The sequence below is a fragment of the Novosphingobium resinovorum genome, from assembly GCF_036352595.1.
Classification (GTDB): domain Bacteria; phylum Pseudomonadota; class Alphaproteobacteria; order Sphingomonadales; family Sphingomonadaceae; genus Novosphingobium; species Novosphingobium resinovorum_B.
This window is the reverse complement of record NZ_JAZFAX010000005.1, coordinates 1-55050: the sequence shown is the minus strand read 5'-3', so window position 1 is coordinate 55050 and position 55050 is coordinate 1. Positions and strand designations below refer to the sequence as shown.

At 66.9% G+C, this 55050-nt stretch carries 55 protein-coding genes, 1 tRNA gene and 1 riboswitch (1 of these 57 only partly in view); of the genes, 25 read left to right on the top strand and 31 right to left on the bottom strand.

Going from position 1 to position 55050, the window contains the following annotated elements:
• Window positions 1-631 carry the 5' portion of a glycosyltransferase family 1 protein gene (locus tag V2S85_RS06830; RefSeq protein WP_330702110.1) on the bottom strand. Its footprint begins 578 nt before the window's first position, so the window shows 631 of its 1209 coding nt (coding positions 1-631); its start codon is at window positions 629-631; the stop codon falls past the left edge of the window.
• A 62-nt stretch (window positions 632-693) separates the two neighbouring features.
• Between V2S85_RS06830 and V2S85_RS06825 the strand changes: the two genes are divergently transcribed.
• Both V2S85_RS06825 and V2S85_RS06820 read left to right on the top strand, forming a co-directional pair.
• Window positions 694-1785 carry a glycosyltransferase family 1 protein gene (locus V2S85_RS06825; RefSeq protein ID WP_330702109.1) on the top strand — a complete coding sequence of 364 codons (1092 nt, stop codon included), beginning with the start codon at window positions 694-696 and terminating at the stop codon, window positions 1783-1785.
• 36 nt (window positions 1786-1821) lie between these two features.
• Window positions 1822-2961 carry an acyltransferase gene (locus tag V2S85_RS06820; RefSeq protein ID WP_330702108.1) on the top strand — a complete coding sequence of 380 codons (1140 nt, stop codon included), beginning with the start codon at window positions 1822-1824 and terminating at the stop codon, window positions 2959-2961.
• Here V2S85_RS06820 and V2S85_RS06815 read toward each other — a convergent pair.
• Entirely contained in the window at window positions 2958-3959 is a 1002-nt protein-coding gene (locus tag V2S85_RS06815; RefSeq protein WP_330702107.1) for a polysaccharide pyruvyl transferase family protein, read from the bottom strand. The two genes, V2S85_RS06820 and V2S85_RS06815, sit on opposite strands and share 4 nt — an antisense overlap.
• Before the next feature lie 144 nt (window positions 3960-4103).
• Here V2S85_RS06815 and V2S85_RS06810 point away from each other — a divergent pair, with 144 nt between their 5' ends.
• The gene (locus tag V2S85_RS06810; RefSeq protein WP_330702106.1) at window positions 4104-5537 is read left to right on the top strand and encodes a lipopolysaccharide biosynthesis protein; all 1434 of its coding nucleotides are present in this window, start codon (window positions 4104-4106) and stop codon (window positions 5535-5537) included.
• Between the two features lie 7 nt (window positions 5538-5544).
• Here the strand turns inward: V2S85_RS06810 and V2S85_RS06805 are convergent, their stop codons facing one another.
• Genes V2S85_RS06805 through V2S85_RS06795 form a run of 3 tightly spaced genes read right to left on the bottom strand, consistent with a single transcriptional unit; the run spans window position 5545 to window position 10310 of the window.
• Window positions 5545-6993: a hypothetical protein gene (locus tag V2S85_RS06805; RefSeq protein ID WP_330702105.1), complete on the bottom strand. Its 1449-nt coding sequence runs from the start codon at window positions 6991-6993 to the stop codon at window positions 5545-5547.
• Window positions 6994-7012: 19 nt separating this feature from the next.
• Window positions 7013-8155 carry a glycosyltransferase gene (locus V2S85_RS06800; protein WP_330702104.1) on the bottom strand — a complete coding sequence of 381 codons (1143 nt, stop codon included), beginning with the start codon at window positions 8153-8155 and terminating at the stop codon, window positions 7013-7015.
• Window positions 8148-10310, bottom strand: a complete 2163-nt coding sequence (locus V2S85_RS06795; RefSeq protein ID WP_330702103.1) for a GumC family protein — start codon at window positions 10308-10310, stop codon at window positions 8148-8150. The genes V2S85_RS06800 and V2S85_RS06795 overlap by 8 nt, the downstream gene beginning before the upstream one ends.
• A gap of 266 nt (window positions 10311-10576) precedes the next feature.
• On the opposite strand from V2S85_RS06795, the gene V2S85_RS06790 reads away from it, so the two are divergent.
• Window positions 10577-11173, top strand: coding sequence for a polysaccharide biosynthesis/export family protein (locus V2S85_RS06790; protein WP_330702102.1), 597 nt, complete (start codon window positions 10577-10579; stop codon window positions 11171-11173).
• A gap of 8 nt (window positions 11174-11181) precedes the next feature.
• On the opposite strand, the gene V2S85_RS06785 is transcribed toward V2S85_RS06790, so the two are convergent.
• The 4 genes from V2S85_RS06785 to V2S85_RS06770 form a co-directional block, all read right to left on the bottom strand.
• A complete protein-coding gene (locus tag V2S85_RS06785; RefSeq protein ID WP_330702101.1) occupies window positions 11182-12807 on the bottom strand; it encodes an ABC transporter ATP-binding protein in 1626 nt (541 codons plus the stop codon).
• A gap of 81 nt (window positions 12808-12888) precedes the next feature.
• Entirely contained in the window at window positions 12889-13974 is a 1086-nt protein-coding gene (locus V2S85_RS06780; protein ID WP_330702100.1) for a cell wall hydrolase, read from the bottom strand.
• Window positions 13971-15263, bottom strand: coding sequence for an outer membrane beta-barrel protein (locus tag V2S85_RS06775; RefSeq protein WP_330702099.1), 1293 nt, complete (start codon window positions 15261-15263; stop codon window positions 13971-13973). Before V2S85_RS06775 ends, V2S85_RS06780 begins: the two co-directional genes overlap by 4 nt.
• A gap of 155 nt (window positions 15264-15418) precedes the next feature.
• A complete protein-coding gene (locus V2S85_RS06770; protein ID WP_330702270.1) occupies window positions 15419-16258 on the bottom strand; it encodes a zinc-ribbon domain-containing protein in 840 nt (279 codons plus the stop codon).
• A gap of 164 nt (window positions 16259-16422) precedes the next feature.
• On the opposite strand from V2S85_RS06770, the gene ftsE reads away from it, so the two are divergent.
• Genes ftsE through V2S85_RS06750 form a run of 4 tightly spaced genes read left to right on the top strand, consistent with a single transcriptional unit; the run spans window position 16423 to window position 19325 of the window.
• On the top strand, window positions 16423-17136 hold the full coding sequence (gene ftsE, locus V2S85_RS06765) for a cell division ATP-binding protein FtsE (protein ID WP_330702269.1): 714 nt from the start codon (window positions 16423-16425) through the stop codon (window positions 17134-17136).
• Window positions 17133-18053 (top strand): cell division protein, encoded by a 921-nt coding sequence (locus tag V2S85_RS06760; RefSeq protein ID WP_330702098.1) that lies wholly within the window; start codon window positions 17133-17135, stop codon window positions 18051-18053. Before ftsE ends, V2S85_RS06760 begins: the two co-directional genes overlap by 4 nt.
• A gap of 31 nt (window positions 18054-18084) precedes the next feature.
• Window positions 18085-18624 carry a YdcF family protein gene (locus tag V2S85_RS06755; protein WP_330702097.1) on the top strand — a complete coding sequence of 180 codons (540 nt, stop codon included), beginning with the start codon at window positions 18085-18087 and terminating at the stop codon, window positions 18622-18624.
• A complete protein-coding gene (locus tag V2S85_RS06750; protein WP_330702096.1) occupies window positions 18621-19325 on the top strand; it encodes a lysophospholipid acyltransferase family protein in 705 nt (234 codons plus the stop codon). Before V2S85_RS06755 ends, V2S85_RS06750 begins: the two co-directional genes overlap by 4 nt.
• On the opposite strand, the gene V2S85_RS06745 is transcribed toward V2S85_RS06750, so the two are convergent.
• The 3 genes from V2S85_RS06745 to V2S85_RS06735 all read right to left on the bottom strand — a co-directional run bounded on the left by V2S85_RS06745 (window position 19306) and on the right by V2S85_RS06735 (window position 22273).
• Entirely contained in the window at window positions 19306-20115 is an 810-nt protein-coding gene (locus V2S85_RS06745) for a transglutaminase family protein (protein WP_330702095.1), read from the bottom strand. The two genes, V2S85_RS06750 and V2S85_RS06745, sit on opposite strands and share 20 nt — an antisense overlap.
• A 95-nt stretch (window positions 20116-20210) precedes the next feature.
• Entirely contained in the window at window positions 20211-21149 is a 939-nt protein-coding gene (locus V2S85_RS06740) for a prephenate/arogenate dehydrogenase family protein (protein ID WP_330702094.1), read from the bottom strand.
• A complete protein-coding gene (locus tag V2S85_RS06735) occupies window positions 21146-22273 on the bottom strand; it encodes a pyridoxal phosphate-dependent aminotransferase (protein WP_419198167.1) in 1128 nt (375 codons plus the stop codon). The genes V2S85_RS06740 and V2S85_RS06735 overlap by 4 nt, the downstream gene beginning before the upstream one ends.
• Before the next feature lie 57 nt (window positions 22274-22330).
• Here V2S85_RS06735 and metX point away from each other — a divergent pair, with 57 nt between their 5' ends.
• From metX to metW, 3 genes are read left to right on the top strand one after another with little or no spacing between them, the layout of a single operon-like run.
• On the top strand, window positions 22331-23452 hold the full coding sequence (metX, locus tag V2S85_RS06730) for a homoserine O-acetyltransferase MetX (RefSeq protein ID WP_330702092.1): 1122 nt from the start codon (window positions 22331-22333) through the stop codon (window positions 23450-23452).
• Window positions 23449-23883, top strand: coding sequence for a GNAT family N-acetyltransferase (locus V2S85_RS06725; RefSeq protein ID WP_330702091.1), 435 nt, complete (start codon window positions 23449-23451; stop codon window positions 23881-23883). Before metX ends, V2S85_RS06725 begins: the two co-directional genes overlap by 4 nt.
• Entirely contained in the window at window positions 23880-24491 is a 612-nt protein-coding gene (metW, locus tag V2S85_RS06720) for a methionine biosynthesis protein MetW (protein WP_330702090.1), read from the top strand. The genes V2S85_RS06725 and metW overlap by 4 nt, the downstream gene beginning before the upstream one ends.
• A 36-nt stretch (window positions 24492-24527) precedes the next feature.
• Here the strand turns inward: metW and V2S85_RS06715 are convergent, their stop codons facing one another.
• On the bottom strand, window positions 24528-25157 hold the full coding sequence (locus V2S85_RS06715; protein ID WP_330702089.1) for a LysE family translocator: 630 nt from the start codon (window positions 25155-25157) through the stop codon (window positions 24528-24530).
• A 310-nt stretch (window positions 25158-25467) separates the two neighbouring features.
• Between V2S85_RS06715 and V2S85_RS06710 the strand changes: the two genes are divergently transcribed.
• The gene (locus tag V2S85_RS06710) at window positions 25468-26217 is read left to right on the top strand and encodes an acyl-CoA thioesterase (protein WP_330702088.1); all 750 of its coding nucleotides are present in this window, start codon (window positions 25468-25470) and stop codon (window positions 26215-26217) included.
• Between the two features lie 165 nt (window positions 26218-26382).
• Here V2S85_RS06710 and V2S85_RS06705 read toward each other — a convergent pair whose 3' ends face one another.
• A complete protein-coding gene (locus tag V2S85_RS06705; RefSeq protein ID WP_330702087.1) occupies window positions 26383-26784 on the bottom strand; it encodes a pyridoxamine 5'-phosphate oxidase family protein in 402 nt (133 codons plus the stop codon).
• 160 nt (window positions 26785-26944) lie between these two features.
• Window positions 26945-27054: riboswitch (TPP riboswitch) on the top strand.
• Window positions 27055-27086: 32 nt separating this feature from the next.
• On the opposite strand from V2S85_RS06705, the gene V2S85_RS06700 reads away from it, so the two are divergent.
• Genes V2S85_RS06700 through pnuC form a run of 3 tightly spaced genes read left to right on the top strand, consistent with a single transcriptional unit; the run spans window position 27087 to window position 31107 of the window.
• Window positions 27087-29411 carry a TonB-dependent receptor gene (locus V2S85_RS06700; protein ID WP_330702086.1) on the top strand — a complete coding sequence of 775 codons (2325 nt, stop codon included), beginning with the start codon at window positions 27087-27089 and terminating at the stop codon, window positions 29409-29411.
• On the top strand, window positions 29408-30550 hold the full coding sequence (locus V2S85_RS06695; RefSeq protein ID WP_330702268.1) for a phosphotransferase enzyme family protein: 1143 nt from the start codon (window positions 29408-29410) through the stop codon (window positions 30548-30550). The genes V2S85_RS06700 and V2S85_RS06695 overlap by 4 nt, the downstream gene beginning before the upstream one ends.
• Window positions 30550-31107 carry a nicotinamide riboside transporter PnuC gene (gene pnuC / locus V2S85_RS06690; protein WP_330702085.1) on the top strand — a complete coding sequence of 186 codons (558 nt, stop codon included), beginning with the start codon at window positions 30550-30552 and terminating at the stop codon, window positions 31105-31107. Before V2S85_RS06695 ends, pnuC begins: the two co-directional genes overlap by 1 nt.
• 123 nt (window positions 31108-31230) lie before the next feature.
• Here pnuC and V2S85_RS06685 read toward each other — a convergent pair whose 3' ends face one another.
• The 3 genes from V2S85_RS06685 to alr are packed head-to-tail and all read right to left on the bottom strand — an operon-like array spanning window position 31231 to window position 34021.
• Window positions 31231-31581, bottom strand: a complete 351-nt coding sequence (locus V2S85_RS06685; protein ID WP_330702084.1) for a RidA family protein — start codon at window positions 31579-31581, stop codon at window positions 31231-31233.
• Window positions 31582-31613: 32 nt separating this feature from the next.
• On the bottom strand, window positions 31614-32876 hold the full coding sequence (locus tag V2S85_RS06680; RefSeq protein ID WP_330702083.1) for a D-amino acid dehydrogenase: 1263 nt from the start codon (window positions 32874-32876) through the stop codon (window positions 31614-31616).
• Window positions 32873-34021, bottom strand: coding sequence for an alanine racemase (gene alr / locus V2S85_RS06675; protein WP_330702082.1), 1149 nt, complete (start codon window positions 34019-34021; stop codon window positions 32873-32875). The genes V2S85_RS06680 and alr overlap by 4 nt, the downstream gene beginning before the upstream one ends.
• 128 nt (window positions 34022-34149) lie before the next feature.
• Between alr and V2S85_RS06670 the strand changes: the two genes are divergently transcribed.
• The gene (locus V2S85_RS06670) at window positions 34150-34620 is read left to right on the top strand and encodes an Lrp/AsnC family transcriptional regulator (protein WP_330702081.1); all 471 of its coding nucleotides are present in this window, start codon (window positions 34150-34152) and stop codon (window positions 34618-34620) included.
• A gap of 58 nt (window positions 34621-34678) precedes the next feature.
• Here the strand turns inward: V2S85_RS06670 and V2S85_RS06665 are convergent, their stop codons facing one another.
• The 4 genes from V2S85_RS06665 to V2S85_RS06650 form a co-directional block, all read right to left on the bottom strand.
• Window positions 34679-35086 (bottom strand): hypothetical protein, encoded by a 408-nt coding sequence (locus V2S85_RS06665; protein ID WP_330702080.1) that lies wholly within the window; start codon window positions 35084-35086, stop codon window positions 34679-34681.
• 151 nt (window positions 35087-35237) lie between these two features.
• On the bottom strand, window positions 35238-36656 hold the full coding sequence (gene tldD / locus V2S85_RS06660; protein WP_330702079.1) for a metalloprotease TldD: 1419 nt from the start codon (window positions 36654-36656) through the stop codon (window positions 35238-35240).
• Between the two features lie 54 nt (window positions 36657-36710).
• Complete coding sequence (locus V2S85_RS06655) at window positions 36711-36920, bottom strand: zinc-finger domain-containing protein (protein ID WP_008827765.1); 210 nt, start codon at window positions 36918-36920, stop codon at window positions 36711-36713.
• A 197-nt stretch (window positions 36921-37117) separates the two neighbouring features.
• A complete protein-coding gene (locus V2S85_RS06650) occupies window positions 37118-37687 on the bottom strand; it encodes an FMN-dependent NADH-azoreductase (RefSeq protein ID WP_330702078.1) in 570 nt (189 codons plus the stop codon).
• A gap of 91 nt (window positions 37688-37778) precedes the next feature.
• Here V2S85_RS06650 and V2S85_RS06645 point away from each other — a divergent pair, with 91 nt between their 5' ends.
• On the top strand, window positions 37779-38204 hold the full coding sequence (locus tag V2S85_RS06645; protein ID WP_330702077.1) for a helix-turn-helix domain-containing protein: 426 nt from the start codon (window positions 37779-37781) through the stop codon (window positions 38202-38204).
• Here the strand turns inward: V2S85_RS06645 and V2S85_RS06640 are convergent.
• Window positions 38201-39478, bottom strand: coding sequence for a cytochrome P450 (locus V2S85_RS06640; protein ID WP_330702076.1), 1278 nt, complete (start codon window positions 39476-39478; stop codon window positions 38201-38203). The genes V2S85_RS06645 and V2S85_RS06640 overlap by 4 nt on opposite strands.
• Before the next feature lie 134 nt (window positions 39479-39612).
• Between V2S85_RS06640 and V2S85_RS06635 the strand changes: the two genes are divergently transcribed.
• Window positions 39613-40563, top strand: a complete 951-nt coding sequence (locus V2S85_RS06635; protein ID WP_330702075.1) for an ABC transporter ATP-binding protein — start codon at window positions 39613-39615, stop codon at window positions 40561-40563.
• 591 nt (window positions 40564-41154) lie between these two features.
• Window positions 41155-42756 carry an L-aspartate oxidase gene (gene nadB, locus V2S85_RS06630; protein ID WP_330702074.1) on the top strand — a complete coding sequence of 534 codons (1602 nt, stop codon included), beginning with the start codon at window positions 41155-41157 and terminating at the stop codon, window positions 42754-42756.
• Window positions 42757-42898: 142 nt separating this feature from the next.
• Here the strand turns inward: nadB and V2S85_RS06625 are convergent, their stop codons facing one another.
• The gene (locus tag V2S85_RS06625; protein ID WP_330702073.1) at window positions 42899-43141 is read right to left on the bottom strand and encodes a GlsB/YeaQ/YmgE family stress response membrane protein; all 243 of its coding nucleotides are present in this window, start codon (window positions 43139-43141) and stop codon (window positions 42899-42901) included.
• Between the two features lie 728 nt (window positions 43142-43869).
• Here V2S85_RS06625 and V2S85_RS06620 point away from each other — a divergent pair.
• On the top strand, window positions 43870-45831 hold the full coding sequence (locus tag V2S85_RS06620; protein WP_330702267.1) for a ribonucleoside-diphosphate reductase subunit alpha: 1962 nt from the start codon (window positions 43870-43872) through the stop codon (window positions 45829-45831).
• A 338-nt stretch (window positions 45832-46169) separates the two neighbouring features.
• Here the strand turns inward: V2S85_RS06620 and V2S85_RS06615 are convergent, their stop codons facing one another.
• From V2S85_RS06615 to V2S85_RS06595, 5 genes are all read right to left on the bottom strand, one after another.
• The gene (locus V2S85_RS06615; RefSeq protein ID WP_330702072.1) at window positions 46170-46889 is read right to left on the bottom strand and encodes a hypothetical protein; all 720 of its coding nucleotides are present in this window, start codon (window positions 46887-46889) and stop codon (window positions 46170-46172) included.
• An 83-nt stretch (window positions 46890-46972) separates the two neighbouring features.
• Entirely contained in the window at window positions 46973-47275 is a 303-nt protein-coding gene (locus V2S85_RS06610) for a hypothetical protein (RefSeq protein WP_330702071.1), read from the bottom strand.
• A gap of 329 nt (window positions 47276-47604) precedes the next feature.
• On the bottom strand, window positions 47605-47832 hold the full coding sequence (locus V2S85_RS06605) for a DUF2171 domain-containing protein (RefSeq protein WP_330702070.1): 228 nt from the start codon (window positions 47830-47832) through the stop codon (window positions 47605-47607).
• A gap of 93 nt (window positions 47833-47925) precedes the next feature.
• Entirely contained in the window at window positions 47926-48192 is a 267-nt protein-coding gene (locus V2S85_RS06600; protein WP_330702069.1) for a DUF2171 domain-containing protein, read from the bottom strand.
• Window positions 48193-48360: 168 nt separating this feature from the next.
• Window positions 48361-49332, bottom strand: coding sequence for a complex I NDUFA9 subunit family protein (locus tag V2S85_RS06595; protein WP_330702068.1), 972 nt, complete (start codon window positions 49330-49332; stop codon window positions 48361-48363).
• 247 nt (window positions 49333-49579) lie between these two features.
• On the opposite strand from V2S85_RS06595, the gene V2S85_RS06590 reads away from it, so the two are divergent.
• Window positions 49580-49666, top strand: a tRNA-Leu gene (locus V2S85_RS06590).
• Between the two features lie 177 nt (window positions 49667-49843).
• The gene (locus V2S85_RS06585; protein ID WP_330702067.1) at window positions 49844-51073 is read left to right on the top strand and encodes a tyrosine-type recombinase/integrase; all 1230 of its coding nucleotides are present in this window, start codon (window positions 49844-49846) and stop codon (window positions 51071-51073) included.
• 493 nt (window positions 51074-51566) lie between these two features.
• On the opposite strand, the gene V2S85_RS06580 is transcribed toward V2S85_RS06585, so the two are convergent.
• The 3 genes from V2S85_RS06580 to V2S85_RS06570 are packed head-to-tail and all read right to left on the bottom strand — an operon-like array spanning window position 51567 to window position 53315.
• Window positions 51567-52340, bottom strand: coding sequence for an ImmA/IrrE family metallo-endopeptidase (locus V2S85_RS06580; protein ID WP_330702066.1), 774 nt, complete (start codon window positions 52338-52340; stop codon window positions 51567-51569).
• Window positions 52330-52764, bottom strand: coding sequence for a hypothetical protein (locus V2S85_RS06575; protein ID WP_330702065.1), 435 nt, complete (start codon window positions 52762-52764; stop codon window positions 52330-52332). The genes V2S85_RS06580 and V2S85_RS06575 overlap by 11 nt, the downstream gene beginning before the upstream one ends.
• Window positions 52761-53315, bottom strand: a complete 555-nt coding sequence (locus tag V2S85_RS06570; protein ID WP_330702064.1) for a hypothetical protein — start codon at window positions 53313-53315, stop codon at window positions 52761-52763. The genes V2S85_RS06575 and V2S85_RS06570 overlap by 4 nt, the downstream gene beginning before the upstream one ends.
• 203 nt (window positions 53316-53518) lie before the next feature.
• Between V2S85_RS06570 and V2S85_RS06565 the strand changes: the two genes are divergently transcribed.
• From V2S85_RS06565 to V2S85_RS06555, 3 genes are all read left to right on the top strand, one after another.
• Entirely contained in the window at window positions 53519-53740 is a 222-nt protein-coding gene (locus tag V2S85_RS06565; RefSeq protein WP_330702063.1) for a DUF2188 domain-containing protein, read from the top strand.
• A 52-nt stretch (window positions 53741-53792) separates the two neighbouring features.
• Window positions 53793-54011: a hypothetical protein gene (locus V2S85_RS06560; RefSeq protein WP_330702062.1), complete on the top strand. Its 219-nt coding sequence runs from the start codon at window positions 53793-53795 to the stop codon at window positions 54009-54011.
• Between the two features lie 398 nt (window positions 54012-54409).
• The gene (locus V2S85_RS06555; RefSeq protein WP_330702061.1) at window positions 54410-54949 is read left to right on the top strand and encodes a hypothetical protein; all 540 of its coding nucleotides are present in this window, start codon (window positions 54410-54412) and stop codon (window positions 54947-54949) included.
• The last annotated feature ends 101 nt before the right edge of the window (window positions 54950-55050 follow it).

Sequence of the window (55050 nt, the reverse complement as noted above, 5' to 3'; positions counted from 1 at the left end):
CCACCTCCAGCACATGATTGGCGCCGTTGTAGAGCACTGCGGTGCGGCCGGCCGGTGATACGCAGGTCACGTCCAGCGTGCGCCGGGAATATTCGGAGACGGTGAGCACTATCGCACTCGATCGCGCCATGCGCGGCACCAGAAGCCGATAGCCGAGCCGCTGGCGCAGCGGATAGGAATTGTCCGGAAACAGGAACTGGGCATCGTGGATGAGCGTGATCTTGCGCCGATGCTGCAGCGGCGCAAGGTTGGCCAGGTTGACCAGCACGCCATCGGCGGAAAGTCCGGGCAAACGCGTTTGCTCCCACGCCTGCGACGGCGCCGTATCGATCTCTTGCAGTCGGATGTTGCGCAGCGCGGGAAGTTGCATGCCTTCCGTCGATCCGACGCGTCTCGGCAGGAGCAGGGTCACCGGCGGTGTGCCGGGCTTGCCGAGCCGCGCGTCGATCTCACGTATCAGGCGGTCGGCAACGCGATGTACGCCATTGAGGCCGCCTGAGTAGAACTTGCCGTTGATATAGACAGGTAGCATCGCAAATCCCGTTGAACGGGGCGCAGCATAATATTGCGGCGCAGCAATCTCGAAGCCGGATTCGCGGCCTTGCCAAGTTTTAACGGCGTGACGCGCCACCGCGAGCTTCCCTGCGCGGTCCGACCGGGCCATGCAGGATCGCGGTATATGGGGGGCGTGGCATGGTGCAGGGGCGCGACGCGATACTGATAAATGGCCGCTTCCTGATGCAACCGGTGACTGGCGTGCAGCGGGTCGCGCGCGAACTCGTGGTGCAGATGGACCGGCTGGCCGCCGTGAATGAAACCCCGTTGCCTCTGGCTCTGGCCTGCGAGCCGGATGCGGATGTTTCGGGCCTCGACCTCAGACACGTCGTGGTGGAGCGACGCGGCGGTGCCACGGGGCATGCCTGGGAGCAGTTCGTGCTGCCGCGCATGGTTGGTGGGCGCCGCCTGCTGTGTCTTGGCAACACCGCCCCGCTTGCGTCCGCGTTGGCGGGGCAGCGCCTGTCGGTGATGATTCACGACGTGTCCTATCTCTCGCTGCCCAAGGCCTACGCGCTGCGGTATCGGCTGGCGCACCGGGCATTGCTGCCGGTCCTGCTGCGCCGGGCGGCGCCGGTCTTTACCGTCTGCCACGCAGAGGCGGCACGCCTGCGCCGCCTGCACCCCCGCGCGCCGATCGTGGTCGCGCAGAACGGTGCCTGGAGCTTCGACCGGATCGAGCAAGCGGGTGGCCATGAACGTGAGCGGATGGTGCTCTATGTCGGCTCCCTGTCGCGCCGCAAGAACGTGGAGCGGGTGATCGAGGTTGCCCAGCGTCTTGCCCGAGAGGACGGCGTGCGGACCGTGCTTGTCGGCGCGAGCAACGAGATTCTCGCGCCGATTCGCATGCATATTGCGCCGGATGTCCGGCACATGCTTGAATTCGTCGGCCAGGTGCCCGGCCCCGAAGTTCTGGCCGACTATTATCGCCGCGCGTCCTGCCTGCTGTTTCCCTCGCTTTACGAGGCATCGCCGCTGCCGCCGGTGGAGGCGATGAGCTTCGGCTGTCCGGTGGTGGCTTCGGCGATCCCCTCGATCACCGAGCGTTGCGGCCCGGCGGCGCTTTATTGCGATCCGCTTGATGTCACCGATATCCTGGGCGCAGTGCGCCGCGTGCTGCACCGGCCGGAGGTGGCCTCGGCCTTGCGCGAAGCGGGCTTCGCTCGCGCCCGGGCCTGTTCGTGGCGCACACAGGCGCATCGTGTTCTGCAAGCCATGGCCGCAAGTTAATTTGTGCGCGGGCAGGTTTGGGCAAATGCTGCGGCGATGAGCACTGCGTCTGCATCCCGTGGCCTTCGTAACCGTCCTGTCTACGGGCTGGACCTCGTGCGGTTCATCGCCGCGGGGCTCGTGGTATTCTATCATCTCGGCTTCAAGGCCTGGGCCCTGGAAGGGAGCAGTCTCTATCGCGTGCTCGCCGCGCCTGACGCATTTCCACCAGGCTACCGGTTCACCTGGTGCGGCTGGGTCGGCGTACAAGTGTTCTTCGTGGTGTCCGGCGCAGTGATCGCCTATTCTGCGCAGGGCGTACGGGCGCGCCGTTTCGCACGGCGCCGGGTCGCCAGGCTTTTGCCGGCCTTGCTGATCGCAATCGCGCTGGTGTGGCCGGTCACGATCGCCTTGTTTGCAGTGGCCCCGGCAAAAGCCACCGTCCTCGCGCTCAAGACCATGGCGTTCGTGCCTTGGGGCCCCTGGATCATCGGTCAGTTCTGGACGATCCCGATCGAACTGGCGTTCTATGCGGTGATTTGCGCGATCCTTGCCTCACGAGCGCCGCCTGCGGTGATGCGCGGGCTTGCCTGGGGGCTGGGTATCGCCGCGACGGCTTACTGGTGTGCGGTCGCTGGGGGATGGATAGCCGCGGGAGGGAGGCTGAGCGAACTGCTGCTGCTTCAGCACGGCGGCTACTTCGCGCTGGGCATGTTGTGCGCGCGGCTCGGCGAGGGCGACCTTGCGTGGCGGCATCTCCTGTTGGCGGCTGCCTGCGCGGGCGCGGCGATGATACAGGTACGCACGGCCGCAGGGTGGGAAATGGCTGGGCGGCCGGATCTCGCAGGGGAATGGCTGCAGGCCTACGCGCTCTGGCTTGTACTTACGGCGTCCGTCGCGGCGTCTTTCGCCTGGCGAGGCCCGATTGCGGACCAGGTCGGCCGGCTGGCCGGGGCGCTGAGGCTCCTGGGTCTCTCCACTTACCCGCTCTACCTGATCCATATCCATCTGGGCGGGGCGATCCTGATGGCGATGCGCGCCTGGGGGCTGGTGTGGTCCGTCCCTTGTGCGATCGCGGGCTCGATCCTTGGTGCGCTGGTTGTTGCGGCGTGGCTGGAGCCACCGGTCCATGCGGTAGTAGACGCGGCGCTGCGGCGACTTGGCCACCGCAGCATAAACGCCTTGCGAACCTCCTAGGCAGCGTCGCTGGCCTGTTCTGCCGAACGGGCCCAGGCCAGCGCCGATGGCAGGTCTGCCGACCGATGGACCAGTGGCGAGACTCCGGTGAAGGCTTCCATGAAACGCGCGATCTTGCCGTAATGGTTGTCGAGCACCGCATGAGGGCGGCCGAGCAGCAAGGACAGGATGTGGACGTGCAGCCGGTCGGTGACGATCGCCCGTGCTCTTGCGAGTTGGCGAAAGCCGCGCTCCACTCGGTACCGTGCCGCCGCCTCGTAGGCGCGCGCGCGCGCTGTCGTTGGCGAAAAGGCGCTCCAGGCGCGGATTGCGCCGCCCGCCTTGGCCCGTCGCACGGATGCAGCATCGTCGATCAGCCAGTCTTCCACGACGACATCCCCCGGCAGATCAGAAAACTCCCCGGCAGCCTTTTCCTTGTCGGTGCGCAGCATGGCCAGCACGTCGATCGTGGCGGGGCCGGCATGGCGAGGGCCAAGGGCGAAGGCGCTGTCGGGGCACAAGTGCACGGCGCAGTCGAAATGACGCCGGGCGAGTTGCAGTGACGCTTCATCGCGCACCAGCAGCGTGAAATCGGGATGCGCGGCGATGACCCGTGCGGTTCGTGCGATCCTTTCGGGATCGGCGTAGTGGATCGACTGCGGCAGTTGCACGATTCTGCGATCGGGCAGGCGTGCGATCACCTCTTCGCGAAAGCTCTGGTGATGGTTCCAGATGTCTCCGAAATTGCCCCCCCCGTGCAGGAAGACGGTACCGTCCGGAATTGCCGCGCGCATGGCCTGCTCGTCGAAATTGCGGAAATCGCAGACATAGCCGGGGGCACTGCCGCCAAGGTCTTGCAGCAACTTGAGTTCACCCATCCAGATTGCGGAATCGCCCACATTGGCGTGGTTCGGGAAATCGAGTAACGCAAATTGATTCGTCGCATAAGGAAGTACAGAGCGTTCCAGCGTTTTTATGAGATCGGGAATAACGGAATTAAATTTATTTAATTTCGTCATGTCGCTATTTTTACCTCAATAAATTTCAACAATAGTATCTCTCATTTGTATTGTTTTCATGCAAGTGGGTGTGCGGCACGGATGCGGGAAATTTCCGGACAGGATAGGTTGAGCCGGCGTGCGGCCGGGGCCGTGGGCTGGAGCATGGCCCGGTTCGGGGGAGACCAATTCTTCGGGTTCGTGGTCTTCGCCGCGCTTGCACATCGTCTGGATCCGCCGGCATTCGGTGTTTTCATCGTTGGCCTGGCAGTGGCGGAGATCGGGAAGATCGTTGCCCAGGGGGGGCTGGTCAGCAGCTTGTACCGGGCCCCGGAGATCACCCCGCGGCTCGCCGACACGGTGTTCTGGGGCAATCTCGGCATGGCGGTGCTGGTCACCGCCGTTTGTTTCGCGGTGCGCCACCCACTCGCCGCGCTGATGGGAAGTCCGCAGGCGGCACCGGTGATCGCGGCGCTTGGCCTGGTGGTGCCCGTTTCCGCCGCCGGGGCGACGCACATGAGCAGGACGCTGCGGGCGTTCGGACATCGCGCCCTCGCCGTGCGCTCGCTCGGTGCGGGGCTCGTCGGCGGGGCGGTCGCGCTGGCCGCCGCGCAGGCCGGTTGGGGCGTATGGGCGCTCGTCGCGCAGCGCCTGACCAGCGAGGCGATCGGCACTGTGGTCGCCTGGCATGCCTGTCGCTGGCGGCCGGGGCTGGCGTTCTCGTGGTCCACGCTGCGCGGGCAGTGGCGGCTGGGAATGGGCGTTGCGGGATCGCAGCTGCTGCTCGTGGCGCTGAACCGCGTCCAGGACGTGATCCTGGGAAGGATGGTCGGCCTCGGTGCGATCGGTGTCTACCGCACGGCATGGAAGTCGATCGAGGTGGTCGCCCAAGGGGTGGTCGGTCCTTTCGCTACCGTCGCGGTTCCCACGCTCACCAAGCTTCAGCACGACATGCCGGCCTTCCGGCGCGGTTACGTGCGCATCGTCTCGGTCAGTGCGACGATCGCGTTTCCGGCAATCGCCGGAATCGGTGTGCTTGCGGATGCCCTGATACCGCTCCTGTTCGGGCCGCAATGGGGCCAGAGCATTCCGGTGGCCCGCATTCTTTGCCTGCTGGCGCCGCCTTTCGCGCTCAACTTCTTCGCCGATCCGGCGCTGACGGTGCTGGGACGGGCGGGCGTGATGGCGCGTCTGGCGGCGATCCAACTGTTGCTGACGCTTGCGTTCTGCCTTGCTGCGGCACCGCACGGACTGGCGTGGTTCGCGGCCGCGTACGTCGTAAGGGCCTATGTGACGCTGGTACTGCAGATGGCCATGCTGCAGCGCGCGACGGGCATACGGGCGGTCGAGGTGCTGTCGGGCATCGCGCCCGCGTTCGGGGCTTCGCTGGTCATGGCGATCGTCGTCTGGGGGACCGGCGACACGATGCCCATCGAAGGCCCGGCGCACGGCGCGGCCGCACTGGCGCGGCTCCTCTTTCTCGTGACGGAAGGGATGCTTGCGTATGCCGCCGTCCTCCTGGCGCTGCTGGGGCGCAAGCGGCGGGAGGAATTCGAGGAGTTGCTGCGAGGCCTCGGGCGTCGCGACCGTCAGGCCTGACGATCCTTCATGCCGTCTGGAGCAGTCCGGTCGGCATGGCCGGGACGGCATGCTTCGCCGCGCGCGGCGATCCTGTACGCAAGGCGATGGCGGCCCCCGACAGGATCGCGAAGGTCAGGCCGGGATCGCAACTCGGGGCCGATACCGAGGCGACACCGACGCCGACGAGCATGGCCCAGGCTGCCGCTGCGGCGGTATCCCTGCCGGTATCGCCGCTGCGCCGGAAGGTAGAGGCGGCAAGCGGTGCATAGGCGCGGCCAAGATGGAGCAGGAACGCGCCGACACCGATCACTCCGGTCGAGCCCAGGATCGCTGACGCCAGGCTCGACGAGCGGAACGAGCCCGGCCCGATCCCCAGCCCGTACGAGACGAGAAACGCGTCCGGCCCCTGGCTCGCCCAGAACAGGCGCTGGCGGCCGGAGAAGGAGCCTGCCTTGTCGAGTGTCATGTGCTCCAGCAGGCCGCGCATCGCTGCCGCCAGCGCGGGGTTCAGCACCATCATGGTGGTAGCGGCGATGATCGCTGAGAGGGTGGCGATGGCGATCCAGGCCACCCGGTCGGTCGGCAGCAGGCGCGGCGTGGTCGCGGTGCGCAGGACCATGATGACAGCAAATAGCGCCAGGCCGATATAAGCGGTGGACGATGTGCTGGCGACGAGCGCCAGGCCCAGCAACAGCGCCGCCATTCCCGTCCGCCGCGCTTCGATACGGCGTAGCCAGCATTCGAAGTTGAACACGAACCACACCACCGCGAAGGCCGCGAACGAGGATGCCTCCGGCCACAGTCCGTTCATGCGTACGAAGCCGCCCCATTCGTGGTCCATCTGCGCGTAGCTGCCATTGCGCAGGAAGAGGAAGACCGCTTCCAGAGGGCTTCCGCGCAGCGCCACCCCGGCAAAGCCGGTCAGGGCATGTAGCGTGCCGATCGCCGCCGCGCAGCGGGCCAGCATCCTTGCCCCGCCGGGCCCGCGCAGCACTGCATGAGTGGTCAGCGCCATTGCCAGCGTGCCGATCATGTAGACGGCCGTGGTCAGGTTCTGGGCAGTGAAGTGCAAGGGTTCCACCGCGAGGATGCGGGCCACTTCGGTACCGTAACGGGGCCGGATCTGGCCACGCAGCGGGGTCACGTCAATCTCTCCGGCGAAGATGCGCGGCAGAACCAGCGCCGCCACCACGCCATAGGCGACGAAGACGACCAGCCAGCCATTCGCGCGGAGCGCCGCCACCATGCCCTCTACGCCGATCCCGCCGGGGATCAGGCAGCGCAGCATCAGCAGGCCCAGCGCGAAGTGGGCGGGGGAGATCGAGGAACCTCCCAGCGCGCCGAGGTAGACTGCCGCGGATCCGCCGAGCAGAGTCGAGCCGATGACCAGCGCGAACAGGGCCCGCATCGATCCGAAGGCGAACAGCGCCAGTGCCAGCGTGAGTTCCGCCGCGCCGATAAGGGTCAATTCCATGGAACGCTCCGGGACGGCTTCACATCAGTGACCGCAGGATGCCGGTATCGAAGGCAGCCGGCGAAAAACGGCGGGCCTGCAGCATCGCCACGTCCGGTTCGAACGCGGGAAGCCAGTCCTCGAAGCGCGAGACTGCGTCGACCAGCGAATCCACGTCCTGCCGATCGAAGAGCAGCCCGGTCTGGCGATCGACCACGGTATCGAGCGCGCCGCCCTTGCCATAGGCGATCACCGGGCGGCCCGAAGCCATGACCTCGACCGGGACGATGCCGAAATCCTCCTCTGCGGTGAACACGAAGGCGCGGCAGCGCGCGTAATGTTCGCGCAGGCTGGCGAAATCGAGACGTGGCACGATGGTGACGGTGGGCCCCGCCATGCGCCGCAGTCCTGCCGCCATCGGCCCGTCACCCACAACGGTCAGTGGCAGGCCGAGCCGGTTGAACGCCGCCACGGCAAGGTCCGGGCGCTTGTAGGAAACCAGTTGGCCCACCCACAGGTAGCTTTGCCCGACCTCCTGCGAGGGCGCGAACAGGTTCACGTCGACCGGGGGATGCACCACGGTCGATGGCATCCGCCATGCGCGCTCGATCCGGCGCTGGATGAAGTGCGAGTTGGCGAGGTAGCGGTCCACGCGCGCTGCGCTGGCGACGTCCCAGGTGCGCAGGCGATGGAACAGGAACGGCATGACTGCGCGGTTCAACGCGCCGGCGCCCTCGCGGTACTGGTGGTAATGGTCCCACAAGTACCGCATCGGCGAATGGACGTAGCACAAGTGCATCGCGTCGGGATCGGTGATGACCCCTTTCGCCGGACCGCTCTCGCTGCTGATGACGAGGTCGTAGCCGCGCAGGTCCATCTCCTCCAGCGCCATCGGCATCAGCGGGAGGTACTTCTGGTAGTGCCTGCGCGCGCCGGGCAGCTTCTGGATGAAGCTGGTGGTCACCTTGCGTCCGGCGATGATGCGCGAGACACGCGCCGGATCGTAGACGTGCGTGAAGATGTCCGCCTGCGGGAACAGGCGCAGCAGGCGCTCGAGAACCCGCTCCCCGCCGCGCATGGTGACGAGCCAGTAATGCACGATCGCGACCTTGCGGTACCGCTGCCGCACCTGGCCGAGCAGCGCGGTATCCTCCTCCTCGGGGATCGGCCGCAGGTTAAGCATAGTAGTCCTTGTAGGCCTTGTAGAACGCATTCTCGTCGAGCCCGAAGGCGGCCTGCCGCCGCACATCGACGCGGGTCAGGATCATCCCGGCAAGGCCGACGGCGCCGTCGGGCAGCAGTCGCAGCAGCGAGCGGACGGCGGCTTCGGGCGTGCGGCGCCAGCGCGCCGCGATCACGGCGGCATCGGCCTTGCCCAGCAGCAATCGGGCGTCGGCCATCGGCAGCACCGGCGCGGTATCGATGATGACGGCATCGAAACCCTGCGCGGTGGCGACCAGCAGTGCATCCATCGCGGGGCCCGTGAGGAGCGCGTGATCCTCTTCGCGCGCGGTGCTGAGCGGCAGGATCGAGAGGCCGGTGCGCGGGTCGGTGACGATCGCATCTTCCAGCCTGGCATCACCGCGCAGCACTTCGAGCAGGCCGATCTCGCGTGCGGTGCCGATCCAGCGGCTGACCCCGCGCCGGCGCACGTCGCAGTCGATCAGCAGGATGGCGTCGGAAGCGCCGGCCATCGATCGTGCAAGGCACAGCGCCACGGTGGTCTTGCCTTCCGAGGGCAAGGCGGAAGTGACGGCGATGATCCGGGGGTTCTCGACAGCGAAGGCGATCGACGCACGCAAGTTGCGAAACGCCTCGGCAAAGGCGGAGCGCGGCTGGTCGATCACCGCATCGACGGGATCGGTGCGATCCTTGCGCGCGGTCACCGAAGCAAGCTCGGGGATCGCGCATAGGTAGCGCAGGCCCAGCCGCTGCTCGATTTCCTCGCCAGTCGTGAACCCGCTGAACAGGGCTTCGACGGCGATGGCGCCCAGCAGCCCGAGGCCCAGCCCGATCGCGCCGGACAGCAGCATGTTGAGCGCGACGTCGGGGCGGGCAGGCCGGTCACTCGGCACTGCGGGGTGCAGCACGCGGGCTTCGGGCTGGCGGATGCCGATCCGCGCGGCGAGTTCCTTGTAACGGCCGAGGTAGCTTTCGTAGAGCTGGCGCGAAGCCTGTGCCCGCTGGTCGAGCGCCTGCAGGTCCACCATCGCGACGTTATCGCGGCGCAGCGCGCCTTCGGATGTGCGCAGAGAGCCAGAGAGCGAATCGACACGCCGCTGCGAGACCGCCGCCTTGGCCGAAAGGTTGGAGACGACGCGGCCGATTTCCTCGGCGATCTGCGCGTTCATCGCCTCCAATTGGCTGCGCGCGCGCAGCAGGTCGGGGTGGCGCGGACCATACTTGCTGGAGAGCGAGGCGATCTCGGCGGCGTAGGCGGCCTGCTGCTGGCGCAGCGAGACGATCACCGAAGAGCCCAGCGATTCGCCGACGTCCTCGCCGCTCGACCCAGAACCGAGTTGCTGGCGCGCGGTGGCCAGGCGCGCGGCGTCTTCTGCCGCCTGGGCGCGGGCGCCGGTGACTTCCTGGTTATAGGCCGAGATTTCCTGCTCGTTCAGGGAACGGTCGCTGGTGCTGGGCAGATCGTGCGCCAGGCGGTAGCGGGCCAGTGCCTGGGCATCGGCATTGGCCTGCCTGCCCGCCTTGTCCATCCGCGCGCCGATTTCCTGGAGGGCCCGCAAGTCGGCTGCTTCCTTGTCGGTCACCGCGCCTTGCGTGTACTGCTCGGCGAAGGCGTTGGCGATGCGCGCGGCTTCCCGTGCGTCCTCGCTCTCGAAGCCGACCGACAGCGTATACGTCGCGCCCGATCGGAAGGCCGAGACGCCGTCCTGCACGTAGGCGATCGCGGCCTCGCGGGCTTCGGCGGCGTTCTGTGCGCCCGTGGTGAAGCGCGGGTCGCGGGCGAGGCCGAGGCGATCGACGACGGCGGCGACGTTGCGGCTCGAGGTCATGACCTCGACCTGGGTGTCGATCCAGGTTTCGCCCATCGCTCCTTGCGCGGCGATACGATCTTCTTCGGTCAGCGGCGCGATCGGCGCGACCTTGGGATCGAGCGTCACTTCGGCGGTGGAGAGGAAGGACGGGGTCTGGCGTGCGGTTACGACGAAGCCGGAGGCGAGGCAGGCCAGCATCACGCCGAGCATCAGCGTCCAGCGGCGGCGCACGAAGGCGAGCAGTGCGCCGGGATCGACCCGGTCCACCGGTTCGGGAGGAACGAGCGATCGTGCCGAGGGCACGAAAGGCCCCGGCTGCGGGGCAAGGACGATGGACTGGTTCACGCTGACACCACCTTTTTTCCCAGCGGCCCCGTGTGAGCGGCTGGAATCGCCAAGAATGTCGGCTGTTTGGGGTGTGAGGTGCAAGTATAAGTGAGATAATTTCAAAAATGTAACGATTTCAATTTTGAAATATTTTTAGATTATATTCCGATGCAGTAGTTAGTCTGTATTTGTAATTTTCAGTTTTGTAATTGGCTATGGGATTTCAATTGCGGTTCTGATCTCTCCGGTAGCGTGCCATGCACGGCATTAGGAGAATCGGGCCAGTGACGGTGATCTTCAGTCCTCGCGGGCGCATGTTGGCGGCCCTTGGCATCGCGGCCATGGCGCTCACGATCCAGGGTTGCGCGACGTCGGGGGCGCCGCCGCTCGGCGCGGCGGAAGCAGGCATGGGACTTGGCGCCTATCGTCTCGGTCCGGGAGACAGGTTGCGGGTGACGGTCTACAACGAGCCCAGTCTTTCGGGCGAGTATGCGGTGTCGAGCGCGGGTGCCATCGCCTTTCCGCTGGTCGGCAACATCGATGCGCAGGCGCGCACGGTGGAGGACGTGGCCCAGGCGCTGACGACGCGCATCGCCGACGGCTACATGACCGATCCGCGCGTCAGCGTGGAAGTGCTGAATTATCGGCCGTACTACATCCTCGGCGAAGTCCAGAGACCAGGCCAGTACCCCTATGTTGCGGGCATGACGATCGAGCAGGCGGTGGCTGCGGCCGGCGGGTTCAGCTATCGCGCCAACGCCCGGCGCGTGAATCTGCGCCGCACGCCGGATCCGGCCGAGAAGTCGGTCGAGATCGCCGGCCGGCAGGTCGTGGTGGTGATGCCCGGCGATACGATCCGGGTGCTCGAAAGGTATTTCTGAACCGGCGATCAAAGGCGGATCACCCGGTCCGCCAGTGCGACGCTGGCCGGGCGATGGGTGATGATGAGCACCGTCCGGCCTTCCAGGATGCGCGTGCAGGTCTCGATGAAGCGTTCCTCGCCTTGCGGATCGTACATCGAGGTCGCCTCGTCGAGCACGACGATCGGCGCATCCTTGAGCAGCGCGCGGGCGAGGGCGATACGCTGGCCCTGGCCGCCTGAAAGGCGCACCCCGCGGTCGCCGATCTCGGTGTCGAAGCCTTGTGGAAGCGCGGTGATGAAGTCGATGGCGTCGGCGCGGCGGGCAGCTTCCTCGATTTCGGCGCGGCTGGCGCCAGGGCGACCGAAGGCGATGTTGCGGAGCACCGTCGCGCTCAGCAGTTCAGGCCGCTGCGGCACCAGTGCGATCTGTCGGCGCAGGCTTGCCACATCGACGCCGGCGACGTCGTGCCCGTCGATGGTGATGCGGCCGGACCGGCAGTCGTAGAAACGCAGCAGCAGTGCGACGAGTGTGGTCTTGCCGGCCCCGTTTTCGCCCAGGATCGCCACTTTCTCGCCGGGGCGCACCGTCAGGTCGAAGCCTTGCAGCACCGGGGCGCGGCCGGGATAGGCGAAGTCGACTTGTTCGAAGCGGATGGCGCCTTGCACCGGCGGCAGCGCCCGGTCCGCATTCTCTTCGCGTGCATGGCCGGGTTCGGGTTGCTCGGCCAGTACCCGCGCCATGCGGGCGAGCGTGCCGCGCGTGACCTGAATTTGCCCCCAGGTTTCCGTAAGCGCGCCGACGGGACGGGTCAGCAGCACGGCGTAGAAGAGAAACGAGAACAATTCCCGAGTGGACATCAGGCCGCGATGGAGATGGTCGCCCATCAGCAGCAGGAGCGCCAGCGCGGCAAACGCGGCGATCAGCGCGCCTGCGGGCTCCACCAGTGCCTCGAGCCGGTTCAGCCTTGTCGAGATGCGCCGGGCGGCTTCCACGCGGCGACGGTAGCGGATGTCCTCGACATCCTCGCGCGCGAAGCTCTTGATCGCGGCGATGGCGCCCAGGTTGTCCTCGGCCAGCGCGAGCACATGGGCTTCGGCATCCTGCTCCCGGCGGCCGAATTCGCGTAGCCGACGGCCGACGAGCTTCAGCAGCACGAAGTAGAGCGGCACCAGCGCAGGCACCACCAGGGCCAGCGCGGGATCGATCCGCAGCATCAGCAGCGCGGCCCCGCCTGCCGTCAGTAGCAGCGGCGGCACACCGACCAGCGTGCCGGTGAGGAAGTTCCCGAGATGGGCGACTTCGCTGGTCATCAGTGCCAGCACGTCCCCTTGCCGGTGCGCGACGTGCCAGGCGATCGGCAGCCGCTGGAGGTGGGCATAGAGCCGCGTGCGCAAGTCCGCGAGGATGCGCGCGGCGGTGTCGCCCGAGACGATCCGGATTGCCGCACTCAATGCCGTCGAGGCCAGTATCGCCAGCACCAGCACGGCCACCATCGGGGCGGTTCCGGCCGAGCCGACTTCGACCAGCCGGCCGGCAAGACCGCCGGCGAGGGCGGGGATCGCCAGCGTCGCCGCCGAACCGGCGAGGGTCAGGGCGGAAACGGCGATGAGCGCACGCGTGTGCGGCCGGGCGAGAGCGAGGATCGTACGCATGTGCCCGGTTCCGGTGGCGAGGCGGTCCCGGGCGATGGCGGTCCGCTCCCGCGAGAAGGAATGTCGCAGGTCCATCGGGGGTCAGGCGGCTGCGAGCAGGCGTTCGAGGGCCGCGCCGCGGGGCAGGCACTGGTTGCGATCGGGGCGCTGGAAAAGGGTGCAGTCCCAGAAGACGCCTTCGCTGTCGCCTCGACGGACGTAGAGGAACGCGAGGTTGCCGGCGATGCGGCCGGTGACGCGGCAGTCCTGCGCCCGGGCGCCGCAGATGGCGAGCGCCTTGAGCGCGAAGCTGCCGGGATTTGCCGCGGGATCGAGACCGATTTCGAGGCCTGAAGCGGCGGCGCTGGTCGCCATGGCCGCTGGCGGCGGCGCGGCAGCGGGCGGTGCGATCGGCGGCATGGAAGGCGCGTGCGCGGCGGAAATCGCGGCGAGCGCCGGGACTGTGACTTCCGGCGCAGCGACGGGGCCCTGCCGGAACGCGGCGGCGGAGCCCCAGTAGCCCGGCCACCGGTAGAACAGGTGGAGGCCTTGCCGGGCGATCTTTTCCAGACCGCTGCGCCAGGCAGGCGCGACGTAGTCGGCGTGGTAATGCGTGGCGAGCCCGACCTGCGGATCGACGGCCCCGGACAATGCGGCCTGCGCCATGGCGCGCGCGCGGGCGAGAGCCGCAGGCGCGGGTCGGCGGGTCAGCGCGCCATCGCAGGTGAACGTGAACTGGCAGCCGCTGCGGCGCTCGGCCCCCTGGAACACCACTGCGCAGACGCTGCTGGGAAAGGCCGGGTGGCGGGTGCGGTTGAGCACGACCTGGATGACCGCGCGCTCGCCCGCCGGATCGTCTCCGGCCTCGTAGAATGCTGCCGCGGCCAGGCAATCGCGCGCGCGTTCGCGCGTGGCGGCATCGCCGGTGAAGTGGAACGGGGCGGCGGGCGACGGCGAGAAGTCCACGATCGGCACCCGGGCATTGGCGCTGCGGGCGGCATCCGCATCGGGGCCGATGGCGTCGGGGGCAACTGCGGATGCTTGAGGCGCCGGCGGGGCTTCTGCCGCGAAAGTCGGCGCTCTGGCGGAGGGCGGCGCAGGCAGGCGCAGGAAGGTCAGCGCGGCAAGCCCGATCAGCGCGGCGATTGCCAGACGCAATGCGCGGGGGTGGGCGATGGCCGCGATCACAGCGCATACCTCACGGCGACCGATATCCGCCGGCGGTCGAAGGCGCGGCCACCGGGGTCGTCGCTGCGGGTCCGCTGGGCACCAGCCTGGGCGGATATCCTGAGCTTGCGGCCGAGCAGCCAGTCGGCGCCGAGGCCGCCCGCGAGATCCTTCTGGCTGCGTTCGGTGCCCGAATATTCGCCGACAGTATGATCGGCGCGGGCCCATACGATCAGATTGCGGCGGACCTCGTAGTCGAGCCTGGCACCGAAGCGGCTCTGGCGGATGCCGGCGACGCCCGCCAGCGGCGAACGCTGGATCGTGCGGCGAGCTTCCAGCGTCCAGGTCATCAGCCGGGTCGGGCTCCATTCGATGCCGGCATTGAAGTCCAGCCCCTTGATGCGCGGAAACGCCGGATCGTCGTAGCGCTGGTCCTGGTAGCCGATGGCGGCCCGTCCCCGGATCAGGCGGGTCACGCCGAAGGCCAGCCCGCCCTGCAGCGCCCAGCCCTGCGAACTGCGATCGAGGCCAGAAGTGTCACCGGGATAGCGCGCTGCGTTGTAACTGCCCTCGGCGAAGGCGGCGACGCCCGGCACGAAGGCATAGCCGGCGCTCAGAGAGGCATTCCACGAACGATAGTCGCGATCGCTGCGCGCGATCCGGGTGTCGGCCACGCGGTAAGGGGCGTAGCGGTAGCTGTCGAGGCCGGCCTGCGCCTCCACCGTCAGCCGGCCGGCGGTGTGCTGCGCCTCGATCCCCAGGTCCAGCGTGTCGTAGGCGATGCGGGGGCCGCGCAGGGTGGTGTCGCCGATCGAGCCGCGCGGCTCGTAGGCACGGGCATATCCGGCGCGGGCCGAAACGCGGCTCTGCGCGCCGAGGTCCAGCCGGCCGCCGAGCCGGGCGCCGTACGTTTCGGTATCCTCGTCGTCCTGCGAGAGTCCGCGTGTCAGCGCGGCATCGACGTCGAGCGAGAAGGCGTGCCGGGTCCAGGTCGAACGGGCGGAAACGGCGGCCGAAAGGCTTGCCAGGGCATCATCGACCCGAGCGCCGCGCGTAGCGTAGATGTTGTCGTCGTAGGCGAGGCGCGAATCGATCGAGGCGAGCGTCTCGAAACCGCCGAAGCGGATCGGCACCGGGTCGAGTTCGGGCCGGGCGCGTTTCTGGACCGAGATGGCGGTGTCGCTGCCGGCCATGTCCTGCGCCTGTGCGCCGGGCGTCACGGCATTGGCGCAGATCACGCCCAGCAGGCACGGCACCAGCGCCGCATCGGGCCGCGATCGTCCCGACAGCCTTACCGCCTTGCGCCTCAAGGTCGCGCGTACTTCAAGATTCGGGCCCCCTGCGAGGGTTAATGCCCTCGTCAGGCGTTGTGCGGGCACCAGCCACGCGCGGCAAATGAACGATTTGTCAGCGGCGCGATTACATCGCGGGACCAGGGCCGTGGATGAGCCCGGTCAGTCGGGCATCAATCCGGCTTCCAGCCGATCTCGGCGGCGGCGGCGGACTTGGGGATGTCGGTGAGCGCCTCGTTCACCGTGATCGTCTCGCCGGGGGCGAGGCTGTTCTTGGCGGGCACCATTTCCTTGGCGTAGACGATCGTTTCGCGCCGGTCGCGCAAGACGACGAGCAGCGAGGGCACCTTGCGCGTTTCGGCGCCGATGTTGGTGATGGTGCCGCTGACGCTGAAGAACTCGGTGCCGTCGGGCAGCGGCTTGCGATCCTGACGGCCGCGCGGGAAGTCGAGCTTGAGGTCGGGCTGCGCCTGGCTGAACGTCGCGCGCGGAATCGGCAGCCAGTCGGGCAGGCCCCCCACGGCGACGGCGACGGCAAGGCCCAGGGTCGCCACCGCGAAGGCGATCGCGGCATAAGTGCCGATCCGCGACCAGTTGCGGCGCGGACGGAACGGCGGCGAGAAGTCGAAGCTCGACGGACCTTCGTCGGCATAGGACCTGGTGGCGGTGTCGTCGTAATAGACCGGGCCGACGCGGCGGGACGGCGGGGGCGGCGGCATCGGCTCGACGCGCGGCGGTTGCGCGGCGGGTTCGGCGCGCGGAACCACCACGGCGGGGCGCGACGGCGGCCGGGACGCCTCCGTGGATGCCGCCGGCGGGGTTCGGAGCGCCGGTTCGGGCGCCGGCGCTTCCACGGGAGCAGCAGCCGGGGTGGTCGCCTCGATCTCCAGCTCCGGGCCGTCCTGGAACCAGCTGTGGCGGCATTTCGCGCAGCGCACGGTCCTGCCTTCCACGCCGATGGCGCTGTCCGGGACGGCATAGCGCGTGGAGCAGGCAGGGCAGGCGATGATCATGATCGCCTTCATAAGCACGCCTTGTCCGCGCGCGACAAGCACCCTGCCTGTGGGTTCGCGCCATGACGCCCTTTTTTCCACATGCAAGACTGGCTATAGATCATCGCGTCGCCCGTTCGGCCCCGCTGCCATACGATCCTCCTGCAACACGATCCTTGATGAGCATGACCGCGGACGGGGAAATCATCCACTTCGACAATGTCGGCCTGCGCTACGGCACCGAACGCGAGGTGCTGAGCGACCTGACGTTCACGCTGTTCGCGGGGCGGTTCTATTTCCTCACCGGGGCCAGCGGCGCGGGCAAGACCTCGTTGCTGCGGATGCTCTACCTGGCGCAGCGGCCCTCGCGCGGGGCGATCCGCATGTTCGGGACCGACGCGATCACGCTGCCGCGCCCGCGGCTGCCGGCGATGCGGCGGCGGATCGGCGTGGTGTTCCAGGACTTCCGGCTGGTCGAGCACCTTTCCGCCTTCGACAACGTGGCGCTGCCCCTGCGCGTGGCGGGCCATGCCGAGAAGGACATCGCCGGGCCGGTGCGGGACATCCTCGAATGGGTGGGCCTTGGCGACCGGATCGATGCCAGCCCGGCGACGCTTTCGGGCGGCGAGCAGCAGCGCGTCGCCATCGCCCGCGCCGTGATCGCGCGCCCGGCGATGCTGGTGGCGGACGAGCCGACCGGGAACGTCGATCCGGACATGGCTGCAAAGCTGATCCGGCTGTTCGAGATGCTCAACCGGCAGGGTACGACGGTGGTGGTCGCCACCCACGACCTCGATCTGCTGCGCAAGGTGCCCGACAGCCTCATCATGCGCCTGGACAAGGGGCGCCTCTCGGACCCGACCGGCGCCTTGCGCTATCCGCCGAGGAAGCTGACGTGAGGCGCTCGTCCGTTCTGGGGCGGTGGTTCACCGCCGGAAGCCGGGTCGAACTGATCCCGCAGGGCCGCATGTCCGGGCCGATGCCATGGGTCATCGCGATCATGGTGGCGATGACCGCGATCGCGCTGGCGGCGGGGCTCGCGCTGGGCAACGCGGTCTCGGCGGCCAAGGCCGAGATCGATGGCGGCGTCACCGTGCAGATCATCGAGCCGCGCTCCGACGTGCGCGCGGCGCAGGCCTCCCGCGCGGTCGAGGCGATCAAGACGATGCCCGCCGTCGCGGGCCTGCGGCAGGTTCCGCAGGCGGAACTCGACGCGCTGATCGAGCCCTGGCTGGGCACCGGCATCGCAGCGGCGACCGGCTCCGCGATCCCCGTCCCCGCGCTGATCGACGTGCGGTTGAAGGGCCCGGCGACCCCGGCGCAGCTTGCCGCGATCGGCAGGCGGGTGACGCCGGTGGCCCCGTCCGCCCGGATCGATGCCCAGTCCAACTGGCTGCGGCCGGTGTTCGACGCGATGGTCTCGCTGCAGGTGCTGGCGATGGTCATCGTCGCGCTGCTGGCGGGTGCGCTGGCGGCGGCGGTGCTGCTGGCGGCCCGATCGGCGCTGGGCGCGAACCGCGACACGATTGAGATCGTCCATCTGCTCGGCGGCACCGATGCGCAAGTGGCGCGGGTGTTCCAGCGCTCTATCGGCTACGATGCGGCTGGCGGCGGCGCGGTGGGGCTGGCCCTGGCGATGGTGGTGATCCTGACGCTTGCGCGCAGGTTCGAGGGACTGGGCGCGGGGCTGGTCGACAGCGGCGCGCTGGTGTGGAGCGACTGGCTGATCCTGGCGATCGTGCCGGTGCTGGCGACGCTGCTCGCCATGCTGACGGCGCGGCTCACCGTGCTGCACGCGCTGCGAAAGATGCTGTAACGGCCGCGAAGACCTATATAGTCATTCACCTATGTTTCGTCGCCTCACCGCCTCTGTCGTGCTGCTCTGGGCCTTCGGCTTCCTCTGGTTCGCCATCGCGCTTCCGGGGCCGTTGGCCGCCGGCGTCAAGACCGACGCGATCATCGTCCTGACCGGCAGCCAGGGGCGCATCGAGCATGCGGTCAAGCTGCTGGAGGCGGGGAAGGCGCCGGACCTGCTGGTCTCCGGCGTCGATCGCGAGGTCCGCCCGCGTGAGTTCGCGAAGCAATTCCGGGTATCGGCCCGCCTGATGCGTTGCTGCGTGACGCTGGGCTACCGGGCCTACGACACGCGCTCCAATGCCGTGGAGGCGGTGCAGTGGGTGACCGAGCACAACGCCAAGTCGGTGCGCCTCGTCACCGCCGACTGGCACATGCGCCGCGCCGCGCTGGAGATCGCGCGCGAGTTTCCCGCCGGCGTGCGGCTGGAACTCGATGGCGTGCCCTCGCACCCCAGCTTCGGCATCCTGTTCCTCGAATATCACAAGCTGCTGGCCCGTGCCGCGCTCAACCTGTGGGAAGCCCTGCGATGACGTCCGAAAAGGCGAGCCCCCTGGATGTGGCGCGCTCGCTGCTGTTCTACCTCGTGTTCTATCCGGGCACGATCGTGATGGTCATGGCCTGCTTCATCGCTGCGCTGTTCGGCGACGAGCCGCTGCGGCGCACGGTGCGCGGCTGGGGGCTGTTCCACCGCTGGTGCGCGCGCTGGCTGCTCGGCATCCGGCTGGTCATCGAGGGGCAATTGCCCAATGAAGGCGTGCTGGTGGCGATCAAGCACGAGAGCTTCTACGAGGCGATCGACCTGCCCGCGCAGATGCAGCGTCCGGCACCGTTCCCCAAGGTGGAACTGGCGAACCTGCCCGGCTGGGGCTGGGTCATACGCCGTTATGGCGCGGTCGTGGTGGAGCGCGGCGAGGGCGCCAAGGCCCTGCGCTTGATGGTGGCGAGCGCGCGCGGGCTTGCTGCCGAAGGGCGGCCTCTGGCGATCTTTCCCGAGGGCACCCGCGTGCCGAGCGGCACGCGGCCGCCGCTGCAATCGGGCTTTGCCGGGCTGTACAAGCTGCTGGCGCTGCCGGTGGTGCCGGTGGCGGTCGACAGCGGGCGGCTCTACCACCGGCGCTGGAAGAAGCCGGGCACGATCACCCTGCGCGTGGGCGAACGCATCGCCCCCGGCCTCCCGCGCGAGGAGGCCGAGGCGCGCGTTCACGCCGCGATCAATGCGCTGAACGTCTGAGCACCCGCATCGGCGATACTTCCTCGACCTCGACGGTCTGGGACAGCATTTCCACATCGCCGAAGCTGGCGAGGAACGAGACGTCCGCCGCATCGCGGCCGACGCCGATCTTGGCGATGCGGTCGGGCGAGGTCATGCCGGTGGCGTCCACCATGTGCCAGGTGCCGTCGAGGAAGACTTCGGCCACCGCATGAAAGTCCTGCGGTTCCACGCCGAGGCCATAGACGCTGGCGAAGCGCGCCGGGATCGCACTGGCACGCACGAAGGCGATCATCAGGTGCGCATAGTCGCGGCATACGCCCTTGCGGCTCTTGAAGGTGTCGGCGGCAGTGGTGAAGGCATCGCTGGAGCCGGGCTCGTACGTCAGCGTGGCGGCGATCCGCTCGCAGATCGCCGCCACGCGGGCGCCGCCCTCCAGGTTTCCGAATTCGGCCTGAACGAAGTCGTGGAAGGTGTCCGAAGTGCAGTAGCGGGAGGGCATCAGGTAGTCGATCGTCTCGCCCGGCAGGAGATGCGTGGGCACTGCCGGCAGGGTGGAGACGTCGGCAAGGATGCGGTCCACTTCCACCGTCGCCTCGTAACGAAGCTTCAGCGGGGCGCCGGTACGCAGCCAGATCCGCTCGCCGATCTGGGCCTGCGCGGGGACGCGGGCGAAATGCTCGACCGGCGGCAGATCGATGTGCGCGTGCAGGACATGCTGTTCGGGGATCATCGCCGCTTCGATCTGAAGCAGCACGTCGACCGGTTCCGGGACGGCGTAGTCGAGGGTCGTGACGATCGAGAGCTGCATTAGGCGGCGTCCTGGTGCAAGTGCTCCCCTGCGGGATCTGCATTCCATAAGCGCCGGGATGCAAACTGGCTCCCGCCTCGTCGATTAAAATATGTTCATCCGCCCGCCTGGCTGTCTCCCTGGCCGCCCTCGTGGTCGCCGCGGCCGAAGTCTGGCCGGGCATCGTCCTGGCCTTCCTCGATGATCGAGCGGCGGATCGCGCGGGTGCGGGCGAAGTGCTCGAACAACTGCTCGCCGTCGCCGACCCGGATCGCGCGCTGCAGTGCGGTCAGATCCTCGGTGAAGCGCTGGAGCATCGTCAGCACCGCTTCCTTGTTGGACAGGAACACGTCGCGCCACATCGTCGGGTCGGAGGCGGCGATGCGGGTGAAGTCGCGGAAGCCACCGGCCGAATACTTGATGACCTCGCCCTGCGTCACGTCCTCGAGGTCGGAGGCGGTGCCGACGATGGTGTAGGCGATGAGGTGCGGCAGGTGGCTGGTGACGGCAAGGACGAGGTCGTGGTGCTCTGCCGTCATGATCTCGACGTTGGCGCCCAGCGCTTCCCAGAACCCGACCAGTTGCGAGAGCCTGACCATGTCCACCGTCGGCGGCGGGGTGACGATGCACCAGCGGTTGCGGAACAGGTGCGCGAAGCCGGCGTCCGGCCCGGAGTTCTCGGTGCCGGCGACGGGGTGGGCGGGGATCACGACGTGGTCGGGCAGGGCATCGCCCAGCGCCTTGGCGATCGCCTGCTTGGAGGAGCCGACGTCGCTGACCAGGGCTGTCCGGGGCAGGGCCTCGCGCACGTGTTCGGCGGCGATGCCCATGGCGCCCGGCGGCACGCAGAAGATCACCAGGTCCGCCTCGCGCACCGCTTCACTGGCGGTTGCGCAAACCGTGTCGACGAGGCCGCGCTGGCCCGCGCGCTCGCGGTGGGCGGGCGAGAGGTCGAAGCCGGTGGTGCGCGCCTCGGGCAGGAACTCGCGCACGGCAAGGCCGATCGAGCCGCCCTGCAGGCCGAGGCCGATGATGGCGATGGTGGAGAATGTCACTTCGCGGCCTCCGCCATTTCGCGCAGCGCCTCGGCGATCGCGTCCATGTCGGCGCTCTTGCCGATGGTGAAGCGCAATGCCTGCGGCAGGCCCTGCCCCGGCAGCCAGCGCACGATGTAGCCGCGATCCGCAAGGCCCTCGAAGGCGGCTTCGGCGCTCAGCGCGCCTTCGAACAGGGTGAGTAAGAAGTTCGCCTGGCTAGGCAGCGCGCGCAGGCCGTGATTGCCCAGCGCCTCCAGCCTGGCCACGAAGCGGGCGCGTTCATCGCGGTTGTGGACGCGGCTGGCCTCGACGAAATCGACGTCGGCGAGCGCCGCCTCGGCCATCGCCTGCCCGGTCGCCGAGACGTTGAACGGACCGCGGATGCGATTGAGCGTATCGATGATGCCGGCGGCGCCGGTGCCCCAGCCGATGCGTTCGCCAGCAAGGCCGAAGATCTTGGAGAACGTGCGCGTCACCAGCACATTGTCGTGCGCGGCGGCGAGCGCCATCGCGCCATCCTCGTCCTCGGGCGCGACATATTCGCCGTAGGCCTGGTCGAGCACCAGCAGCACGTCGGCGGGAAGGCCGGCATGGAGGCGCGCGATCTCGCCCCGGGGCAGGTAGGAGCCGGTCGGGTTGTTGGGGTTGGCGACGAAGACCACGCGGGTCCGCTCGGTCACCAGCGCCAGCAGTGCGTCGACGTCGGTGCCGTAGTCGGCATCGGGCGCGACCACCGGCGTCGCGCCGCAGCGGCGCGCGGCGATGTCGTAGACCGAGAAGCCGTAGCGCACGTAGATCACCTCGTCGCCGAGGCCCGCATAGCCCTGCGCGGCAAGGTTGAGCAGCTCGTCCGAGCCGGTGCCCATGACCACCCGCGCCGGATCGATGCCGTGGCGCGCGCCGATCGCCGTGCGCAGGGCGGTGCTGTCCGGATCGGGATAGAGCGCGGGCGCCGCCGCCTTCGCGGCCATTGCGGCCGGGCTGGTGCCCAGCGGGTTCTCGTTGGCGGACAGCTTGATGAGCGGGCGGCCGTCCTTGCCCTTCGACTTGCCGGGCACATAGGCGTGGATCGCCGCGATCCAGGGCTTGGGGGTCGGGGCTTTCGGAGTGGTGATCGTTTCGCTCATGACGGCCGGCCCCATAACCCAGCATGGCGGCTAATGACAGGGGGCGATTGACCCTCTATTGGGGCTCGGATCATGGCAACCGTGCTCAATCCCCCCCCCACTCCGCCAACCGAGAACCGGCATCTCGATCTCGACATGCCGCTGGTGCTGGACGGCGGGCAGATGCTGCCTTGCACGCGCCTCTCCTACGAGACCTGCGGCACGCTCAATGCGGCCAAGGACAACGCGATCCTGATCTGCCACGCGCTGACCGGCGACCAGCATGTCGTCTCCAACCACCCCAAGACCGGCAAGCCCGGTTGGTGGGTGCGCATGGTCGGGCCGGGCAAGCCGATCGACACCGACCGTTTCTTCGTGATCTGTGTCAACGTGATCGGATCGTGCATGGGCTCGACCGGCCCCGCCAGCAAGGCGCCGGACGGGGAGCCCTGGGGCATGCGCTTCCCGGTCATCACCATCCGCGACATGGTGAAGGGGCACATCGCCGTGCTCGATTCGCTGGGCATCGACAGCCTCCATGCGCTCGTCGGCGGGTCGATGGGCGGGATGCAGGTGTTGAGCATGGCCGCCAACTTCCCCGAGCGCGCCCGCGCGGTGCTGGTGCTCGCCTCGACCGCGCGGCATTCGGCGCAGAACATCGCCTTCCATGAAGTGGGACGCCAGGCGATCATGGCCGATCCCGAATGGCGCGAGGGCAATTATTACGCCTTCGGCAAGGGGCCGGAAAAGGGCCTCTCGGTCGCCCGCATGGCCGCGCACATCACGTACCTGTCCGAAGCCGGCCTGACCGAGAAGTTCGGCCGCCGCCTGCAGAACCGGCAGGAGAAGACCTTCGGTTTCGACGCCGATTTCCAGATCGAATCGTACCTGCGCTATCAGGGGCTGTCGTTCACCGACCGCTTCGATGCGAACTCGTACCTCTACATTACCCGTGCGATGGACTACTTCGACCTCGCCGAGGAGCACGGCGGCATGCTGGCCAATGCCTTCGCGAAGTCGAAGGCGCGCTACTGCCTCGTCAGCTTCGATACCGACTGGCTCTATCCCACGGCCGAATCGCGCAACGTCGTCCACGCGCTCAATGCGGCGGGCCTGCCCGTCAGCTTCGTGGAACTTTCGGCGCCGTTCGGGCACGACTCGTTCCTGCTCGACGTGCCCGCGCTCGACCGGGTGGTGCAGGGGTTCATCGGATGATCCAGCTGTCCGACGACAAGACCCGCCTCGACGTGGCGCGCATCCACGGATGGCTGGCGTCCAGCTACTGGACGCCGGGCGTCGCGCGCGAACAGGTCGAACGGCAGATCGCCGGCTCGCACTGCCTCGGCGCCTATCATCCTGAGCACGGCCAGATCGGTTTCGCGCGGATGATTACCGACCACGCCAGCTTCGCCTGGCTCGCTGACGTCTGGGTGGACGAACCGGCGCGCGGGGCCGGCCTTGGCCGCCGCATGGTGCAGTGGTTCCTCGATCATCCCGGCTACGAGACGGTGCGCCGCTTCGCGCTGACCACGGCGGATGCCCATGGTGTCTATGCCGGGCTTGGTTTCACCCCGCTGATGCGGCCCGAGCGGCTGATGGAGCGCCTCTCGCCCGCATTCGCCGCGCAGTTGCAGGTGGCATCATGAACGCGGCGATGAAGACCGGCCTGCGCCCCGATCTCGCGATCATCGCCGAGAACGTCGCGCCCGGCGCCAGTGTGCTCGACGTCGGGTGCGGCGACGGCACCTTGATGCAGGCGCTGCGCGACGGCTCGGGCTGCGCCACGCGCGGGATGGAGATCGATGCGCTGAACGTGGGCGCCTGCGTGGCCAAGGGGCTGTCGGTGATCCAGGGCGATGCCGATATCGACTTGTCGTTCTATCCCGACAAGTCGGTCGACTACGCGATCCTGTCGCAGACGCTGCAGACGACGATGCGGCCCGACAAGGTGCTGGAGCAGCTGCTGCGGATCGGCCGCAAGGCCTTCGTCAGCTTCCCCAACTTCGCGCACTGGCGGGTGCGTACCTCGCTGCTGTGGAACGGGCGGATGCCGGTGACCCGCCTGCTGCCGATCGCCTGGTACGAGACGCCCAACATCCACCACCTGACGGTGAACGACTTCCGCGCGCTGGTGAAGGAGCGCGGCATCACCGTGGAAGGGCGCTGGTTCCTCTCGGGCGATACCCAGTGCAGCGCGGCGGCGGCCAACTTCCGCGCCGAGCACGCGGTGTTCCTGCTTTCGCGAGAGGGATGACGCCGCCCCGGCGCAAGTCCGGGGCGAGGGGGCCGCTCAGTGCGGGCGCGCTTTCAGCAGGGCCAGGCCGAAGCCGATGAAGAACACCCCGGTCACCCGGTTGAACGCCTGCTTGATCGCCGGGCGGCTCAGGTAGCGGGCCAGCCCCCGGCCGCCGAGGGCATAGGCGCAGTACCAGCCGGTCTCGATGACGGTGAAGGTGCCGAACAGGATGGCGAACTGCGGCGCCTTGGGCAGCGCCGGGTCGATGAACTGCGGGAAGAAGGCCGCCGCGAACAGGATCGCCTTGGGGTTGCTGATGGCGATCGCGAAGCCACCCCGGAACACGGCCGCAGTGGACGGCGCGGGCGGCAACTCGGCCTCGGCCGGGTCGAGCGGGGCGACGGGCGAGCGCCACGACTTGATGCCGAGGTAGACGAGGTAGGCGACGCCCGCATAGCGCAGCACCTCGAACGAGCCGGGCAGCGCCAGCAGCAGCGTCGTCAGTCCGGCGGCGGAGGAGCCCATCAGTAGGAAGATGGCGCAGAGGCACCCGGCCATCGCCACGGTGCTGCGCCGCGCGCCCATTTCGACGCTGCGCGACAGGACGTGAAGCATGTTCGGCCCCGGTGTGCCGGAAACCACGAAGACGGCGGCGACGAACAGCCACCAGGTATGAAGCGTCAAGGTGCGTGCATCCTTCTGCCGCGTTGGGGAGGGCGTCTTATGACCGGGATGCGGGCAAGACAACCGGCATGGCGTTTGCCGCAAGCGGAACGCCCTGGTTTCGCTTGACCGGGCCCGCCCTCGCTGCGAGGAGCGCCGCCATGACCCGGGCGCCTGTATGGCGCCCGCAGACGAAAGACCGGCCACCGGCGCGCCTCGCGTCCCGATCGACCGAGCCGGTCGTCCATCCAGCGGAGACGATTCCCGACCAGGCCGACGGCCACGCCTTCGCGCGCGCCCGGCGACCCCGAAACGAATCGACGAGTACGACATGACCCTGACCGCCATTCCCGCCGCGCACGCGGTGCAGCTTATCGACGCCGTGTTCCCCGGCGACACCAACCACCACGGCACCCTGTTCGGCGGCGTCGCTCTGGCGCACATGGACAAGATCGCCTTTCTCGTCGCCGCCCGGCATGCCCGCGCGCCCTTCGTCACCGCGCGTTCGGAGCGGATCGATTTCGAGAACCCCGGCCGCGTCGGCGACCTGATCGAGGCGACCGGGCGGATAACCCGCATCGGCACGCGTTCGGTCGACGTCGAGGTGGAACTGGTCGCCGAGAACCCGCTGAGCGGAGAGCGCCGGTTGTGCACGCGCGGCCTGTTCGTGCTGGTCGCACCCAGGGGGCCGGACACCAGGCTGCCGTTCCCGCCGTTGCCCGAATCCGCGCCTGCGATGGAGACGGGACGGCTGCACATGGTCGACATGGTATTCCCGGCGCAGACCAATCACTATGGTTCGCTGTTCGGCGGTGATGCGCTCAAGATGATGGGACGCGCCGCCTTCATCGCGTCCAGCCGCCACATGCGCCGCCCGATGATCATGGGCACGTCGGACCGCATCGATTTCAGATCCCCGATCCGTGAAGGCGAGATGATCGAGTTGATCTCGGACGTCGTCATGGCGGGCACCGATTCGGTGCTGGTGCGCGTCGAACTCTGGGCCGAAAACCTGATGAACGGCGAGCGGCGGCACTCGGCGACATCGACCTTCACGATGGTGGTCGTGGATCGCGGCTGAAGCGGCTTCATCTGCCTGGAAGATGCCTATTCAGGCTCTTCCGTGGGCTGGGCCCGGACCTTCCAACGAGTCCCGGGCCCTTCCGAGGCCCGGGGTGTCGCGTCAGACCGCGAGCTTGGTGCCGGCCAACGAGTCCCGGGCCCTTCCGAGGCCCGGGGTGTCGCGTCAGACCGCGAGCTTGGTGCCGGCGGTCGGGCCGGAGCGCAGCGTGTAGATATCCTGGACGTGGATGAGCACGGCGTACTTGGGCGTCTTCATCCCGGCCGTCTCGGCGAAGGCGACCGCGTTGTCGAACGGGGCGCCCTCGGAAAAGACTTCGGGCTTACCGACGAAGCGGTAACCGTCGAGCGCCTCGCGGTCGATCACGGCGATCGCCATGTTCGAGCCGTCGAGGATGTTCTGCAGGGTCTGGCCGCCGGTGTTCTCGTTGTAGATCAGCGTCGTATCGTCATAGACGCGCAGCGAGCGCTTGGGGCCGATGTCGGGCAGGCCGTCCTTGCTGACCGTCGCCTGGATCGGCAGCTGGACGGCGAGGAACTGCTTCATGGTCTCGTCGATGGCGCTCATGTCGTGTCGTTTCTTTCCATGTTGGGCGTGGAGGAAGAGGCTGCAGGTGTTGCTATATATAATGATTCGCAAATGCAATAATGCCGGGCCGAAATTTGCCTCCGCCGCCGCCGTCTCTACCGAATAGGACTTCCCACGCAGCCTCGAAGCGCCTAGAGGCCGGCTATCCCCGGGGGGCCGCTCATGCGCGGCTGAGAGGTGGTCAGCAGACCACGACCCGCTGAACCTGATCCGGTTGATGCCGGCGTAGGGAGGGTTGGCGGCAGGTCCGTCGTCCCTCCGAGTGGAGTGGACACGAGACGATGGCGGCCCGATTCAAGCACAGTTTCAAGCATGGCGGTTTGGCATATTTCGGCGGGATCGCGGCGGCGGTCCCGGCGCTGCTGTTCGCGCAGGGCGCATGGGCGGAAGAGGCTGACGAGAGCGCCGGCTCCACCAGCATCCAGGTCATCGGCCATCCCGACCCCGAAGGGCTGCTGCCAGACCAGACCGCGCCCAAGGCGGTCAGCGCCATATCGGCGGACTTCATCACCAAGCAGGCGCCGACCCTCAACGCCTTCCAGCTGGTCAACCTGCTGCCCGGCGCCACCGTCGCCTCGAGCGATCCCTATGGCCTTTCGACCAGTTCCAGCCTGACGCTGCGCGGGCTGGGGCAGGATGCCATCGGCGTGCTGATGGAAGGCGCGCCGCAGAACGACATCGGCTATTTCTACGCCTATCCTTCGCAGTTCGCCGATGCCGAGAACGTGCGGCAGGTGGCGCTGACGCAAGGCGGGGTGGACATCGATTCCCCGGTCGTCGCGGCGGCAGGCGGGCTGCTCTCGCTCTCGCTCGACGATCCGAAGAAGGAGCGCGGCGGGCTGGTGACGCTTTCGGTGGGCTCCTACGACGAGCGGCGGGTCTTCGCGCGGTTCGATACCGGCCTGCTGGGATCGAGCGGGCTGCGCGCCTTCGTGTCCTATTCGAACAACCGCGCGGACAACTGGCGCGGGGCCGGCTACGATATCCGCCAGCACGTCGACGCCAAGCTGCTGGCGGAATGGGGCGACGGCAATCGCGCCAGCCTTGCACTGTCCTACAACAACGCCACGACCTCCGCGTATCCGAGCCCCACGCTGGCCGACTGGAAGGCCTATGGGCGCGGCTACAATTACGACCGGACTTATACGGAGGGGAGCACCAGCTACTGGCGGCTCTATCGCGGGCCGTTCCGCAACCTCTACGCCTCCGCCCCGGTCCACCTGAAGCTGGGCGAGCGGCTGGCCTTCGACAGCACCGCGTACCTGCAGTTCGGCTACGGCAACGCGCCTTACGGTACCCAGCTGAGCACGACCGGCAATTATCTCGGCACCGAGGAACTGACGCAGCCGATCAGCCTGCCGGGCGCGGTGGACGGGGTGGCGACGGTGCTCGGCAACTGGACGGGCAAGCAGATGCGCGCGGGCGACGTCGCCAAACTGACGCTGCAGGCCGGCGCGCACAAGCTGACCGCCGGGCTGTGGTTCGACTACGGCACCGACCGGGTGCTGCAGACTTACGGCACGATCGGCGCGGACGGGCGGCCCGACGATCCATGGGGGCACCAGAGCACCGCCATCCGCACCGCGGACGGCCGCCTGCTGGCTTACGAGAACCAACGCACGGTGACCGTGACCAAGGGCTTCTTCGTGGCCGACAGCGTGGCGCTGGCGCCGGGTCTGGACCTGGATATCGGCTTCAAGGGCGTCCACGTCCTGCGCGATGGCGAGAACTACCTGCCGGGGCCGCAGGGCAAGGTGCGGCGCGGCGCCTTCGCCGCGCTGCCGCGCGCGGCGGTGCATTACCAGCTGGACGATCGCCAGCAGCTGTTCGCCAACGTCTCCACCAATTTCCGCACCCCCAACGAGTTTGCGCTCTACAACAGCTATAACGCCGGCGAGGTCGTCAGCCAGGGCACCAGCGCGCTCAAGAACGAGTACTCGGTATCCGAGGAACTGGGCTATCGCTACATCGGTCCGAGCCTGTCGTTCTCGCTGACCGCGTTCCACTACCACTTCCGCAACCGGCAGGTGGCCACGGTGGTCAACAGCGGCGGGGCTGAGGTCAACTCGACGATCAATTCCGGCAGCCAGACCTCCTATGGCCTCGACGGCGAGATCGACTACCGGCCTGCGCGCTGCGTCAGCGTCTACCTCTCGGGCGAGTACCTGCACGCCCGGATCGACGACGACCTGCCGGTCGGCGACGATTACTTGCCGACCAAGGGCAAGCGCGCGGTTTCCAGCCCGCGCTTCCAGTTCGCGCTGGGCAGCACGTATGACGATGGCCGCCTGTTCGGCAGCACCGCGCTCAAGTACGTCGGCCGCCAGTACGCGACCTTCATGAACGACGAGAGCATTAAGGGTTACGCGACGCTGGACCTGTCGATCGGCGTGCATCTGGCGGGGCTGATCGATGCGCAGCGCATGGACCTCAGGCTCAACGCGATCAACGTGACCAATCCGCGCGTGCTGTCCGGCGTCTATTCGGTCAGCACCAACGCGCAGGACACCGTCGGCCGCAATGGCACGCTTATCGCGGGTTCGGCCCCGGCCTACTACGTCGGCAGCGGCCGGGCCTTCGTGGCGACGCTCGCGCGCGCGTTCTGAGCGCGGTGACGGGGCACCTCGTCCACGGCATGGGCATGGCGCTGGAGGCACCCGCCTGGCCCGCGCTCACCGAGGCGGAAGTCGCCGCAGTGCTGCGGCAGTTCCCCGCCGCCGGGCACCTCGTGGCGCTGCGCTGGCATTCGCCGCGCCCCTTCTCGGCGGCGGCGCTGGTGGAGACGGGCGCGGGCGCATTCTTCCTCAAGCGCCACCACCGCAGCCTGCGCGGGGCGGCGGCGCTGGCCGAGGAGCACCGCTTCATCGCCCACTTGCGCGGCGCCGGGGTCAGCGTGCCCGAGGTCATGGCCACCCGCGATGGCGCCGGTGCGCTGCGTCAGGGCGACTGGACGTACGAACTGCATCGCCGCGCCCCCGGCCTCGATCTCTATCGCGACCGGCAGTCGTGGACGCCGTTCCTTTCGGCCGCCCATGCGCGCGAGGCAGGCGCGGCGCTGGCCCGCCTGCACCGTGCCGCGCGCGGGTTCGGGGCGGAGGCGCGGGGCCCCCATCCGCTCGTCTCCAGCTTCACGATCCTGCCCGCGCGCGATCCGCTGGCGGCGGCGGGAGCCTATATCGCGGCGCGCCCGGCGCTGGCGGCATTTCTTGCCGACAAGCCGTGGCGCGAGCAGCTGGCGCGCCTGTTCGCCGCGCAGGGCGAGGGGCTGGCCGAGGCGCTGGCGCCGCAACCGACGCTGTGGACGCACAACGACTGGCACCCCTCCAACCTGCTGTGGTCGGCCGGGGGCGTGGTCAGCACCGTGTTCGACTTCGGGCTGGCGACGCGGACTTGCGCGGTCCACGACATTGCCACCGCGATCGAGCGGACCGCGATCCCCTGGCTGCAACTGACGGCGGGAGAGCGCGATGCTCCGGCCGATCTGGCGGCCGTCCGGGCCCTCTTCGCAGGCTATCGCACCGTCCTGCCACTGAGCGGCGCGGACGTCGCGACGGTGCTGCGGCTCCTGCCGCTGGTCCACGTCGAGTTCGCGCTGTCCGAGATCGACTATTTCGCCGGCATCCTCGCCGACGACGCGCAGGCCCGGGCCGCCTGGCAGGACTATCTGATCGACCATGCCGACTGGTTCGCCGCCCCTGCGGGGCAGGCTTTCCTGCGGCAGGTCGCCGAAGCGGAGGGCGTGTGATGTCGGTGCTGGAAGTGATCGCCGTCGTCGTCAGCTTTCTGGGCATCTGGCTTACCGCGCGGCGCAAGATGCTGTGCTGGCCGGTCAACCTGCTGGCCTGCACGCTCTATTTCCAGCTGTTCCTGGAAGTGAAGCTCTATGCCGACATGGTGTTGCAGGCGCTGTTCGGCGTGGCCATCCTTTATGGCTGGATGGTCTGGGCGAAGGGCCGGGACGAGGCGGGGGACGTCGTCGTCAGGCCGCTGGCACCGCTGCCGGCCTGCGCGGCGCTGGTGGTGGGAGGGGCGGGCGCCTTCGCCATCGGCTGGCTCACCAGCCACTATACCGACGCGGCGCTGCCGTGGATGGATTCGGCGCTGAGCAGCTTCAGCCTCGTCGCGCAGTTCTGGACGGCGCGTCGCCACGCGGCAAGCTGGCTGCTGTGGATCGTGGTCGACGTGGTCTACGTGGGGATGTTCGTGTTCAAGGGCCTGTGGCTGACCGCCGGGCTCTATGGTGCTTTCGTGGTGCTGGCTGTGCTTGGATACATGCGTTGGCAGAAAGCACGAAGGGCGTAATTCGTCTTACCCCTCATTCGTCACCCGCGAGCGCAGCGAAGCAACCCAGGGCAGCGTAGTGCTGCCCTGGGTTGCTTCGCTCGCAATGACGAAGTGTTGCGGACCGGAACCCGGGCCGGAAAATCAGGCCTTTGCGGCGACGATGATGATCTCGACCCGGTACTCCGGCGCGGCCAGTTTCGATTCGCCGGTGGCGCGGGTCGGGGCCGGGTGACCGGCGATCCAGGCGTCCCATACCGCGTTCATCTCGGCGAAGTCGGCGATGTCGGCCAGCCAGATCTGTGCCGAGAGCAGGTGGTCCTTGTCGCTGCCGGTCTTGGCCAGCAGTTCCTCGATCTCCGCCAGCGCGGCCCGGGTCTGGGCGGTGACGCTCTCGCCGGGGGCGCCGATCTGGCCGGCGAGGTAGATGGTTTCGCCGTGGATCACGGCCTCGCTCATGCGCGGGCCCTGGTCGATGCGGGTGATGGTGGTCATGCCTGGTCCTTGAATGGGAATGGGTGAGAGGCTCAATAGCGGCTGATCGCGAGGTCGGAAGCCTCGATATCGGGACGGCGGCCGGAAACGAGGTCGGCGATCACCCGGGCAGAGCCGCAGGCCATCGTCCAGCCCAGCGTGCCGTGACCGGTGTTGAGGAACAGGTTGCCGACTCGCGTGGGCCCGATCACCGGCGTGCTGTCGGGCGTCATCGGCCTCAGCCCGCACCAGAAGCTGGCCTGATCCAGCGCCCCGGCGCCGGGGAACAGCGAGCCTGCCGAATGCTCCAGCGTGGCGCGCCGGGCAGGCGGCAACTCGCGCGAAAAGCCGGAAATCTCGGCCATCCCGCCGACCCGGATGCGGTTCCCCAGCCGGGTGATGGCGACCTTGTAGCTTTCGTCGAGGAGGGTCGAGACGGGCGCGCGGGCCTCATCGACGATCGGCACGGTCAGCGAGTAGCCCTTGACCGGGTAGACCGGCAGGCGAATGCCCAGCGGCGCGACGAGGGCGGGTGAGAAGCTGCCTGCCGCGACGATGTAGGCGTCGGCGACGAGGTCGGTGCGCATGCCGCCGCTCTCCAGTTCGACGCGGGTGATGCGGCCCTGTTCCTCGACCAGCCGGGTGACGGTGGTGGCGTTGAGGAAGCGCACGCCCTTCGCCGCCGCCATTCCGGCGAGGGCATTGGTGAACTTGAAGCAGTCGCCGGTCTCGTCGTTCGGCAGGCGCAGCCCACCGGCGATCGGTGCCTCGCTGGCGGCGAGGCCGGGCTCGGCGGCGATGCAGCCGGCCTTGTCGAGCACCTCGAACGGCACGCCGTCGGCCTGCAGCACGGCGGTATCCTTGCCGATCGCGTCGAGCTGGCTCTGCTTGCGGAACAGCTGTAGCGTGCCCTGGCTGCGTTCGTCGTAGCGGATGCCGGTCTCCTGCCGCAGCGCGATCAGGCAGTCGCGGCTGTATTCGGCAAGGCGGACCATGCGGCTCTTGTTGATCGCGTAGTCGCGCGCGTTGCAGTTGCCCAGCATCGCCACCAGCCAGCGCAGCATCGCCATATCCGCATGCGGGCGCAGGATCAGCGGGGCATGGGTCATCGCCAGCCAGCGCAGCGCCTTGAGCGGAATGCCCGGCGCCGCCCAGGGCGAGGCGTAGCCGGGCGAGATCTCTCCGGCATTGGCGAAGCTGGTTTCCAGCGCGGGCCCGTCCTGGCGATCGACCACGACCACCTCGTGCCCGGCCTCGGCCAGATACCAGGCCGAGGTGACGCCGATGACGCCGCTGCCGAGAATGGCGATCTTCATGGGGCCGTGCTCCGGTTTTCGGCGGCATTGCGCGACGCAAGGTATACCCTTTCGTAGCGATGGCCGAGCTGTGTCAGGATCTCGTAGGAAATGGTGCCGGCGTCCTCGGCCACCTGGTCGATCGTCTGGTGCGGGCCGATCAGCTCGACCGGCGCGCCGGGATAGAGATGGGCCTCGGGAACGTCGGTGACGTCGAGGGTGATGCTGTCCATCGAGACGCGTCCGGCGATCGGTGCCCGCACGCCGCCGATCCACGCCGCGCCCCGGTTGCCCAGGCTGCGCGGCCAGCCATCGGCATAGCCGACCGGGATCGTCGCGATCCGGGTCTCGCGCGCGGCATGAAAGGTCAGGCCGTAGCCGACGCCGGTGCCCGCAGGCACGGTGCGTAGCTGGGCGATCGCGGTTTCGAGCGCAACGACCGCGCGCATCGGGTTGCGGCCGACCTGCGGGGCGCCGCCGTAGAGCGCTATCCCGGCGCGCACGAAATCGAAGTGCCCGCGCCGCTGGAACGATCCGCCGCTGTTGTCGAGCGCCACCGGGAGGCCGGGGAAGCGCTCGGCGATGGTGCGCAGGCGGCGTTCCTGCTGGGCATTGGCGGGATGATCCGGCTCGTCGCCGCAGGCGAGGTGGCTCATCAGGAAGCGGACCTCGATGCCCGCCAGCAATTCCGGATGCGCGAGCACCTCGTCCAGTTCCTCGGGCGGCAGGCCCATGCGCGACATGCCGGTATCGGCCTGGAGCGCGGCAGGCAGCGCCCGGCCTTCGCGTGCGGCGAGGGCCGCCCAGCGCGCGATCTGGTCGAGCGAGTTCAGTACGGGAATCGCGCCTGCGGCAAGGCAGCCGGGCTCGGCGCCGGGCAGCAGGCCGTTGAGCACGTAGACTTCGCATAGTCCGTCCGGTTCGGGCCCATCCAGTTCGGACCCGTGCAGCGCGGGCACCAGCGCCTGGGCCTCGGGCAGCAGGGCGACGAAGAAGCGGCGGCAGCCTTCCGTCATCAGCGTGCGCGCGACCGTCGCGGCGCCGAGGCCGTAGCCGTCCGCCTTGACGACGCCGGCGACCGCCGCCGGTGCGACTTGCGCGCGGATCAGGCGGTAGTTCGAGGCGAGGGCCTCGAGATCGATGGTCAGGCGTGCGCCGGCTATCACAAGGGCCCCCTCAGGCTTGCTGTCCCTGCGACTGTATCGCATGACCTTGCGAATTGGCTGCCTATCATGCGCAGGATATGCTATTTATGCGGCCGTTTCGAACCATCATGCGAGAAATCCGCACGATCATGTCCAAGGCCGTTGACGACGTCGATCGCGCCATCCTGCGTATCCTGCGCGTCGATGGCCGCAAGCCCAATGCCGAGATCGCGCAGGCCGTGGGGCTTTCGCCGTCCGCCTGCCTGCGGCGCATCCGGCTGATGGAGGATCGCGGGGTGATCCGGGGGTACACCGTCGTTACCGGTCCCGAGGATGACGAAGGCGGGCGCGAGGTCGACGTGGTCGTGCAGGTCACGCTGGACCGGCAGACAGGCGATTACCTTTCGCGCTTCGAGCATGCCGTACGCCAGTGCCCGGAAGTGCGCGAGTGCTTCCTGATGGGCGGCGACGTCGATTACTGGCTGCGCCTGCGCACCGAGAGCGTGGCCGCCTACGAGGCGATCCACGGCGAAGTCCTCTCGCGCCTGCCGGGCGTCACCCGCATCAGTTCCAGCTTCGCGATGCGCGATGCGCTGCGCCCCCGACGCGGCAGGCGCTGACGCGGAAAGGCGGCCGGGTGTGCGCCCGACCGCCTTCTCCGCGACCCTTGCGGGAACCTCAGTTGGCGGCGGCGACCTTCTTGTAGGGCACGAAGTCCTGCAGGCCGACGAAGCCGTTCCACATGAACGACGCGTTGCGATCGTGCAGTTGCACGGTGTCGAGACGGCACAACTGCGACGTGTAGATCTTGGTGACCATCACGTCGTCGTCGTTCAGTCGGTCCGCATTGGTGGGCCGGTTGACGTAGAGCGTGCTGCCGACCCGGTAGACGATCGCGGTCTTGTCGATCACGGTGGTGTTCTGGGTCTGCGAATAGGGGATGCAACTCACCGGCTTGCCGGCTTCGCGCCCGTCCAGCAGCTTGGCGAGTTGCTGTTCGCCGGTAAGCTTGGTGCGGGCGTCTGCGGCAGGCATGGTGAGCAGCGAAGCGACAGCGAGTGTCGCGGCGATCGCAAGCTTTTTCATGACGTCTTCCTTGTTAACGCACCCCGCGTCGATCGTGTGTGTAGCACGATTCGTCTGAACTTGGGCTGACTGTCTGCGCCCTTCGACAGGCTCAGGGTGAGCGGGAGCAGCGTAAATCCGCTCACCCTGAGCCTGTCGAAGCCCCGGCGCTTCAGGCGGTGCCGCCCACCGTCAGTCCCTCGATCAGCAGGGTGGGCTGTCCGACACCGGCGGGCACGCTCTGGCCGCCCTTGCCGCATACGCCCACGCCCCGGTCGAGTTCGAAGTCGTTGCCGATGCCCTTGACCTTGGTGAGCACCGAAGGCCCGTCGCCGATCAGCGTCGCGCCCTTGATCGGAGCGCCCAGCTTGCCGTTCTCGACCATGTAGGCCTCGGTGCACGAGAACACGAACTTGCCGGAGACGATATCGACCTGGCCGCCGCCGAAGTTCTTGGCGAAGATGCCCTTCTTCATGCCCGCGAGCAGTTCTTCCGGATTGTCGTTGCCGGCCTTCATGAAAGTGTTGGTCATGCGCACCTGCGGGGCATGGGCGTAGTTCTCGCGGCGGCCGTTACCGGTGGGCTCGACGCCCATCAGGCGGGCGTTGAGGCGGTCCTGCATGTAGCCCTTGAGGATGCCGTCCTCGATCAGCACGGTCTCGCGCGTCGGGGTGCCCTCGTCGTCGATGGTGAGCGAGCCGCGGCGGTTCGGGATCGAGCCGTCGTCGACGATGGTGACGCCGGGTGCGGCCACCCGCTCGCCGATGCGGCCGGAGAAGGCCGAAGTGCCCTTGCGGTTGAAGTCGCCTTCAAGCCCGTGACCGATCGCCTCGTGCAGGATCACGCCGGGCCAGCCGGGGCCGAGCAGCACGGGGAACTCACCGGCGGGGGCGTCGATGCTTTCGAGGTTCACCAGCGCGGTGGCGAGGGCGGTGTCGATGCCCTCATTCCAGTTCTCGGGCTTGAACAGGTCGTCGTAGAGGAAGCGGCCGCCCATGCCGAACGAGCCGGTTTCGCGCCGCCCGTTGCTCTCCGCCACGATCGAGACGTTGAGGCGCACCAGCGGGCGCACGTCGGTGGCGATGTAGCCATCGGGGCGGACGATCTCGACCACCGACCACGAGCCCGACAGGCTGGCGCTGACTTGCGCCACGCGCGGGTCGCGGGCGCGGGCGGCGGCGTCGATCATCTCCAGCAGGCGCACCTTTTCGGCGAAGGGCACGAGGTCGAGCGGGGAGACGTCGGTGTAAAGCTTGGCGTTGGTGCGCTGCGGGGCGGCCGGGCGGATGCCGGTGGCGGGATCGAGCAGGCGCAGCGTTTCGCCAGCGCGGCGGATGGCGGCGGCGGAAATCTCGTTGGCATGGGCGAAGCCGGTCATCTCGCCCGAAACGCCGCGCAGGCCGAAGCCCGCGTCGCGCGAATAGTCGGCGGTCTTGAGGCGGCCGTCATCGAAGCCGAACGCCTCGCTGGCGACGAACTGCATGAACAGTTCGCCATCCTCGCAGGACTTGAGCGTCTCGGCGGCGAGCGCCTGTGCCTCTTCGGGCGAGAGCTGGGTGTAGAGCAGCGAGCGCGGGTCGGTCATGGTCATGCCGCCGATATAGGCAGCATTATCCCCGCGCGAAAGACAAGAACCGCGAAGGGATCAGGCGGCCTGCTGGTCTGCCCCGTTGTCGGCAACCCCGCCCTTGAGCACGAAGCGGCGGTCGCAGTAGCCGCATTCGACATAGCCCTTCTCGTCGATTTCGAGCCAGACGCGGGGATGGCCGAGCGCGGCTCCGCCGGGAATGTCGGTGGCCCCGTCGCAGGAGACGCGGTGGGAATCGGTGAATACGGTTTCGGGCGCGTTGGTCATGGTGTCGCCGGATTACCAAGGGTTTGCGGCGATTTCCAGATGGAATGGCAACAGTCGCAACGTCGATACCAAAAACCCGTCATCCCCGCGAAGGCGGGGACCCATCTGATGCCGATGCAACAGGCACGGTCGGGAGATGGGTTCCCGCCTTCGCGGGAATGACGAGGGTAAATGGGAATGGTCGAATCGCGTGCAGCTCAGGCCGCGACGGCCAGCGAACCCGCTTCCTCGATCGCGGCAGCGACCGACTTCGCGCGGGTGTCGGCGTCGATGGCGATGCCTTCGGCCAGCACGAAAGTCGGCTCTGTCACGCCGATGAAGCCGAGCACCGCGCGCAGGTAGCTCTCGCCGTGCTCGAAGGCGGCGGCGGGCTGGCCCTCGCCGTAGTAGCCGCCGCGGGCGAGCGCGACGTAGACCTTCTTGTCGTCGGCGAGGCCCACGGGGCCTTCGGCGGTGTAGCGGAAGGTCTTGCCGGCGATGGCGATGCGGTCGATCCAGGCCTTGAGCTGGCTGGGGATCGAGAAGTTGTAGAAGCCCGCGCCGATCACCACCACGTCGGCGTCGAGGAACTGCGCCAGTTCGGGCGTTCCCTCGGGGTTGCCGAGGACGTCGAGGGTCAGGTGCGCCAGCGGCTCGGCGGCGAGGTCGCGGTAGGTGACTTCGAGCGAGGGATCGGCCGTGGTCAGCGAGGATACGATGGCGGCGGAAATGGCGCGGCTCGCCGAATTGTCGCCGAGAATGCTGGAATCGAGGTGGAGAAGCTTCATGGGAGGGTGCCTCAGTCTGGAAATGTGACCAGGTCTAGCTATGTTGCTGGAATGATCGCGCCAAGAGCGCATATTTTCGGAACCTGGTACCATGAAGCTGACTACGTTCGACGAAGCTGACCGGCCTGCCGCCGCCATTCCGGGCCCTGTAGTCCACGACCCCAACGGCAAGGACTGCCGCCTCGTCGGCGATATTCTCGCGCGGGTCGGGGACAAGTGGTCGATGCTGGTGGTGATGACGCTGCTTGAGACGCCGCTGCACTTCAACGAATTGAAGCGCGCGATCCGGGGCGTGTCGCAGCAGATGCTCTCGCGCAACCTGCGCGCGCTGGAGCGGGATGGACTGGTCGAGCGTACCGTCCACGTCGGCGTGCCGGTGCGGGTCGAATATGCACTGAGCGACCTCGGCCGGTCGCTCGCAGGGCCGGTGCAGGCGCTGGGCGCCTGGGCGGTCGATGCGCGTCCGGCGATCGAGGCGAGCCGGACGGCGTTCGACCGGGACAATGACCGGAACTAAGCCTCGAACCGCAAGTGAAGGTTCGCGAGTCCCCGGATGATGTAGCTCGGCTCGTAGTCGATCCGGCGTGCGGTCGCGGGTCCGTGATGCGCCTCGTCGAGCGTGATGGCACCGGTATGTTCCAGCAGACGGTCGAGCAGGACCGCCACTTCCGCCCGTGCCAGCGGTGCCCCGGCGCACGTATGCGCGCCGCGTCCGAACGCCAGATGCTCCTTGATGCGCGGACGTCCGATGCGGAATTCGCCCGGCTCTTCCCAGCGGCGCGGGTCGCGGTTGGCGGCGGATAGCGAGACGACCACGCGCTTGCCGGCGGGAATGTCCATGTCGCCGATCTTTGTCGCCCGCGCGGCGATGCGGAAGGTGGCCTTGGTCGAGCCCTCTACGCGCAGAACTTCCTCCAGGAACGGGCCGATCAGCGTGCGGTCCTCGCGCAGGGCCTGCTGCATCGCCTGATCCTCGCACAGGCGGCGCAAGGCGTTGCCGATCAGCTTGGCGCTGGTGTCCTGCCCGGCGGCGAAGAGGAACATCGCCGACTTCACGACTTCCATCGCGTCGGGTGTCGAGCCGTCCGGATAAGTGGCCAGCGCCATCTCGGTCATGACGTCGTCCTGCGGCCGGGCGCGGCGCTCCGCGATGTAGCGCACGAAGTAGCCGGCCATGACCATGAGCGGGTGGATGCTCTGCGCGTCGGGCGTGTCCATGTTGCCGGGCGGGGGAGCATCGTCGATGATCTTGCGGAAGGCCTCGCGATCCTCTGCCGGAACGCCGAGCAGATCGGCGATGACCATGGTGACGAAGGGGGTGGCGATGGAGCCCACCAGTTCGCACCCGCCCGCCGCGACGGCCTCGCGAACCATGTCGTCGGCATAGGCGCGCATGAACGCTTCGTTGGCCTTGAGGCGCGAGGGCACGAACAGCGGGTTGAGCAGCGAGCGGGCGGCAAGATGCTTGTCGCCGTCGTAGGAGACCATCAGTTCCATCTGCCCGTTCGGCGTGGCACCCAGCTGGGCGGAGATGTCGTCGCCCTCCACCGCGAAGGGCAGCGGCGCCAGCGGATCGGGGTTCAGCCAGGACGAGAAGTCGCGCTTGTTCAGCAGCACTTCGAGCGCCTCGGCAAAGCCGGTCACCACGATCACGTCACGGCTCTGCATCTGATGGACCGGGCCGTGGGCGCGGATCGTCTCGAAATAGTCGTAAGGGTCGAGCAGCACCGAATGGTCGGTGAAGTAATCCTTCTCGATGGGGGCCGGGGTGATCGTCGTTGCGGTTGCCATGGGCGCTCTCCAATATCGGCCGCTCGATTGGCGACGCTTAGTGATATAGTGTGGATCATATCATCTGCCGCGAGCGCGTCAACGCGGCACCTGCGGTCTTTACGCCGTGGCGATCATGGCCCACATGCACGGCCATGAGCACTTCTACCCCCGCGATCGCCATCCGTGACCTCGTCAAGCGTTATGCTCCCGCCGGAAGCGGCGAGGGCAAGCTGGCGCTCAAGGGCGTCTCGTTCGACGTGCCGGAGGGCGGCATCTTCGGCCTGCTCGGCCCCAACGGCGCGGGCAAGTCGACGCTCATCAACATCCTGGCCGGCATGGTCATGAAGACCTCGGGCTCGGTGGACATCTGGGGCTTCGACATCGACCGCGACCAGCGCAACGCCAAGCGCGCGATCGGCATCGTCCCGCAGGAGATCGTGTTCGACCCGTTCTTCACCCCGTTCGAGGTGCTGGAAATCCAGGCCGGGCTCTACGGCATCACCAAGGCGCTGCGTCGTTCCGAAGACCTGCTGCGCGCGGTGCACCTCGCCGACAAGCGCGATGCCTATGCCCGCACGCTGTCGGGCGGCATGAAGCGGCGCCTGCTGATCGCCAAGGCACTGGTGCACCGCCCGCCCGTGCTGGTGCTCGACGAGCCGACCGCCGGCGTCGATGTCGAACTGCGCCGCCAACTCTGGGAACTGGTCACCGAACTGAACAAGGAAGGCGCGACGATCGTGCTGACCACGCACTACCTCGAGGAAGCCGAGGAACTGTGCGATCGGATCGCCATCATCAACCACGGCGAACTCATCACCAACAAGCCGACCCGCGAACTGGTCGGCATGGCGCGCGAGAAGATCATCGTCCTGACGCTCGACCGCGACGTGGCGGAACTGCCTAGCCACCCCGGCTTCGTCAAATGCACGAAGACGGGCGAGCGAGTTCTTGAAATTACTTACGACAAGGATCGCGCCAATGCCGGTGAAATCATGTCGGCGCTGCAGGCGCAGGGCTTCGCGATCGTCGACGTGACGACGCGCGAGGCGGATCTGGAAGACGTTTTCGTAACCTTGACGAGCGCGGCGCGCGCCACGGCCTGACCGGCCCGAGACCTCGACTCGCCGCTCGCCAAGGGCGATTCGGCCGCATTCGCGTTAATTTTCGCTGCCGGGAAGATGGAGGCCTTTGTGGCTCCGCTGCGGTTGCAATTAACTATCGTTCATGACCATGGTGGTTTCTTGTAAGGGAAATCACCCATGGCCTCTATCGGATAAGAATATTGGTGTTCAGGGGCTGACGGGCAAAGAAAATAAGTGTAAATACTTATTTTACGCTTCGCCAGGCTCTTCAAGTTTCCACACCTTGCTTTTCTTTCTTCGAATAGATTTGCCGCAGTTTTTGCATGTGCCGACATAGCTTATTCCGTCCCATTTGACATCGCCACGGACGGGTTCATGCCTATTGGCAAAGCAAAGAGGGATAGAGATCGCCACGAAAATGCGTCCTTCAGTGTGGGCCGGAAGCTGACTAGACTAATGGGAATCGTTTACAAGCGGAGAATTTAACAAAAATTACCGGCTTTGTAATCTTTTCGATTGTCACCATATAAGAACTTCGCTGCACCGCAACATGGAAAATGGCTTTTAAGCAAACAGTTGCGGTTCCCATGGTGGCGGGGCTAGGAGCGCGTCATGGAAACGCCATCCAGCGCCGGCGGCGCATTCGACGTTCTGGTGATCGGTTCCGGCGCAGCCGGACTTACGACGGCGCTCGCGCTGGCGGACAAGGTCAGGGTGGCGGTGCTCGCCAAGGGCACGCTGACCGGCGGCTCGACCGCCTGGGCGCAGGGCGGCATCGCCGCGGTGCTCGATGCTGGCGATACCTTCGAGGAGCACGTCCACGACACCATGGTCGCCGGGGCCGGCCTCAACCGGCGCGAGACCGTGGAGTTCGTCATCGAGCGAGCGCCCCATGCCATCGAGCGGCTGGTCGAACTGGGCGTTCCGTTCAATACGGACGGTGATGCCCTGCACCTCACCCGAGAAGGCGGGCACTCGCACCGCCGCATCGTCCATGTCGCCGATGCGACCGGCTGGGCGGTGCAACAGGCCCTGCTGCAGGCGGCCGAGGCGCATCCCAACATCATCCTGCTGCCGGGGCGTTCGTGCATCGACCTCATCACCGGGCGGCACGAGCAGCGTTACTCCGGTTCGGGCCGCGTCTGGGGCGTCTATGCGCTCAACGAGGAGACCGGCCGGGTCGAGGCCTTCACCGCGCACGCCACGGTGCTGGCGACCGGCGGGGCGGGCCGCGTCTACCAGTTCAGCACCGCGCCGCGCGGTGCCACCGGCGATGGCATCGCCATGGCCTGGCGGGCGGGCGGGCGCGTCTCCAACATGGAGATGATGCAGTTCCACCCGACCTGCCTCTACAATACCAGGGTCAAGAACTTCCTCATCACCGAGGCGGTGCGGGGCGAGGGCGGGCACCTCATCAATCCGCGCACCGGCAAGCGCTTCATGGCCTTCTACGATCCCGAGCGGCTGGAACTGGCCCCGCGCGACGTCGTGGCGCGGGCGATCGACTCGGAGATCAAGCGCTTCGGCCTCGACTGCGTCCACCTCGACATCAGCCACCAGCCGGAGGCGTTCGTGAAAGAGCACTTCCCGAACATCCACGAGAAGCTGCTGGGCCTGGGCATCGACATGACGAAGGAGCCGATTCCCGTCGTCCCCGCCCAGCACTATACCTGCGGGGGCATCCTGGTGGACCTCGACGGGCGCACCGACCTGCCGGGGCTCTATGCCGTGGGCGAGTGCACCGAGAGCGGCCTGCACGGCGCCAATCGCCTCGCCTCGAACTCGCTGCTCGAATGCTTCGTCTTTGGCGAGGCGGCCGCTGCAGACATCCTGGCGAAGTGGGACGGCTTCGAGGCGCCGCCGCCTGTGCGTTCCTGGGACGAGAGCCGGGTGACCGATTCCGACGAGGAAGTCGTCATCAAGCAGAACTGGATCGAGATCCGCCGCTTCATGTGGAACTACGTGGGCATCGTGCGCACCACCAAGCGGCTGGAGCGCGCCATGCACCGCATCCAGATGCTCAACGGCGAGATCGAGGAATACTACCGCCACTTCCGCGTCTCGACCGACCTGATCGAACTGCGCAACCTGCTTCAGAGCGCGCAGCTTATCGTCGAGTCGGCGCTCAAGCGGCACGAGAGCCGGGGGCTGCACTATACGCTGGACTATCCGGCGGCGGATGCCGAGCCGCTCGACACGGTGCTGGTGCCCTGAGACCCAGGGGGCGGTGCCATGCCGAGAGGGCTTCGACAAGCGCAGCCTGAGCGGAGTTGCGGGGCTTCCTAACCCCCGCTCACCCTGAGCTTGTCGAAGGGTCAGGCCCAGCCTGCCGAGGCCCCCCGGCGGCCGCGCCGCATCACCCGATATGCAGAATGCGCCCGAGGAAGATCAGCACGACCGCGCCGATCACCGAGGCAAGGCACCCCGCGCGGCTGAATTCGGGGCGGCCCCGGCTGGTCACGAGCCCCGCCACCAGCGAGCCGCCGATGCCGAGCAGGATCGTCGCGATCCAGCCCATCGGTACGTCGCCGGGATAGAACCAGCGGGCCAGCGCGCCGATGACGAGACCGCTGATGATGGCACCGATGATGTTGAACATGTCCTGTCGTAACTCCCCTTGGCGCATGCCCGCGCCGTCGCAGCCACGCGCATAATGGACGAGAGGCTAGAGGGTTGCATCGTTTCGGCAAGCCGCCGTGGAGGATCGACCGAGGTGGTGGACGAAAGAAACCGTGCGATGGCGGCTTGACACCCTCCGCTCGTCGCACGCGCGATTCGCTTCGTCGGCGATTTCTGGGGAAAAATTTTGCACGGCCGGCGTGATTCACACCCTTGCGCATTTGAAAGGTAACGGAAACCTCGCGCGTCGCAGGTGGTCCTCCAACCGTGTTCGCCCCTCGTTCCCGAGATGGCTGCAGCGAGGCGCCCCCTTGCGCCTCGCGCCGGAAAGGGCACTATAGGTTGTGTCGCACCGATGGAGGGGCCTCAACACCTAGGGATCGCAGCGCCGGACGCCGAAAGGCGCGCGCTGGTTTCCGTCAGGGGTTGGCCAAGGTCTCTCGCAGCGGTGTGCCGACGGTCTGGCAGGGAATGTCGTTCTCTTTTTGTGCTGGTTCTGATAGACGGGACGTTCTCGTGCGACCCTTCGACTCGGTGCCAGCCGCTTGGCCGCCGACAGCAGCGTGGACCGTCCCGGTGGCGGTTCGATGACAGGTTTTACGATGCATTGGGGGCGCACCAGTGGATTTCAGGAACGGAAGCGACGGACACGTGTCTGATTCGGATGTGAGCTACGCGGATGCCCCGGAACTCGGGGCACAGGTCGACATGGAGGCGCTGCTCGCCTCGCATGACCCCACCCCCCGCAAGAAGAAGGAAGAACCGGCAGTCGCCATGGACAAGACCGATATTGCAACCGCTGATCTGGTGACTCAGGCGCCCGACGAGGCCGCTCCGAAGAAGAAGGTCAGCGATTCCAAGACGATCCACGATCGCCGTTTCAAGGTCGTCACGGACCCGGCGCGTGATGCGCTGCTGACCGATTTCGGCAAGGAAACGCTCGACGACCGCTATCTGCTGCCCGGCGAGAAGTACCAGGATCTCTTCGCCCGCGTGGCCGATGCCTATGCGGACGACCAGGATCACGCCCAGCGTCTCTACGACTATATCTCGAAGCTGTGGTTCATGCCGGCCACCCCCGTGCTGTCGAACGGCGGCACCGGGCGCGGCCTGCCGATCTCGTGCTACCTGAACTCGGTGGACGACAGCCTCGAGGGCATCGTCGCCACCTGGAACGAGAACGTCTGGCTCGCCTCGCGCGGGGGCGGCATCGGCACGTACTGGGGCGCGGTGCGCGGCATCGGCGAGCCGGTCGGCCTCAACGGCAAGACCAGCGGCATCATCCCCTTCGTGCGCGTGATGGATTCGCTGACCCTCGCGATCAGCCAGGGCTCGCTGCGCCGCGGTTCGGCCGCCTGCTACCTCGACGTCTCGCACCCGGAGATCGAGGAGTTCCTCGAAATCCGCAAGCCGTCGGGCGACTTCAACCGCAAGGCGCTCAACCTGCACCACGGCGTGCTGCTGACCGACGAGTTCATGGAAGCGGTGCGTGACGGCGCCGAATTCAAGCTGCGCAGCCCCAAGGACGGATCGGTGCGCGGCACCGTGGACGCGCGCTCGCTGTTCCAGAAGCTGGTCGAAGTGCGCCTCGCCACCGGCGAGCCCTACATCGTCTTCTCCGACACCGTGAACCGCATGATGCCCAAGCATCACCGCGATCTGGGCCTCAAGGTCTCGACCTCGAACCTGTGCTCGGAAATCACGCTGCCCACCGGCCGCGACCACCTCGGCAACGACCGCACGGCGGTGTGCTGCCTCTCGTCGCTCAACCTGGAGACCTGGGAAGAGTGGAAGGGCGAGAAGCGCTTCGTCGAGGACGTGCTGCGCTTCCTCGACAACGTCCTGCAGGACTACATCGACCGCGCGCCGGACGAGATGGCCCGCGCCAAGTATTCCGCCGCGCGCGAGCGTTCGGTCGGCATGGGCGTGATGGGCTTCCACTCGTACCTGCAGAAGCGCGGCATCGGCTTCGAGAGCGCGATGGCCAAGGCGCTGAACCTGCAGATGTTCCAGTACGTTAACCAGAAGGCCAACGAGGCCTCGATGCTGCTGGCCAACGAGCGCGGCCCGTGCCCCGATGCCGCCGACGTCGGCGTGATGGAGCGCTTCAGTTGTAAGATGGCGATCGCGCCGACCGCGTCGATCTCGATCATCTGCGGCGGCACATCGGCCTGCATCGAACCGATCCCGGCGAACATCTATACCCACAAGACGCTTTCGGGCAGCTTCGTGGTGAAGAACCCCTACCTGCAGAAGCTGCTGGCGGCGAAGTCCAAGGATTCCAACAACGTGTGGAATTCGATTCTCGAGCACAACGGCTCGGTCCAGCACCTCGATTTCCTCTCGGCCGAGGAGAAGGCGGTGTACAAGACCAGCTTCGAGATCGACCAGCGCTGGCTGCTCGAATTCGCGGCGGACCGCACCCCCTACATCGACCAGGCGCAGTCGCTGAACCTGTTTATCCCCGCCGACGTCGACAAGTGGGATCTGATGATGCTGCACTTCCAGGCGTGGGAAAAGGGCGTGAAGTCGCTCTACTACCTGCGCTCGAAGTCGGTGCAGCGGGCAGGCTTCGCGGGCGGCGTGGAAGCGGACAACACCAGCGAACTGCCCAAGTTCCAGCTGGCCGCCGAGAGCACCGACTACGACGAATGCCTCGCCTGCCAGTAAGGGCGGCCTGAATTGCCACCGAGAACGGCCTTCCGGGCGACCGGGAGGCCGCTTTTGCATGGGCTTTCCTTCCCGTGCCGGGGGGCTGGAAAGCCGCTTTCCTACATCCGAACCGGTACGGTAAATCCTGGGGCATGAGCCGAGCGGCATTCTCCCCGTCCTTGACCGCACAAGGTGACAGGTCACCGTACAAGGTGACACCCAAGGTTACACCTGCCGCGCGCAAGGTGACACTTTCGCCGTGCAAGGTGACACTTCGCAGCCCCAAGGTGACACATTTCCCGCCCAAGGTGACACCTTTTCCCCCTGGACCGTGTAAACCGTGTAAACCTCCGGCCTCAGCCGGGGCTGCCGAAGGACTGGATGCGGATGCGCGGGAAGACGTCCTCCAGCGGCTTTTCGTCCGGCGTCACGTAGACGTAGCCGCCCTTGCGGCGGAACAGCGGGCTGATCGTCCCGGTATAGAACGCGAGGGGCACGTTGATGCAGCCGAAGGTGATGCGGTTGTCGGTGCCGGTGGGCGAGAGCATGCGCTCGCGGCGGCGTTCCCTGGGCTTGCCGGGGCGCGGGATCGGGTGGAGCGCCACCGAGTTCGCGTAGTCCACCCAGAGCACCCGCTGGTTGCCCGCCGCCACGCCGAAGCGGGCGAGGAAGCGCCCGGCGGGGGTGGTCTTCTCGGCCGGGCCGATCTCGGACAGGTTCTTGGTCCCGATCCCCGGCGAGGCATCGTCGCCCAGCGCGATGCCGAGCAGGACGGGGACGTGGCCGAGCGGCTTGCCACCCGCATCGAAGAGAAGCAGCGAGGCGGACTTCTTGTCGACGATGGCATAAGGCAGCCCGCCGTTGTCGGCGGAGGCGGCGATCCAGGCGGCGACGCGCTCGGCATCAGGCGACACGGGGAGCGGCGGCGTTTCGGCCGGCCTGGCCGGCGCCGGCTTCGCTCGCTTCGATCCTGTCGCGGCCGGGGCGGCCTTGGCGGACGGCTTCGCACTCCATGCAGGCGATGCGCTCGTCAGCGCCAGTCCCAGTCCGGCAAGCGCCAGGATGATCTTTCTCATTGTCGCGGGGATACTCGAAGGAAACGGTCGGCACCGCTGCTGGCGGTGCCGACGCGGGACGTCACGGTGTTATCGATGTCCGCTCAGTTGCGGGCGCGCTTGCGCTTGGCTTCGGCGAGGCGCTGCTCGACGCCGTCGACGCGGGCATTGAGCTGGTCGATGCGCTGGGCGTTCTGCTGGGCCTGGCCGGATGCGGCCTGCGCCTCGGAGCGGGCGGCCTGGGCGGTGGCGTCGGTCTGCTGGAGGCGGCTGTCGAGCGCGTCGACACGCTGGTTCACGGCGGCCACCTGCTCACGCACGAAGCCCTTGGTGGCGCAGCCGCCCAGACCCATGGAACCGGCCAGGATGACCACGGCGGGGGCGATTTTCTTGAATGTTGGCGACATCGAATTCTCCTCACGGTCGATAGACCGAATTGGTCCAAGCCCAGCCTCGACGTTGCGACAACGCGATTCTGGCCGACTGTGCATCCGCTCGGGCGAACGGAAACAGTGGAGTCAACCAACGCCGGTGAGCGGAAAAGTTCCAAAGCGGCCGCCGGAATTTTCGCCCGTGGAGGCCCGGCCATCGAACGTCGTCCGGCTGCCGCAGAGCCCGCCGGCGACGATCTTCCGCACGCGCCCGATGCGAAAACCCCGACCTTCCACGCGGGAAGGCCGGGGTCTCGCATGACCTGCGCGCGAGGGGAACGCGCGGCCTTGCTCGGTGGCGACTGTCAGTTGGCGCCGACGCCCATCGGGATCGGCGTACCCTGCTTCAGGTACACGCGGTTGTCCTCGATCTTGTCGACGTTCTCGAAGGCGATGTAGTGATGCGCGCCGTCGGAGCTGTCGGAACGGGTCAGCTTGATCTGGTCGTCCTTCACCTCATCGACGGTGCCGACATGCTGGCCATTGCTGGTCGTCACTTCCATGTGCTCGCGCACGCGCAGCTTCTCGAACATGGTGTCTCTCCTGGTTGGGGGCTTGTAGTCCTAGAACGGAGAGAGCCCGAGAGACGTTCCGGCATTCGTCCCGGCCTGACAACGCCTCGGCTGTCAGGGGGTGGCGCCGAGTCCGAAGGTGGCATCGCCGCGATCGGCGAGCAACACTGCGTCGTCGCCGATGCCATCGACCTGGCTGATCGCGACGAAATCGTGCGAACCGCCCTCCAGCATCAGTTCCTCGCCTTCCAGACCGGCCACGGTGCCGATGCATGCACCATCCGGGCCGAGCACCTTCATGCCCTTGCGGATCGTGCCCTGCAGCGTCGTCCAGGCGGTCTGGCTATCGTTCGGTTGCTTGGTCGGGGCGGTCACGTGCATGCTCCTCTCGCTTCGGGGGCAAGGCCCCGGTGGAGAGGAGAATACTTTGCCGGGCTGGACGGTTCCGTCCCGGAGGTCACAGTGCGGCAGAGAGCATGCCGCCATGTTGCCGCCGGCGGTTCGGTGCGGCCGCTCACTTTCGTGCCGCTGGCCGCGCTCGGTGCGATATCAGGCGTTCGCGGTCTTCGCCCCGAAGCGGCCATGCTTGCGAAAACGCACCATCCAGCGGTCGAGGAACAGGCCGAGCGGACGCGGCGTCACGCCGAGGTCGGTGATGCCCGGGACCGTACCCCCGGCTATGCTGCCGGCCTGGAGCAGCTTGAACTGGTCGCTGGTGATCGGTGCGCCGGGCAGCCAGCCGGTGGCGGCGGCGATCAGGCCGGAGACGGCATCGGGAAGTTCGGCGAAGGAGCGCGAGCGGCCCTGCGCCTTGGCGATCCGCTCGTTCAGTTCGATCATGGTGACGACTTCGGGGCCGGCCAGCTCGAACGTCTTGCCCTGGGCCGCGACGTTCCCGAGAGCGTTGGCGATCGCCTCGGCCACGTCATCGACGAACACCGGTTGCAGCTTCGCCTGCGGCGCGAACACCGGCAATACCGGAAGTCGGGAGATCAGTTCGCCGAACATGTTCACGAAATTGTCGTCGGGCCCGAACATCAGCGAGGGCCGCACGATGGTAGCCTCCGGGAACGCGGCGCGCACGGCCTCCTCGCCTTCCGCCTTGGTGCGTGCATAGGCGACATCCGAACCGGCGTCCGCGCCGATCGCGGAGACATGCACGAAGGCACCGGCGCCCGCCGCCTTCGCGGCGGCGGCGATGTCGCCCGCGCCCTTGCCCTGCAGCGCATCGAGATCGCCAGCGAAGGCGCCCACGAGGTTCACTACTGCATCCGAGCCGGCAAGGACGGCAGCCAAGGTCTCGGCCTTGGTCACGTCCACGCCTGCGAACTGGACCTGGCCCAGGTTTCCGAGCGGCTTGATCGCGAAGGCCTTCTTGGGATGCCGGCTGGCAATCCGCAGCCGTGCCCCGCGTGCGAGGAGTTCCTGTGCGAGATGGCGGCCCACGAAACCGCTGCCGCCCAGGATGGTGACGATCTTGCCGGAGAGGGGGGCGTCGGAGACAATGGTGGGGATGGTCATGGATTTCGGTCCTTCGGTCGCGCCGCGGGTGCCTTGTCCCGCGTTGCAGCACATCGACTTGTGCCCCTGCCACAAGGCCGGGAAAGGGGCAACCGGCCAGTTGCGACGGGCTGTTTCCAGGGTTGCGCGAAGAGGTAAAAACAGAAAATGAAAAATGTTGCCGGCTATGGTGTTGACAGGGCTTCGGTTGCCGCTTAGAGGCGCCCTCCTACCCAGCGGGGACGGCGCTTCGCCCCCTCGCTAAAGTGCCCAGATGGCGGAATTGGTAGACGCACCAGCTTCAGGTGCTGGCGCTCGCAAGGGCGTGGAGGTTCGAGTCCTCTTCTGGGCACCACTGTCGCCTCTGGATTCGTCCAGAGGCGTCCAGTAAGCGGCTGGTTTCACAGCATTTTCCGACAGAGAATCGCCAGACACCGTCCGGCGAAATCCGGCTAGGACCACCAGCAGCACCACCAATTTGGTGGTCATTTTGGTGGTCTCGGATTGACCCGGCTTTGCTGGGAAATCGACTATGCTGACCTATATTCAGATCAACGCGGCCAAGCCGAGAGCGAAGGCCTGGAGCCTTCTCGATTCTCAAGGCCTCCACATCTTCATCCAACCCAACGGGTCGAAGCTGTGGCGCTTCAACTATCGATTCCTAGACAAGCAAAAGACCCTCCACCTCGGCGGATGGCCGCAGGTGAGCCTTGCCGATGCGCGTGTGCGGCGTGACGAGGCGAAAAAGAAGATCGCGGAAGGGATCGATCCGGCGCTAGAGAAAAAGCGCGCGAGGATTGCTGCGAAATATGCCGCCGCAAATACCTTCGAGGCGGTCGCCAAGGAATGGCTCGTCAAATGCGAGCGAGACGGCCTCGCCCCGGTAACCGTAGACAAAATCCGCTGGCTGCTCGCCAAGGCCTACCCGGTCATCGGCAGCATCCCAATTGCGCAGATCACTCCGCACGAGGCGCTTGCGGTCCTGCGCAAGGTGGAAGCGACCGGCGCCTTTGAAAGCGCCCGGCGCATGCGAAGCGTCCTTAGCCGCGTCTTCCGCTATGGCGTCGCGACGGTGCGGTGCGACAAGGATGTTGCCGCCGACCTGCGTGGTGCAATCGCCTCGCCAAAGGTGAAGCATTTCGCCGCCATCACCAAGCCGTCGGAGGTCGGTGCGCTGCTGCGGGCCATCGACGGATACAGCGGTCACAAGGTGACGGTGATGGCGCTGCGGTTGTCCCCGCACGTGCTCCTACGCCCTGGCGAGCTAAGGCAGGCGGAGTGGGCCGATATCGACTTCGAAGAGGCCATCTGGTTTATTCCGGCGGAACGCATGAAAATGCGAAGGCCTCACCGGGTGCCGTTATCGCGGCAGGTGATCGACATGCTGCAGGAACTTCACGAGCATACACACTGGTGGAAATATCTGTTCCCGTGCCTCGGTAAACCGCGGAAGGCCATGTCGGAGAACGCCGTCAATCAAGGCTTGCGCAACCTCGGCTACACGAGTGACCAGATGACGGCGCACGGCTTCCGGGCGATGGCCGCCACCCTTCTCAACGAGAGGGGTGAATGGAACCCTGACGCGATCGAGCGGCAACTCGCGCATGTCGACACCAACCAGGTGCGACGGGCTTACGCCCGAGGCGAGTATTGGGATGAGCGCGTGCAGATGATGCAAAGTTGGTCGGATTATCTCGACGAACTGCGGGATGGCGGCAAGATTCTCCGCCCCAGTTTCCCGTCGGCCCGGCGCGCGGTCTGAATTTGGTTCGACACGCTGGTGATCCTTGGATTGCCAGCGTGTCGTGCAAGACGGGCTCAACCCAAGGAAATCATCATGATCAAGCAACTCCGCTCAGCCTCCTTGTGGACGGCGGCGTGGCTGCCGAGCGCCTTCGATAATGACAAGGAAGAGCGACAGAGTTTAGCCGATAGGCGAATGCTGTGTCAGAGCCGCGTTGTGAGATATCTGACGGTCACGCAGCGTCAGCTCGCGACCCATGCCGGACGCGCAGCGCCTGATTTTCGCTCCCCAGCAGCAGACGTTCCGCTTTTCCGCTAGCTGTCGACCAGAATACACCGTTCCAGTCCGCGCTGGGTATGTTGGCTCACGCCGAAAGCTGTCGGTCGGGAGGCGTGACAACGGCGGGTCGCAATGCGCCTATTTGCCGCGATTCATGGCTCGCGAAGCGCTGCTGGCGGACGTGTGGGAGTCGCCTGCCCCGAAGCCAGCAGACGTTCGTCGGCTGCCGAGACTATCTGTCTCCTTGGGTCAGCATCTTCGGATCGGTGACCGTGAGGAGCGTGAGAATCGTGCCTCCATGTGCTTTCAGCGACTGCTCGGTGATGCGATAACGGCTGGCATCGCGCTGATCAAACCAGAGACTGGCGGCGACACTCTGGCTCCTGGAGCGCTCGACGGTTCCGAAGAGTACCGGGAAGGAAGGGGAGGACGGATCGAGGTCGTCCCGCGGGAACCAATCGTCGGGAACGCTGGCGGCACGCTTGAACCACCGACGACCTGATGGAGCATGGCAAATGAGTACGACCGGCCAGGTTCCAATGTCGATGCAGCGAAGGGCAGTCGCGAGCCTGCTGGTCGAGAAGGTGGTGGCGAGTTCGTCGACGCTCTCGAAATTCGGTCGCTTCAGTTGGGCGACTGTTGGGGCGAAGAGGTAGCGCGGCATGAGTAGGTCGGCTGCGAAGCGGTCGGCCTGCTTCTCGAGCTGGCTGGCGGCTCCGGGATTGCCGATGTCGCTCGAACGGCAGATGGAGGAACGACCGCGATGGTGGATCCAATGGCCTAGCTCATGGCCGATCGAGAATCGACGACGGCGCGGGTCGCCGGAGTTTCGGACGGTGATGATCGCCTGGTCCTGAAAACCGATGATGCGTGCTTCGCAGCTTGGCAGCTCTGCTTCACGAACCTTGGCTCCAATGGACCAAGCGATTGCTTCGAGGTCGATCTCGTCTGGACTGGTGATGCCCAGGGAGCGCAGGAGCGTCTCCGCTGGGGTGTCATCGCTCAATCGGGTTCCCCTCGTCGTCGATCACGCCGAGCTCACGCAGGTCGGCGAGGATGGAGTCCATCTCCTGTTCTGTGATGCCTTCGCCGTTTCGGGCCGCCATGGTGAGGCGCGATTTGAGCTTGGGATCGTCGTTGGCGAAGCGTTCCAAGATGCTGGCGCGCATGGCGATAGGGACCGGGGAGCGCACGGCGCGCGCCGTTCGGTCACGATCCACCGCTGTTCGTGCTGCGACGAGGCGAGTGCGACCGGCGCGCGCAACGCCGGCGGCGATCGCGTTGCGCGCCGACTGCGCTTCTGCTTCCGGATCAGCACCTTCCGCAGCCAGTTCAGCCATCAGTTCGGCGTCGCTGAGCTTCATCAGGTCTTCGACGGCTTCGTCGATCAGTTGGTTGAGCGCGGGATCGTTTTCCTCTGCGCCGCTCACGCAGCCCACCCGTTTGGAAACCTCCGTTCCATCTTTCGGCGAATGCGGGTGCGGGTGCTGTTGTAGGTGGTTTCGGACATTTCGTTCATAGCCATGATTTCCTCCTTCGATAGTTCTTCCAGGTCGGCCATGATGACGAGTAATGCGGGCGCGTCATCCGCGAACAGATCCTCCAGGGCGGCGATCCTCAGCGCCACGTCCTCGGCGCGCAGGATCAGGGTCTCGGCGTCCGGCGCGTTGCTTTTGAGAACGACCATAGGGCGACCATCGGTTCCGGTGGCATCGAGAGAGATTTCCCTCTCGGCTTTCCGTGAGGACACCTTCGCGTTCCATGCGATGCTCCGCATGGCGCCGATGAGGAAGACCAGGATGGGGAGGTCCCTGCGGCATTCGCGCGAGCCGGAATAGGCGGAACACACTGCGTCGCTGATGAGATCGTCCACCGTGCTGTCGAGAGCCAGTGCGAACTTGCTACCCGCACGGCGCAGGCGGACGAGGTCGATCTGGGTCAGGCCGTCGAGAGCGGACCTGATTTCTTCGAGGTCGAGCACGTCTCGGATCGTGTCACTCCCTTTGAGTCTGTCTTCCTGCGTAGGCTGACCCGGAAGCGGCTCGCGGACAAGCCGGTAAAATAAATCTCGATGTCCGTGGATGCTGCCGAGATCAGCCTACCTCTCTGAATGCCAATCACGGGGTTCGGGAGCGGTGTCGCAAGCTGGCTTACCCGACAGCGCGAGGAAGGAGGAATATTGACATGGGCAAGAACCAGCATGTGGTGCCGCACGCAGGCGGCTGGGCGGTTCGTGGCGCCGGCAATGAGCGGACGACCTCGGTGCACTCCGCCCAGTCCGAAGCGATCGGCGCTGCGCGCGACATCGCGCGCAACCAGCAGAGCGAACTGCTGATCCATGGCCGAAATGGCCAGATCCGCGAACGCGACAGCTTCGGTGGGGATCCGTTCCCGCCTCGCGGCTGACGCAAAACCGGGGTCGCGCGACCGCGCGGCCCCAACCTCGACGATTGGAGTGATGAATATGGCCAAGGGCAAGAGTGGCGGTTCCTACCGCAGCGCGATCTCGGGTCGCTACGTGACTGCTGCGCACGGGAAGGCGTCTCCGCGCACGACCGTCCGCGAGGCTGCTGGCGGCGGCAGCACCGGCGGCACATATCGCAGCGCAATCTCCGGGCGGTTCGTGACGACCGCGCACGGAAAGCGCAGCCCCAACACCACGATCAAGGACAGCTGACGCTTCCCATGTTGATGGTGGCACGAGCGCCCACCTCCCCTCGGCGGTGGGCGTTTTCTGTTTCGGTTCGATCAAAGGCAGAGAGCCAATGTGCCCGTTCGTGAACGAAACCTAGCTCACGAACTTCTGCCATTTAGTAATCGCGGGGCGTAAGGAGGTGCTTCAGGCCAATTCTGCGCCGCCTGAGCGAACGTGAAGACGAAAATCTCGTGATCCATCTTAATCTGCCCCCCTCGATCCACCACTCCAGTGCCAGTGCTGACGGGATCGGTGCAATGTTTGCTTGCCTGACTTTGTGAAGGACGGCATCGGCTTTCCAACGCGCTCGATGCTGAAATAACCGTTACCACGCTAATCCGAACCGAACGTCCTCAATCGATGGAAGGGGCCCCGCAGTCTTGACGAACCTTCGGACCAAACTAGCGGAGTGGCTCATCTCGTCGGCGAAATGGCTGAAGAAACGATCGGACGAGGAAGGGCGCGAACCCAGGTTCGTCGATCTGGCTCCCACCGATCAGGCGGATGAAGCGGGCGTTTATTCCGGCGCTCTGGCCGAGGCCACCGACAACCCGCGCGTCATGAACATCGCTCTCACCGGTCCCTATGGGTCTGGTAAGAGCAGCATCATCAAGTCGTTCCTTAAGAGCTATGATCGGGATGTCCTCCAGATCTCCTTGGCTGCGTTCCTGCCCGATGCCGCGCTCTCCGCTGGCGAGGAGGGCCGGCAGGAGATCGAGCACAGCACCGTGACGGTGAGCAGGCAGGAGATCGAGCGGAGCATCCTTCAGCAGATGCTGTACGGTGCCGACGCGAACAGACTGCCACTCTCACGGTTTAAGCGAATCCAGTCGCCGGGCCGGTGGGCGTCAGTCGTCTCACTGTTCACCGTCCTGGGCCTCGTCGCATGCTGGCAGCTGGAGACCCGCAAAAACCGGTAGCGTTTGGACGGCTATAATGATTCATTGAGGGCGCGCGATCACGGAGGCCAGCTATGGATCCCAAGTCCCTGTTCAGTTTGAGCGATCACCTTGAGGCATTG

Excerpts from the sequence above, each read along its gene's own strand:
- V2S85_RS06825 (WP_330702109.1), top strand. The coding sequence starts at position 694 with ATGGTGCAGGGGCGCGACGCGATACTGATAAATGGCCGCTTCCTGATG.
- V2S85_RS06820 (WP_330702108.1), top strand. The coding sequence starts at position 1,822 with ATGAGCACTGCGTCTGCATCCCGTGGCCTTCGTAACCGTCCTGTCTAC.
- V2S85_RS06815 (WP_330702107.1), bottom strand. The coding sequence starts at position 3,959 with ATGACGAAATTAAATAAATTTAATTCCGTTATTCCCGATCTCATAAAA.
- V2S85_RS06810 (WP_330702106.1), top strand. The coding sequence starts at position 4,104 with ATGGCCCGGTTCGGGGGAGACCAATTCTTCGGGTTCGTGGTCTTCGCC.
- V2S85_RS06805 (WP_330702105.1), bottom strand. The coding sequence starts at position 6,993 with ATGGAATTGACCCTTATCGGCGCGGCGGAACTCACGCTGGCACTGGCG.
- V2S85_RS06800 (WP_330702104.1), bottom strand. The coding sequence starts at position 8,155 with ATGCTTAACCTGCGGCCGATCCCCGAGGAGGAGGATACCGCGCTGCTC.
- V2S85_RS06785 (WP_330702101.1), bottom strand. The coding sequence starts at position 12,807 with ATGCGTACGATCCTCGCTCTCGCCCGGCCGCACACGCGTGCGCTCATC.
- V2S85_RS06770 (WP_330702270.1), bottom strand. The coding sequence starts at position 16,258 with ATGATCATCGCCTGCCCTGCCTGCTCCACGCGCTATGCCGTCCCGGAC.
- ftsE (WP_330702269.1), top strand. The coding sequence starts at position 16,423 with ATGACCGCGGACGGGGAAATCATCCACTTCGACAATGTCGGCCTGCGC.
- V2S85_RS06755 (WP_330702097.1), top strand. The coding sequence starts at position 18,085 with ATGTTTCGTCGCCTCACCGCCTCTGTCGTGCTGCTCTGGGCCTTCGGC.
- V2S85_RS06750 (WP_330702096.1), top strand. The coding sequence starts at position 18,621 with ATGACGTCCGAAAAGGCGAGCCCCCTGGATGTGGCGCGCTCGCTGCTG.
- V2S85_RS06745 (WP_330702095.1), bottom strand. The coding sequence starts at position 20,115 with ATGCAGCTCTCGATCGTCACGACCCTCGACTACGCCGTCCCGGAACCG.
- V2S85_RS06735 (WP_419198167.1), bottom strand. The coding sequence starts at position 22,273 with ATGGGGCCGGCCGTCATGAGCGAAACGATCACCACTCCGAAAGCCCCG.
- metX (WP_330702092.1), top strand. The coding sequence starts at position 22,331 with ATGGCAACCGTGCTCAATCCCCCCCCCACTCCGCCAACCGAGAACCGG.
- V2S85_RS06725 (WP_330702091.1), top strand. The coding sequence starts at position 23,449 with ATGATCCAGCTGTCCGACGACAAGACCCGCCTCGACGTGGCGCGCATC.
- metW (WP_330702090.1), top strand. The coding sequence starts at position 23,880 with ATGAACGCGGCGATGAAGACCGGCCTGCGCCCCGATCTCGCGATCATC.
- V2S85_RS06710 (WP_330702088.1), top strand. The coding sequence starts at position 25,468 with ATGACCCTGACCGCCATTCCCGCCGCGCACGCGGTGCAGCTTATCGAC.
- V2S85_RS06705 (WP_330702087.1), bottom strand. The coding sequence starts at position 26,784 with ATGAGCGCCATCGACGAGACCATGAAGCAGTTCCTCGCCGTCCAGCTG.
- V2S85_RS06700 (WP_330702086.1), top strand. The coding sequence starts at position 27,087 with ATGGCGGCCCGATTCAAGCACAGTTTCAAGCATGGCGGTTTGGCATAT.
- pnuC (WP_330702085.1), top strand. The coding sequence starts at position 30,550 with ATGTCGGTGCTGGAAGTGATCGCCGTCGTCGTCAGCTTTCTGGGCATC.
- V2S85_RS06685 (WP_330702084.1), bottom strand. The coding sequence starts at position 31,581 with ATGACCACCATCACCCGCATCGACCAGGGCCCGCGCATGAGCGAGGCC.
- V2S85_RS06680 (WP_330702083.1), bottom strand. The coding sequence starts at position 32,876 with ATGAAGATCGCCATTCTCGGCAGCGGCGTCATCGGCGTCACCTCGGCC.
- V2S85_RS06670 (WP_330702081.1), top strand. The coding sequence starts at position 34,150 with ATGTCCAAGGCCGTTGACGACGTCGATCGCGCCATCCTGCGTATCCTG.
- V2S85_RS06665 (WP_330702080.1), bottom strand. The coding sequence starts at position 35,086 with ATGAAAAAGCTTGCGATCGCCGCGACACTCGCTGTCGCTTCGCTGCTC.
- tldD (WP_330702079.1), bottom strand. The coding sequence starts at position 36,656 with ATGACCATGACCGACCCGCGCTCGCTGCTCTACACCCAGCTCTCGCCC.
- V2S85_RS06655 (WP_008827765.1), bottom strand. The coding sequence starts at position 36,920 with ATGACCAACGCGCCCGAAACCGTATTCACCGATTCCCACCGCGTCTCC.
- V2S85_RS06650 (WP_330702078.1), bottom strand. The coding sequence starts at position 37,687 with ATGAAGCTTCTCCACCTCGATTCCAGCATTCTCGGCGACAATTCGGCG.
- V2S85_RS06645 (WP_330702077.1), top strand. The coding sequence starts at position 37,779 with ATGAAGCTGACTACGTTCGACGAAGCTGACCGGCCTGCCGCCGCCATT.
- V2S85_RS06640 (WP_330702076.1), bottom strand. The coding sequence starts at position 39,478 with ATGGCAACCGCAACGACGATCACCCCGGCCCCCATCGAGAAGGATTAC.
- V2S85_RS06635 (WP_330702075.1), top strand. The coding sequence starts at position 39,613 with ATGAGCACTTCTACCCCCGCGATCGCCATCCGTGACCTCGTCAAGCGT.
- nadB (WP_330702074.1), top strand. The coding sequence starts at position 41,155 with ATGGAAACGCCATCCAGCGCCGGCGGCGCATTCGACGTTCTGGTGATC.
- V2S85_RS06625 (WP_330702073.1), bottom strand. The coding sequence starts at position 43,141 with ATGTTCAACATCATCGGTGCCATCATCAGCGGTCTCGTCATCGGCGCG.
- V2S85_RS06620 (WP_330702267.1), top strand. The coding sequence starts at position 43,870 with ATGGAGGCGCTGCTCGCCTCGCATGACCCCACCCCCCGCAAGAAGAAG.
- V2S85_RS06615 (WP_330702072.1), bottom strand. The coding sequence starts at position 46,889 with ATGAGAAAGATCATCCTGGCGCTTGCCGGACTGGGACTGGCGCTGACG.
- V2S85_RS06610 (WP_330702071.1), bottom strand. The coding sequence starts at position 47,275 with ATGTCGCCAACATTCAAGAAAATCGCCCCCGCCGTGGTCATCCTGGCC.
- V2S85_RS06605 (WP_330702070.1), bottom strand. The coding sequence starts at position 47,832 with ATGTTCGAGAAGCTGCGCGTGCGCGAGCACATGGAAGTGACGACCAGC.
- V2S85_RS06600 (WP_330702069.1), bottom strand. The coding sequence starts at position 48,192 with ATGCACGTGACCGCCCCGACCAAGCAACCGAACGATAGCCAGACCGCC.
- V2S85_RS06595 (WP_330702068.1), bottom strand. The coding sequence starts at position 49,332 with ATGACCATCCCCACCATTGTCTCCGACGCCCCCCTCTCCGGCAAGATC.
- V2S85_RS06585 (WP_330702067.1), top strand. The coding sequence starts at position 49,844 with ATGCTGACCTATATTCAGATCAACGCGGCCAAGCCGAGAGCGAAGGCC.
- V2S85_RS06565 (WP_330702063.1), top strand. The coding sequence starts at position 53,519 with ATGGGCAAGAACCAGCATGTGGTGCCGCACGCAGGCGGCTGGGCGGTT.
- V2S85_RS06560 (WP_330702062.1), top strand. The coding sequence starts at position 53,793 with ATGAATATGGCCAAGGGCAAGAGTGGCGGTTCCTACCGCAGCGCGATC.